The organism is Acinetobacter sp. WCHAc010034 (assembly GCF_001696615.3).
Taxonomy (GTDB): Bacteria; Pseudomonadota; Gammaproteobacteria; order Pseudomonadales; family Moraxellaceae; genus Acinetobacter.
Map to the genome: position 1 here is coordinate 1,196,700 of NZ_CP032279.1, position 57,671 is coordinate 1,254,370.

Genomic DNA, 57,671 nt, shown 5'->3' on the forward strand with positions numbered 1-57,671 from the left:
ATCTTGGCTTTTGGCTCGGCAGCAGAATTTTTCAGGTCAATATGATTGATCAGGACATGCTGCTGGGTATTTTGCACCAGATTTTGCATTGGGCTGAACATTTCGGACAGGGCCATATTGATTTTCATCTGGCCAAAATCCTGCTGGCTGGCCTGATGCTGGAAGCGCTGCTCGGCGCAATGCTGCTTTGCCTGCTGACCCGTATCCTGTGGCGCTGGAGCGTGATAAGGAAGTGGAACAAGAGGATCAAAAGAATGGCTTTAAACCCGCGATAGACCTGATTATGTTAAGCCGGCTATAAATTACACTTACAATTCATAGGCTTAAAAATAAAAACCTATTCAGCCGAACTTGCATACGCTGCCCGGCTCGCCGCTTTGAATAAAGCCCTGGATGACGATGAGGCGCAGCTATTGGCAGAGTTGAAGAAAATGCAGCAACTGCTTTTGCATGGCCGCGGCTTCTGATTGACCTTAAGAAGCCGCGCGCATCATAGTGCCTTAAAAAATGCGCTTATCGTCTTTAGCCGCTTTAGATAGTTTATCGGCAATTTTCTGCGCAATCTGCAGATAGCTGTCGGCAGCGTCATCACCGGCAATCACCGAAGGCTTGCCTGCATCGGCATTTTCACGGATCTGCACATTCAAAGGCAGGCGCCCCAATAAAGGAATGTGATACTGCTCCGCCAGCTGGTCGCCGCCGCCGGCGCCGAAAATCTGCTCTTCATGGCCGCAGTTCGAGCAGATATGTGTCGACATATTTTCAATAACGCCCATTACCGGAATGTTCACGCGGTTAAACAGCTCGATGCCTTTGGTCGCATCCATCAGCGCAACGTTCTGCGGCGTAGTCACAATCACGGCGCCGGTGACTGGAATGCGCTGCGCCAAAGTCAGCTGGATATCGCCAGTGCCCGGCGGCATGTCAATCACCAGCACATCCAAGTCCGGCCATAAAGTCTGGTTAAACAGCTGCATCAATGCGCCGGTGGCTTTCGGCCCGCGCCATGCCACAGGCGTGTTGTTATCGCCGGTTAAATGGCCAATCGACAGCACGGCAAGGCCATAGGCATCCAGCGGCACAAAGTTTTCAGCTTCAATCATCGGCGTTCTGCCGGCATTGCCCAGCATGGTTGGAATGCTTGGCCCGTAAATATCGGCATCTAAAACGCCGACTTTCAGCCCCAGCTGCTGCAGCGCCAAGGCAAGGTTTACCGTGGTGGTGGATTTGCCCACACCGCCCTTGCCGGACGAAACTAAAATCACATTCTGAATGCGCGGATGCTTCGGCACATCGCGCTGCTGCGGCGCAGCTTTCTGAATCGGCGGATTGTTCGGATCGGCTGCTTCAGCCTGAGGTTCCGGCGCGGAAGCCGCCGCATCCATCACTGGAGGCAAATTGCTTTTCGGCGCTGCATTTTCCGCTTTCGGCTGGCTTGAACAGCTTTCGCCTTCTGCATGCTGATGGCCGCAGCCGCCGGCGCCATGCCCGGTTTTCTGCTGAATCACATGCATATTGAGTTCCGCAATGCCGCATTTTTCCAGCGCATCCGCCAGCTCGTCATGTATCCGCTGCAGGTCATCCGCTTCTGCAGGATAAGTATTTATGCTGATCTGCAGCACCCGGCCCTGCACATTCACCTGGGTAATCCGGTCTTTCAGCGCATTGTCCGAATTCGGCAGAATATAGCTTTGAAGCACTTGCTGGATTTCTTCTTCCTTCACCTCCTGAGCCGGTGAAAAAACAGATTTGAGCGAAGAAAGCCACGACATAGAGTTACTCCAGAAAAGCAGAAATACAGCAGATTAGCGCTAGTTTAACGGCAAATAGCGCCAAGGTTAAGCGCCGTTCCGCATAAGCTTGAAGATAAAGCTGAAATACCCAGTAAAACGCTAGGTTTTAAGCGCCATTATCAGATCAGCATCAAGTCCTGCAGCAGGATCAAAAACAGGATTTTGCGGTAGGCTATAGCCAAATTCTAAAGTCTGTATTATGTATAATTTCTTATAAAATATGATTTCATTAGGTTTTTAGCGTGTTAACCATTTAGGCAATTAACGGATGACGCTTGCACTGCCTCATTTTTCCTTTAAAAATTTAAAAGCCTTTGCGCAGGCAAGCCCCTCCTTTGGAAAGACCCAAAGGAGCAAAAGTCTTTTGTTGCCCATACACGGTGTCCTGAGCCAGTTTTAAGCACTGCTTTAAAATGCAGCGCAAGGATGGGCAACGTGCGGCATCCATGCCGCACTTCGCGTATCCGAAGTTGATTTTACTCAGAAGCTTAGGATGCTAAAGACGATTTTCACGGAGCCATTTAAGTAAACTTAGCTATAAATGATCATGCCAATGTTTAAGTCAATACTCGGTTTCTTGAATATATAGCTAAACTCTGAAGTCCGTATTACGCATATGATAAAGCTGATGAAAAGGCGGTTTAAGCCTGATCATCCTTTTTCAGCTTGCTCAGCGTTTCTGAAGCTTTTTTCTTCAGCTCATCCAGCTTCTCTGTCGCCTGCACTTTCAGTTCATCAAATTTTTCCGTGGCGTCCTGCTTCAGTTCGGCAGCTTTCAGCTTGGCTTCGTCCAGTTTTTGGCTGGCTTCCGCTTTTAAATGATCAAGCTTTTCATGCGCTGCGGCCTTGGCGCTTTCCGCTTTGGCCTTAAGGTCATCCACTTTTTCAGCCGCCGCAGCTTTATCTTGCGCATGCCGCGTTTCCGCAGCGCGCTTCAGCTCATGCAGTTTCTTTTCGCCTTCAAGCTTGGCTTCTGCGGCTTGATGCTTCAGCTCATGATCCAGTTCGGCCGCCTTATTCTTCAAATCGGCGAATTTAGTGTCTGTCATTTTATTTACCCTTCTGATTCATTTAGACATTATTTTAAAACTGAGGTGCAAACCGCGCGTTTGCAGCCAAATTGATCATCCAGTTATATACAGATCCGCCGCGCATGGATGCGAAAACTGCAATTTGCAATAAATACCCTACTTGATGTTACAAATGGCGGTTTAGCTCATCCTGCATCATTTATAATCTGTTTCAAGCGCTGAGTCGAATCACAAGAACTGCATAGCATTTTATCATTGCGCATATCAGCGGCATGCTGCAGCATACTGTTTTTGAATAGAACTTTCCGAAAAACCGGACACGGATGCAAATTGAATGAACCCCGAACTGCAATCAAGAATCATGCGAATCTGTGACGATAAAATCGCCAAGAAAGGTGAAAATGTCGGCCTTTCTTTTTACGCTTTTTTTGCCAATAAAAATGATGAGCCGGAAATGCTGATGCAGGCTGCCGAATGGTGGATTAAAACCCATCAGCTGGATCATTTTGAGAAAGCGCTGAAAATTAAAAGGCTGGTCAGCGCAGAACTTCGACCCTGAAACCAGCCGGGCATTTCAGCAGTTTTAAAACTGCGGCCGGCTGCTTCAATTGCATCTCAAGCAGCCTGCAGCTCCATCGCCTATGGGTTTAATGCTTGACTGTACTGATAAAGCTGACGGCAGCAAACAGCCAGATAAACAGCACAAAGCTGCGTTCCTGCGTGAAATGCGCGGCATCTGCGCCATGCACAATATTATGCCGTGTCGCGGTGACATTTGAGCTGCTGTCCATTTTAAAGGCTTCCAGCTCCATAAAATACGGGTTCAGGTCGCAGGCGATTTTCACCTTATGCCACAGGCTTTTCACTTCATGGCCTTTTAAGCCCGGCACGATTTTATACGCATCGACAAATTTAGTCTGATTCTGCGCAAGGTAGCCGCGCTGCAGCAGATCTGCAGTCAGAATGCCTTCAATCTGCCCGTACAGCACGGTAACGCTGCCGGCATAGCACTGCAGCTGATGCATCTTCAATGCTTCCTGCAGGACTTGGCGGTGCTGGCCTTGATTTGGCCCGATGTCCAAGGCGTCAAACGCCGCCAGCAATTCATTTTGGAAATAGTCTTTCTGAATTAAGTCCAGCAGGGAAAACACCACTATATCGGCTTCTTTCTCATTGGCCATTTTCCAGAAATACAGCAGGTTCAGCGCGTCATTGGCGGCAGGCGCATCGCTTTCAAATTCAATTTGATCGGCGAGTACTGCAAAATACGGCTCCTGCTGCGCGCACTGCCTTAATGCGCTCACCAGGCGGCCGTGGGCAGCCGAACCCATTTCCGCCAAATACTGTTCCGCCTGTTTTAAAATTTGATTGCCCAGCTGCTTTTTGCCCTGCGCATTCTGCTGAATGCGGGTCACAGGCTGGTCGAAATCAAAATCGTCATCGGTCATGGGCTTATCGCTCTAAATGCTGTTTTCTATCTTTTTTCATTATCGCCGTTATTTTCCGGCGAATATAGAAAAATCTACTTTTGAAAACATTTCACCTATTCCCTTGTGCATCTCTCAGCTATCTAAGGTAAAATCGTTGACCTTATATAAAATACGAATGAGAGAGCTATATCCGTGCGTAATATTTTAGTCACTAATGCCCTGCCATACGCCAATGGCCCGATCCACATGGGTCACTTACTCGGCTATATCCAAGCAGATATTTGGGTTCGTGCCATGCGTGCAATGGGCCATAACGTGACTTATGTATGCGCGGACGATGCTCACGGCACAGCGATTATGCTGCGCGCTGAAGCCAACGGCATTACGCCGGAACAGCAGATTGCCAGCGTGCAGAAAGAGCATGTGCGCGACTTTGACGGCTTCAGCGTGCATTTCGATCATTATGATTCGACCAACAGCGCCGAAAACAAAGCGCGCTCGGAAGAAATCTACATTAAAAACCGTGAAGCCGGCAATATTGCGGTGCGCCCTGTCACCCAGCTGTTTGACCCGGAAAAAGGCATGTTCCTGTCTGACCGCTTTATTAAAGGCGCCTGCCCGAAATGCAAGGCGGAAGACCAGTACGGCGACTCATGCGAAGTCTGTGGCACCACCTACAACGCCACCGAGCTGCTCAGCCCGCGCTCGACCTTAAGCGGCGCAACGCCGGTCGAAAAATCTTCAGACCACTACTTCTTCAAGCTGCCGAACTTTGGCGAATACCTGCAGAAATGGACCCGCGACGAAGGCCGCCTGCCGGTTTCAATTGCCAACAAACTGGATGAATGGTTTGAAAATGGCTTAAATGACTGGGATATCTCGCGCGATGCGCCGTATTTCGGTTTTGAAATTCCGGATGCGCCGAACAAGTATTTCTATGTTTGGGTCGATGCGCCGATCGGCTATATGTCAAGTTTTGAGAACTACGTTAAAACCAAGCGCCCGGACTTGAACTTTGACGACTACTGGAAAAAAGATTCGCAAAATGAGGTGTATCACTTCATTGGCAAGGACATTGTATATTTCCATGCGCTGTTCTGGCCTGCCATGCTGGAAGGCGCCAACTACCGCACGCCGACAGGCCTGTTCGTAAACGGCTTCCTGACGGTAAATGGCCAAAAGATGTCAAAATCCCGCGGAACCTTCATTAAAGCGGAAACCTATTTACAGCATTTGAACCCTGAATACCTGCGCTACTACTTCGCTTCCAAGCTTTCTGACAAAGTTGAAGATTCTGACTTGAACCTCGATGACTTTGTGCAGAAAGTGAATTCTGACTTGGTCGGCAAAGTAGTGAACATCGCCAGCCGCTGCGCAAAATTCATCAACACCAAGTTTGACAACAAGTTATCTGCAACATGTGCGGAGCCTGAATTGGTGCAAAGCTTTATTGATGCGGGCGGCTCTATTGCCAAAGCCTATGAAGCGCGCGAGTTCTCTGCGGCCATCCGTGAAATCATGGCGCTTGCAGATAAAGCCAACCAGTATATTGATGAGAAAAAGCCGTGGGCTTTGGCGAAAGTTGAAGGCGAAGAACAACAAGTACACGACGTATGTTCGGTAGGGATTAACCTGTTCCGCCAGCTTGCGGTTTATTTAGCGCCAGTACTGCCGACTTTAGCCGCTCAAGTGCAAGATTTCTTGAAGCTTGAAAGCTTTGATTTTGCATCAGGCAAAACGGTTCTAGTGAATCATGAAATTGCGCTGTTCCAGCCACTCATGCAGCGTGTAGACCCTAAAGCTGTAGCGGCGATGGTCGATGCCTCTAAAGACTCTTTAGCGGCTGCGGCTGAGCCTGCAAAAGCTGAGAAGAAGAAAGAAAAGAAAGCCGAGAAAAAAGCTGAGCCTAAAATTGGCGAAGCGGAAATCATCGGCATTGAAGACTTTATGAAGGTTGACCTGCGTGTAGCCGAAGTCTTAGAAGCTGCAACGGTTGAAGGCTCGGATAAACTGCTGCAACTGACTTTAGATACAGGCGAAGCTGAACCGCGCAATGTCTTCAGCGGCATCCGCGAGTTTTATGCGCCTGAAGACTTAAAAGATAAGTTAGTGGTTTTGGTTGCTAACCTTGCGCCACGCAAGATGCGTTTTGGCATTTCAAACGGCATGGTACTGGCTGCCGGCAATGGCGAAGGTGTTTGGGTGATTTCACCTGAGTCTGGCGCCAAACCGGGCGATAAAGTTTCTTAATATATAAAATTTAAAGGGCTTCTTCGTAAGCCCTTTTTTTATTTATATAATTCAACCAAAATATTAAATGAATGATAAATACATCAGGTAAAACATGTTCCAGAAAATAATAGCTTTCTTCTTTTTCACCATTTTTTCTTTTCAAATTGCTTTAGCCCAAGAAGTTCAACCTCAATTTAGCCCGCAAGTACAGAAAGCCAAAAATCAAATTCAACTGACATTCAATACGTTATTTCAATCGAATGACACGAATAAAAATACAAAAGTTGATCCAGCATTAAAACAGCTGCTTTTACAAAATAATGAGGAAAAGATAAAAGAATATCTCGATCAACAACAAAACTTATTTTTAAAGCAAATTAATCGCTATATCAAACAAGGTGACCCAAGCGCATCTCTTGCGCTTTTAGAATTTGCTCTATTTTCACAAGATTCAGAGTTAAAAGAACAAGTCGACCTTAGGCCAATCCAAAAGCTTTCAAATCAAAATGATGCTTATGCAAGTTATCTTCTGGCACAATACTATTCAAATACTGAACGATACATCCCCTTGCTTGAAAAAGCGGGACAGCAAGGTTCTGCCGCTGCACAAATGACACTTGCAGATGAATATGGATTTCGACTTCCGGTTGAACAGCAAGACACCCAAAAAGCAGAGTTTTGGGCAAATAAGGCCAAACAGAATTTAGGTGAAGCAGCCTATACAGAGCAGAAATGCGCACTGGCAAATTGCGATCTTGAAGAATTTGAAATGGTAGACTTTTCCAAGATAACTCAACAATAAAGTGGTACATTAAAACAGCGAAATCCCATAAAAATCCGCTTACAAAAGCGGATTTTTTTCTTCACTCAAATACCCAATTTTATTTGAATTCATGATAAAAAAGTTTGTCTCTAATAAACTTAATCATCTTATGAAAAAAACTGCCCTACTTTTTTCAGCCTCTTTGTTGAGCAGCTTCCCTTTACTTAGCCATGCAGAAATAGCACAAACGCTCCCAATCATTGAAAAACAAAAGCAGGTTTCAGGCTATTACCAATACCAAGCGGGTGATGTACAAATCACTGCCCTGCTCGATGGCACGAATTTCATGTCACCTAAACTCTTTCAAAATATTCATGAAAAAGAAGTACATGAAATTTTAAAGAAATACTATGCCGATCAAGACAAAGGCGTGCAGACTTCAATCAATGCATTCCTCGTGAATACAGGCCATTCACTGGTTTTGGTGGATAGCGGCGCTGCGAGCTGTTTTGGCGCACATTTGGGTTCAGTGTTAAGCAATTTAAAAGCCTCAGGCTATCAACCAGAACAAGTCGATACTATTTTGCTGACGCATCTGCACCCAGACCATGTGTGTGGCATTAGCCAAAATGCAGTGGCAAACTTTCCAAATGCAACAGTTTATGTTTCGAACGATGAAGCGAACTATTGGCTAAACCCGAAACAAGTCAACAAACTCCCGAAAGAAAAACAAGCAGGTTACTTAGGAACTGTTGAAAAAATTAAACAAGCGATTGCGCCCTATCAAGCCAAACAGCGCTTCAAAACGTATCAGTTAGGCGATCAAGTTCAGGGCTTTAAAGTGATTAATACTGCGGGGCATACACCGGGACATTTTAGCTATGAACTGAAAACCAAAGATGAAACCGTGGTATTTATTGGTGACATTGTGCATTCACATACGGTGCAATTTGATAAGCCAGAAACCGCCATTGATTATGATATCGACCCGAAAAAAGCGGTGCAGACTCGCTTAAAGCAATTTGCTGAATATGCAACAGGCAGGCAAACCATTGCAGCGCCACACCTGCCATTCCCCGGCATTGGACATATTTATTCAGCTGATGGAAAAAGCTATCAATGGATTCCTGTGCATTTTAAAGATTGATAAATTATTAAACCTAAAACTTATGCTGGCATTTTCAACTGCATGGTACTGGCCGCCGGCGAAGATATCTGGATGATTTCACCTGAGCCTGGCGCTAAACTGAGTGATAAAATGCCTGAAGGTTTAATTTTCAGAGCATCAAAAAGCCTCAATAAAATAGAGGCTTTTTTATTGCATCGGCAAATGGCTGGAGCTTAGCCTTTCAGGACAAATTCCCATATGACATAGCCAATCCCAAAGCCGAGCAGTGAATATGAAGTGATAATAAAATAGACAAAGCTTGCTTTATTTTTCTTTTTCCAGAAACTCATTTTCACCACCTAAATATGCTAACTTGCATCATGTTAGCGCGTATTCAATCAAAAGTGAAACAAATATAAGCTATTAATTTATAAAACATTTTAAATTTAAAAACCATTCTTTTATCTTAAAAAGTCAAGATACAGATTTGCACTTAATTTTTAATACAGATGCTCAATATGCCATTTAATTTTCAAAGAATGGGAAATGCATTTGCATTCTGTTTAACCCTTGCATGCTAATTAATAGGGCTGACTTCAGAACTTTAAGAATTGCTGTGAATATCTTAGCGGGGGCATTTCCTGCGCGAAGGCGCTTAAAGGGAGAATGAGGGAGATGACTGAACCGGCGGACTTTTAACAGCAGCTAGGAAAATCAAAGCTACCCTTGCGCCTTATAAAAAAGCCATGCAGCGGAAATCCGCATGCAGATTTATGCGATAAAAAAAAGCGCTCATTTGAGCGCTTTCATTCAATCAATTACTTCATCCCGAAAATCAGCTTCAGCCCCAGCGCCGTCATCACGGCGCCCGCTGCGCGGTCAAACACCGCCTTAAACTTCAAATACACGCGGCGCGGTTTCTCTGCAGACAGCGCCACGGCAACCAAAGAGCACCAGCCCGCATCAATAAAGAAACACAAAACCGGCAGCACAAAATAAAAGTAAGCCGGGATTTCTTTCGGCAGCAGCGCAGTGAAAATACTCGCCAGCACAATCGCAATTTTCGGGTTGGACAGCTGCGTAATTAAGCCCGTCATGAATGCGCGGCGCAGCGTCATCTGCGAAGCCGCATTTGCATCCGATTCAATCGGCTCTTTGGCATGCTTGATGATTTTAAAGGCCAGCCACAGCAGATACAGGCCGCCGCAGATTTTTAAAGCAAAATAGGCCGACGGCACCGCCAGCAAAAAGGCCTGCAGCCCCAGCACCGCCAGCAGGCCAAAAACGGCAGCGCCGGCGCCTGTGCCAAGCGCGGTAAACAGGCCATGCCTGCGTGAAATCGCAATTGAATTTTTCGCGACATAAATCGAGGTCGGCCCGGGGCTCATTGCGCCCAGCATCAGGGCAAATGCAATTGAGCCCAAAATCCAAAATGATTCCAAGTGAGGCCTCGAATATTGAGAGAATTTTCCAGTGAATGATTTTACTCTAAACGCCGTTTTGGCGGAATTCACTTTATCGGTTTTTTTCAGCTGCCTTTTTCCAGCCGGCTTCTTTTTCAGGATGAGCCGCTGCATTTTAATTCAAAATTAAATACACTTGTAAATTATCTAAAACTGACTCAATCGGCCCAGCCACAATAGAGCAAAAACTCAATAATTATTTTTAATTCAATGTTTTAATCATACATCAAAATTACATCATGTTTACAAAACATCCAAAAAAGCCATAAAGAACGGCTTCACCATTACAAAAAATTGTCATTTAAGCGCTTTAAATTTCATGCATTTTTCATATATAAAAAGACATACTAATTTTATGGTTTTTAAAACCTTCCACGCATAATACTGATCAAACGAGGGCAAACAATGAAAAATAACAAACGCAGTGCTTTAGATGCGCAGCAGTCACATCTTTGGATTATCGGCGGCGGCATTGCAGGCATGGCGGCGGCGGCTTTTGCGATCCGCGATGCTAAAGTGCCGGCAAAGCATATCCATATTCTGGAAGAGCTGGATATTTCCGGCGGTTCAATGGACGGCGGCCATACTCCGCATGCGGCGCAGGCTTGGGTCACGCGCGGCGGGCGCATGCTGACCGATGAAACTTATTTATGCCTTTGGGACTTATTTTCCAGCATTCCGTCTTTAGAAAACCCGGAAATTTCCGTACGCGAAGAATGCCGTGAATTTAATGAGCAGGTGAAAACCCATGCCCAAGCGCGCCTGATTGACGCCAACCATGTGATTGCCGACGCCGCCAAACTGGGCCTGAACACCCTGCACCGCGCGCAAATGCTGCGCCTGCTGGCCTCTAAGGAAGAAAAAATCGGCAGCCGGCGCATTGATGAATTCTTTGATGAGGCTTTTTTTGACACCAACTTCTGGCGCATGTGGCGCACCACCTTCGCTTTTCAAAAATGGCATAGCGCCGCTGAACTGCGCCGCTACTTCCTGCGCTTCATTCAGGAGCTGCCGCGCATTCATACCCTCGCCGGCGTAAAGCGCACCAAATACAATCAGTATGATTCCATGATTCTGCCGCTGCAGCGCTGGCTGGTGGCGCAGGGCGTTGATGTGCGCTTCGGCAATTATGTGACCGATGCGGACTTCATCACCGATGAACAGACTCAGGAACGCCGCGCTGAGCGCCTGTATGTCAAGCTGCCTGAAGGCACAGAGCAGATCGAGCTGAAAGCGCATGACTTGGCTATTTTCACCCTAGGCTCGATTACTGCAGACTCGCGCTACGGCGGCAATGATGATGTGCCGGCCTTAATCCGCGACCGTCAGGATCACGGCTGGACGCTGTGGGAAACTTTAGCCAAGAAAGCGCCGGATTTTGGCCGTCCAATGACTTTCTGCGGCAATGTCGATGAGCATAAATGGGAGTCTTTCACCCTGACCATGAAAGATGATGTGCTGTTAAAGCGCATTATTGACTACACCGGCAATGAGCCGGGCACCGGCGCGCTGATGACCTGGTTCGAGTCCGGCTGGCATTTATCAATTGTAGTTCCGGCGCAGCCGCATTTTGCCGACTTGCCTGAAGGCACGTACACCCTGTGGGGCTACGGTTTCCAAATTGACCATGACGGCGACTACATCAAAAAGCCGATGAGCGCAGCCACAGGCAAAGAGATTTTAACCGAGCTGATCAAGCAGCTGGGCTTCGATGACATTTTAGAGCATGCGCTGCAGACGACCGATGTGACAACCGCGATGATGCCGTATGCCTCTGCGCTGTTCGCCTGCCGCAAGCCGGGTGACCGCCCGTTAGTCATTCCGCAAGGTTCGCAGAACTTTGCCTTCTTGGGCCAGTTTGTGGAAATTGAAGATGATGTGGTGTTTACCGTGGAATATTCCGTGCGCGGCGCCATGCTGGCGATTTATGAATTCTTTGGCGTAGAGCGTGAAATTCCAGAGATCTACAATGGCCTGCTCGACCCGAAAGTCGGCTTAAAGGCGCTGGAAACCGTTTTCCATTAATTTAAAATCCAGCAGGAAATATCCAGCATAAGAGCGCTTCCGGGCGCTCTTATCTTTTTCAATGCCGGCAAAACTGCATGCGCTGATTCAGCGCATCCGCGCCGCCAATGCGCGGTAAAGAGTGAAAAAGCGCTTTAATCCGCCTGCTTGGCGCTTTGCTCGCGCGCGCTGAGCTGATAGTCATGGTCAGATGCAGGCACGCCGCCAATAATCATGGTGCGGACTTCCGCTTTAGGCTTATTCAAGTCGTCCTTCGCATCGCAGCCGGCTAAGCCCAGCAGCATGCATGCGGTGATGGCTGCGGATAACATTTTCATACTATCCCCTCCATATTTATTGTTCTGTTTTTCCAGCATAGCACTATTGCATAAAATTACAGCAGTATTTTCGTTTAGGCCTAGCATTTCAAGGTGCTGCAATATTGCGCTTAATATTAATCATCCATTTGAATTTTATTGATTTTAATCAGACTGAATGATTCAGCTTACAAAAAACAAACACGGCTGAATATTTACAACGGACATTTTTGTCCGTTAAATACCCGGCATGATCCTTAAAATGCCATAACGCCTCATGTCTGTACGCCAAGAACGCGCCGCCCAAAACCGCGAAGAACTGCTCTCCGCCGCCCTGCAAATTTTCCGCAGGCACGGCATCAATGCGCCGCTGCAGCTGATTATTGATGAAGCGCAAGTGGGCCGGGCAACCTTTTACCGCAACTTTGCAGACCGGCGCGAACTGGTGCTGGCGCTGATGGAGCAGGCGCTGAACCGCTTAGAACGGCATGCGCAGAACTATGCTGAATTTCCTGACGGCTTTATCAGGCTGATCCAAAACCATATTCACAATTTGCCCTATCTGACCGCGCTGATGGAATACTGGCGGGTGATTTCCCGCGAAGACCCCGCGATGGTGGCGATTTATGCGCGCCGCGATGCGATTCTGCAGCCGCTGATTGATACCGCCATTCAGCATCAGATTTGCCGGCCGGACCTGAGCGCCAAAGACTATGCCATGATCACGGCGATCCTGCGCGCGTCACTGCAGGGCATTACAGAGCGCGATCAGCACGACTTAGCGGAGCGCGCAGTCGATCTGCTGCTGAACGGCATCCGGGCATAGCAGCAGAACATGGCTGCGCCTCCCCGCCTGCTGGAGCCTGCGCCCGACTGGACGGCCGATGAAAAGCCGATGCTGCCAGGCTCGCCGGCAGCAATTGACCATCCGGCCTATAAGCGCTTGCTGTATTTTTTTATCGGCCTGTTCGTGGCTGTTTCCGGCAGCCTGAGCAACGGCTTTATCACCGCGAATCTGCCGCTGATTCAGGGCGAATACGGCCTGACGCCGTCTGAAGCCGCCTGGATTCCGGCCGCCTATGCCATGGCGAATGTCAGCGCGAATTTAATTTTATTCAAGGCCCGCCAGCAATACGGGCTGCGGCTGTTTTCGGAAATCGGCTTGGTGCTGTTTATTGCCGTGCTGATGCTGCATATTTATGTGCATACCTTTGAAATGGCAGTCTTTGTGCGCATCGCCAGCGGGCTGGCGGCGGCCCCGCTCAGCTCTTTGGGCATGTACTACATCATGCAGGCCTTTAAGCGCGCCAATTTCGGACGCGGCCTCTATCTGGCGCTCGGCTTTCAGCAGCTCGGCATCCCTCTGGCGTGGGTTATGTCGCCCTATCTGACCGGGGTCAACGACTGGATGCTGCTGTACACCTTTGAGCTGGGCCTGGCGCTGTGCTGCCTGGCGATGGTGGTATCGCTGAAGCTGCCGCGCAGCCTGCGCATTGCGGTTTTTGAATTTCAGGATTTATTCACCTTTGCCTTGCTGGCTTCCGGCTTTGCCCTGCTGTGCATTGTGCTGACCCAAGGCCCGATTCTATGGTGGCTGAATGCCGGCTGGCTGGCTTATGCGCTGATTGGCGCTTTGCTGCTGATCGCTGCCGGCCTGACATATGAGCATTACCGGGCCAACCCGCTGATCATTACCCGCTGGCTGGGCGCGTCATCCACCGTCCGCTTTATTATCGGCGCATTCGCCATCCGCTTTTTAATGTCGGAGCAAAGCTATGCCGCGGTGAATTTCCTCAAAACGATGGGCATGGGGCCAGACCAGTTTGTCACCTTTTATGCGGTGATTATGGCCGGCATTATCGGCGGGACTATTTTCAGCGCCCTGACCTTTTCCCGTGAAAAAACCATCCTGCACCTGCTGGGCGCAGTGCTGCTGATTCTGATTGCCTGCGCGCTGGATCAGCATCTGACCAGCGCAGTGCGCCCTGAAAATTTCTACCTGAGCCAGTTTCTGGCCGGCTTCGCCAGCGGCATGTTCATTGGCCCGCTGCTGCTGACCGGCATTCTCAGCGCGCTGCAGAAAGGCCCCAGCCATATGGTGACTTTTATTGTGCTGTTCTCCGCCAGCCAGACTTTCGGCGGGCTGGTCGGCTCATCCTTTTTTTCCAGCTATCAGCAAATGCGCACGCAGCATTATCAGGCGGAAATCATCAATGATTTGCCACTGGCCAGCCCGCAGGTGCAGCAGCGCCTGCTCAGCGATGGCCAAAGCAGCCGTGCCTACACGCCAGACCCTGCGCTTGAGCAGAATCAGGCCCTGCGCGCGCTGCATCAGCGCGTGACTGAAGAAGCGCAAGTCCGCGCCTACAGCGATGTGATTTTTCTGAATAAGCTGTTCGCCCTCCTGCTGCTGTTCTGGGGCCTGTTCATCATTGCAGCCAGCCAGTACCGCAGCTATAAGCAGCGCCTGCGGCCGGATTCCAGCTAGCAGCAGCGCAGGATGCTCTGCCCTCAAAGCCCCGGCATCAGAAAATGACAGCCCAACGCACCGTCCCCCCCAAATTAAATTTAGAGAAATTCATGTCAGAACAGGAAAAACCGGCGGAAACCGCTGCCCCTGCCCCGCTACCCTCCAGCAAGCTCATCCCCACCGATGCGCGGGTGCTGGCGCTGATGCTTTTGGTCCTGCTGGCGGGCATCGGCTTGATTTTATGGGCATGGAAAATCGGCCCGTTCCACAGCGCTGTCGAGTCCACCGAAAACAGCTATGTCAAAGGCAAAACCACCGTGCTGTCTTCGCAGATCAATGGCTATGTCAAAGATGTGCTGGTGACTGATTTTGCAATGGTGAAAAAGGGTCAGTCGCTGATGCATATTGACGCCGCCACCTATGAGCAGCAGGTGATTCAGGCGCAGTCCGGCATTGATCAGGCGGAAAATGATTTGGCCAATCAGACTCAAGCGATTCAGCAGCGCAAAGCGGATATTTCGGCGGCTCAGGCCAAGGCTGATTAGGCGCAGGCGGCTTATGAGCTTTCCGCGGCCCAGCTGCAGCGCTATCAGCAATTAGGCGGCAGCGGCGCGGTTTCTAAAACGGAACAGGACAAGGCCAGCGCCGATGTGAAAAACAGCCTTGCTCTGCTGCATCAGGCGGAAGCCAATATTCTGGTGGCGCAGGAAGCCTTGAAAACCGCGCAGGTTGCGCAGGCCGGCTTAAAAGCGCAGGTCACCGGCGCGCGGGCGCAGTTTGAGCAAGCCAAGACGGCGCAGAATTACAGCGTGATCACCGCGCCGATGGACGGGCAGCTAGGCGAAGTCAGCCCGCGCATTGGCCAGTATGTGGCTGCCGGCACGCAGCTGATGTATTTAATTCCGCAGCAGCGCTGGGTCAGCGCCAACTTTAAGGAAACCCAGATTTCCAATATGCGGATTGGGCAAAAAGCATGGTTCAGCGTCGATGCGCTGAATCATCAGCAATTCAGCGGCCAAGTCGAACGGATTTCTCCGGCGGCCGGTTCCGAGTTCAGCGTACTGAAGCCCGACAACACCACCGGCAACTTCACCAAAGTGGTGCAGCGCATTGCGGTGCGGATTGCGATTGATCCGGATCAAACAGGCATTGAACGCCTGCGCCCGGGCATGTCGGTGGTGGCTTCGGTGGATACCGCCCCTGCAGATTAGCCGGCTGAAGATTTCTGCGCCGAATCCGCTACAATAGCGCAGATCCACTTTTTGCCTGCGCCTTATGTTCGATTCGCTTGCCCGCGCCATTCCCTATCAGACCCTGCAGCTGCATGGCGTGAAAATAACCATCAAGCGTCTGGACTTGGTGCATCCGCAGATTTCCGGCAACAAATTCTTTAAGCTGAAATACAATTTTTTAGACGCCCAGCGCCAAGGATTTAAAAAAGTACTGACCTTTGGCGGCGCCTATTCCAACCATATCGCCGCCGCGTCCTATGCCGCCCATGCCTGCGGCTTTGCCAGCGCCGGCATGATCCGCGGCGAGGAACTGGCAGCGCGCCCTTTAAATGCGACGCTGCAGACGGCGCAGCAGTTCGGCATGCAGCTGCGGTTCATCAGCCGGGAACAGTACCGGCAAAAGCACACGGCTGAATTTTTGGCGCAGCTGCAAGCCAGCTATCCGGAGCATTACGTGATTCCTGAAGGCGGCACCAATGCTTTGGCCATTCAAGGCTGCAGGGAAATTTTAACGGAAAATGATTTAAATAATTTTGACCTGATCTGCTGCGCTGCCGGCACGGGCGGCACAATAGCCGGCCTGATTGAAGCCAGCCGGCCACAGCAGCGGATTTTAGGCTTTTCGGCCTTAAAAGGCTTATTTTTGAATGATGATGTCGCAAAACTTACCACAAAAACCAACTGGGAAATTATTGATGATTACTGCTGCGGCGGCTATGCCAAAACTACGCCTGAACTGCTGCAGTTTATCCGGCTGTTTGAAGCCGAACACTCACTGCCGCTGGAGCAGATTTACACAGGTAAAATGCTGTTTGGCATCAGCCAGATGATTCAGCGCGGTGAAATCGCTTCAGATCAGCGCGTGCTGATCATCCATAGCGGCGGGCTGCAAGGGAAATTACAAACGTAAAGCCATCATGCGATGGCTTCATCATATGCCTGAACCGCTATTTTGAAATAGGTGCTATTTTTTACACTTCCCTTTCGCAATGGAATCAATATCCCCCATTCCGTCAGGTGAGTTAAGCTTTAAACAGAGTGCTGCGCCTTTCTTAATATGCATTTCGCCTTTGCGCGGGGAAGAGCCGCCGGCATTATAAACATAATATTCTTTTCCATCTGTGGTCGTGAATGTGTAGCCATCGCCAGACTCGCTGAATTCATTCACCTTTTTTACAACTACGCTCACCCGTTTGCTCTGCGCAGCAAAACTGGCTGTGGTGCATGCAAATAAAGCTGCAGCTAAAAACAGATTTAAAACCTTCATAAAATTACCCCTTGAATTAATCTTTTGCCCAGCCATTTTTATCTTCGATATAAAGCAAAACGGCTAATCCGCCCTCATAGTTGAAAGGCATATATTTTTTTGTTTCAACATACTTATCTGCGCCATCTATCAGCTTTTGGCTTTTTTCGGCTTGAAATATATCAAAAAATTATTTCATTCTTCACAGTATAAGACTATAGATAAAGAATCCCGCTCAGCTGGCATTGAGCTTAAACAGGCATCCAGACAGGTTGTGTCCAGCTGCAGCTTATTTTTCATCATTTATATTGTATTCCCGCCACGCAGATAGCTATGAATTCAGTTTTGGAAAAATCAGCAATATGGCCCAATGAATTATAGAAATAAGCGCTGCAAAATGACTGCTGAATAATGGCGGCGGAACAGAAAAAAGCGCAGCCGGCCAATCATACAGGCCAGCAAGTATAGAATAATCTTCAGAATTTTTTCAGTTAATCCGGCGGCATACTAAAAACCATTTAAATCTTCTATAATTGCCCACTTTTCGGCGATTGAGTAATGCACATGGTTCATCAGGAAGCGGATGTCTTGGTTTTAGGTGCAGGCGCATCAGGCTTAATGCTGGCTTATAAAGCTGCCCAGCGCGGCCGCAAAGTGCTGGTGCTGGAAAAAGCCAATAAAGCCGGCAAAAAAATTCTGATGTCCGGCGGCGGAAAATGCAACTTCACCAACCTGTATGTCGAGCCTGAAAACTACATTTCGCATAACCCGCATTTTGTGATTTCCGCGCTGACCCGCTACACCAACTGGGACTTCATCGGCATGGTTTGCGAATACGGCATTGCCTATGAAGAGCGCAAGCATGGCCAGCTGTTCACCCTGAATGGCGCCAAAGAAATTCTGTCCATGCTGCTGGAAGAATGCAGCAAAACCGGCTTAGTCGAAATCAAAACCGGCTGCGAAGTGCAAGCGGTGAATGCCTTGGATGGTCAGGGCTTTCAGGTGGCGACTTCTGCGGGCTATTTTAAGGCGGAATCTGTTGTCGTGGCTTCAGGCGGCCTGTCCATTCCAACCTTAGGCGGCTCCGGCATTGGCTATGAAATCGCCAAGCAATTCGGCCATCATGTCTACCCGACCCGCGCGGGACTGGTGCCTTTTACCTTCTCCGACAGTTTTAAGGAAGTCACCGCGCGCCTCAGCGGCAATGCGGTCGAAGCGACCCTGTCAAATGACTTAAACAGCTTTACCGAAGCGCTGCTGTTCACCCACCGCGGGCTGAGCGGGCCAAGCTCGCTGCAGCTGTCGAACTACTGGAATGCCGGCCAAAGCTTTCAAATCAACTTCCTGCCGCAGCTGGATATCGAAGAATTTCTGAAATCCAGAAAAAGCACCCAGCCGAAAGTCCTGCTGCGCACGCTGTTCAGCGAGCATTTGCCAAAAAGCGTGGTGGCTGAACTGCAGAATTTGATTTGGCCGGATTCGGCTGAAACCGCCATCGGCAATCTCAGCGATGACAAGCTGGAGCAGATTGCGCAGCGCCTGCAGGCCTTTAACGTCAAGCCGTCCGGCACTGAAGGCTACCGCACCGCAGAAGTCACGCTGGGCGGGGTGGATACGGCGGAGGTTTCATCCAAAACCATGGAAAGCAAGAAGCAGCCGGGCCTGTTCTTTATCGGCGAAGTGCTGGACGTTTCCGGCCACTTAGGCGGCTACAATTTCCAATGGGCATGGGCTTCTGCGCATGCAGCCTCCGAGTACGTTTAAAAAGCTGTACGCATAAAGAAAGGCGGCTGAGCATGGCTGCAGCCGCCTTTCTTTAAGAATAGCGTTAGTAATAGAGTATTTTATTCCAAATAATCGGTCTGGAATAATGCGATTTTCTTTGAAGCTGCCAGGCGGCTCACCGCCTGTTCCATTTTCGCCGCAGCCAGCGCAGCATGAGATGACGCCTGAACCGGCGCTTTTACTTTTAAAGTTGAAATCAGTTTATTAAACATTGTTTTAACCCTCATTTTTTGTCATTCATTGACTCAGCATAATGCACATATATTTCCGTATAATTAAAACTAAGCATTTATGCCTTATAAAATATTCTTAGCTTCAATACTTTAGAAAGTATCAAACAATGTTTAATTTTCAAACACTTTTTTCATTTTCTTTCTCACTATTTTTCATAAGCATTTCATCAGGCGCTGTTTCGGCGCGTTTTTTCATTGCGAAAATGAATTTACAGGCGCTGGCGAGAAAGCCGGCTGTGATCCCGGCAATGATGATGGGCGCCAGAAATTTATGGGGCGCTTTTTTCGGCATGATTCACCTCACTTCAAAATAGGATCGGCCACCCTAGAGTGGCCGATCCGTTAAGCATTGAACAGGTTATTTCGGGTCATCCTTGCCGGAGCGCGCATCAGGATTTTTTTCATTTTCTCCCGTCGATCCGTAAGGATTGTTGATTGGCGCCTGAGCCGGATCGACATCCAGCTGGTCAGGTGTTGCCGTTTCCTTCTCCGCCACGCCCGGCGCTTCGGTCTGGCGCACCGGATAGCCGTCATCCGCCGGCGCCTGAGCCGATGCTGCCGGCATGCCGAAACCGCCGGCGCGCGCCTGATCTTTGAGCGGATTCGGCTGGCAGCCCTCTTTCTTGGCTTTGTCAATTAAATCCGTCAGCACACGCTCCGCAGGCTGGCGCCCGCCTAAGCCGAAGGCCAGCGCAAATGCAACCGCAACCGCGCCAAGGGTCAGGCCAAAGGCCAGATTGACGATTGAATCGGCTATGCCCATTGCGCGCAGCCCCATGGCCACCACCAGCCCCATGATCAGCACGCGCACTAAACTGCCCAGCCAGCGCGAACTGTTGTACTCGCCGCGCTGCACCACATTCGCCACGATATTGGCGAGCCAGAAGCCAATCACCAGAATCACCGCGCCCAGCAGGATATTTGCGCCAAACTGAATGAACATGGCGATTAAAGCGCTGATCTGATCGAAGCCCAAGCGGTTGGCGGCTTCAGACACTGCAAACAGCATGGTAAAGAACACAATTAAATAGCCGGCAACATCAGACAGCCTGGTTGCACCCAGGAAGCGCTGCGCGTCCAGTTTTTCCGGAAGGCTGTCAACGCCGGTGCCGGCAATGACTTCCGCCGCCAGCTTGGCCACAAAGCGCGAAACAATATAGGCCAGAATCAGGATCAGGCCGGCGGCGATAATATTCGGAATCGCAAACATGATTTCATGCAGCATGGCGGTTGCCGGCTGAGAAATCGCCTCAATGCCCAGCGCTTCAAATGCAATAATCAGCGCGGTGATAATCACCACAGCATAAACAAACGAACCCAGCAGATGGGGAAGGTTAGACTGCTTAAACAGGCCGATTTTTTCCGCCTGCTGCTGCAGGTTCAAGCTGCCGGCCAGGCCTTCAATAATGCCGCGGACAATTTTCGCCAGAATGCAGCCGGCAAAAATGATCACGCCCGCAATGAAGATATTCGGCAAGTACAGCACCGCTTCATTGACCATATTCTGAATTGGAAGCAGCAGGCCGTTCAAGCCTAAAATGGACAGCACAATCGGCAGGAACAGCAGCAGAATCAGCCAGTAGGCGATTTCACTGATATTTTCACTGACCGGGCTGACGCCGACTTCCGCACTGAGCTTTTCATCCAGCCGGGTTTTGTTCAGCAGCTTTTGCGAGCCGGCTTTCACCAGATTCGCTGCAATCCAGCCGATAAAGCCCACCGCGGCCGCAGCCAGCAATTGCGGAATAAACAGCAGGAACTGCTGGATCATGCTGCTGAATGGCCCGCTGACGCTGGTTAAGTTCAGCACATTCAAGGCGCCAATAACCGCAATAATTAAAATAATCCAGAATACAACACGGGAAATAATGCTCTCAATATTGGAGCGGTGCCCCGTTGCGCTTGACAGCTTTTGATCGGCGCCTAATTTCTGCAGCACTTTCTTGATGCCGGCAGCCACCAGCAAGGCCACAATCCAGCCGATAAAAAGAATCGCCACGGCGCTCAGTATGGGGTGGAATTGATCCCAATAGTACATGGCATCAAAACGCCCGCCTGAGCTTCCAGAATAATCATTCATTTTTACGCCCTCTTTGTTATAGCTTCGCCTATTTTTCTGCGGATCTCCGGAATCCTGTGTCCGGCCAAACCTTATGCGCTTTATCAATCAACCTTAGGTTTTGACTGTTTTTTAATCAACCTTGGACTGCAGAACTACAACAAAAGAGCACAAGCGCTTGCAAAAAAAGCCTTAGCGCTAAGCTAAGGCTTTCAGTTTTAAAACCGCATCTAAAGCTGCGCAGCTAGTAGTTCGCTCCGCCCGCGGCATTGCCGCCTTTGGCAGCGCTTTCACCGCCTGCAGGCGGATTGCTTGGCGCAGCCGGCTGCGCTTGCGAATTTGGATGCCCTGGAGGCGCATCGCTTGCACCCGGCTTAATGTCTGCAAACATATAGACCAGCAGCGCTACAAAAAATATGCCCACTAAAGCTAAAATATAAACAGGGATGCGTTTCTTCTGAGTTGTTTCTTCTGAACTCGAAGTATGGGGCGGTTTATTAAAATCATGCGTCATAATTCCCCTCACTTTCATTACTCAATTGCTGTTTTTTTATACTATCAAGCCCTTGTGCCAGCATGTGTGAAGAACCATTGCAGGATAGTGCAATCTTGTAAATTCAGGCAGCCGCCGGCTATCGGGCGCGCGCAGGCCGGCTGGAAATTGCCGCCAGATCCTGAGAATTGCAGCGGCTGCATTTTCCGGACTGCCCGCCCGCAGCGGCCGATTGCGCCAAAATACTGCCCTCTTAGCGGGAAATGAGCTATAATTGTCCACCTTATTTTTGATGTCCTGAGTATTTATGGCGTACCGTCAGCAAAGTGCGACGCTTGATCTTGACACTGACGTCACTTATCAATGCGCTTTGCACTACACCCGTGATCAGCATCTGATTGGAATCATTGAATTCAATAAGCCAAGCTATGTCCTGAAATGGGGAGATCTGGAATTTTTCCGGCGCCGCACAGAAGAGTTTTCTGTCATGCCTTTTCCAGACTGCATTAATGCGATGATTATTGACATACGCAATGTGACGGCTTTTCTGGACAATGAAGTGCCGATTATTCCTTGGCGCCTGCTGGAAGAAGAATGCCCAGTGCGCCTGGTGGTGCCTCAAGAACGCTTAGATCACTATGCCGGCTTCTTTGAACCGACTTGGCTCACAGCGGATGTCGACTCCGCCATTCAGGAAATCCGCGATTATATGGATATGTTTGTGCATTAAGCGGCTTCAATTAAAAATCCTCCTATGCGGTAATGTTGATCAGTTAAGGAGTTTCACCATAAACTTCTTAATTTTTGGGGCTATTCACGGCGGAGTCTTACCGTTTTAAATCAAATTTTTGGAGCTCGTTTTGTTCTTTTGTTTCGCCAAAAGAACCAAAAGCATTTGTCATCCGCGAAACCTGTTCACTTTCTGCAATTAAATAATTTTGTTGCAAAAACAGTCCTTTTCAAAGGACAGATAGGTTGCGGATGACGCCTCCGCGTATCAAATATTATCGCAAGTTAAAAAAAGAGAAAGCCAGTCAATTTCTTAACTGACTGGCATTACTCCTGTGCGGAGGATTTTTAATTTATGGAAGCTTATTTTAGCTAAAGCTTCTCATCATTCCTTCCGGCCTCTCTTTTCCAAAGGCGGGCGCAGTCCAAATCAAATGGCTGCTGCTGATTCGATGAAAGCTTCCTCAAAATAGGCAGGGGCTGCTGAGAAGCTTACCAGTAATTCTCCACCGCAATATTGCCCTCGCCGCGCCGGTTCATCGTCAGCCCGCGCGCCTTCAATGCCTCTTTGGTGTCTTCGACCATCTGCGGGTTGCCGCACAGCATGACATGGCTGCTTGCAGGATTCAGCGCCAATCCGGCAGCCTGTTCCAGCGCGCCATTGCCAATCAGCACCGGCAGGCGCTCATGCAGCGGCGCATGCGGGTCACGGGTGATCACCGGAATAAAGCGGAAGCCCTGATGCCCTTCGCCAAAAACCGCAGCGATTTCTTCAATCCGCTCCGCATAGGCCAATTCAGCTTCAGTGCGCACGCTGTAAACCAGATTGATCTGCTGATATTTATGCCACGTTTCAAAGTCCTGCAGCATGGATAAAAACGGCGCCAAGCCTGTTCCTGTGCCCAAAAGCCAGAGATCCTGCGGCAGCGGCAGCTGGTAGCGCGCCAAGGTTAAAAAGCCGTAAGGGATTTTTTCCAAATACAGCTCATCGCCAACCTGCAGATGCTGCAGATTGGAAGTGAATGCGCCGTCCGGCACCACAATTGAGAAAAACTCCAAAGTTTCATCAAATGGCGAGGACACTATAGAGTAGGCCCGCACCACCAAATCATCTCCCGCTTTCAAGCCAATACGGGCAAACTGCCCTGCCGTGAACTTAAAATGCGCCGGCCGCGTCATGGTAAAGCTGAATAAAGTGCTGGTCCAACGGTGTACAGATAAGACTTTTTCTAAGCTAAATTTCTCAATTGACATGATTTCAACGTGGCATGAAAGACTGCGCTCATGTTAGCATGACGGCATAATTTATTAATATTTTTTAAATGTTAAGGCTCTATTCATGCGCATGACTTTACGCCAGCTGGCTGTTTTTGTAGCAGTCGCTCAAGAAGGCACCGTAACCAAAGCCAGTGATGCCGTAAAACTCACGCAAAGCGCTGCCAGCATGGCTTTAGCAGATTTAGAAGATGGCCTGGGCGCGCCGCTGTTTGACCGCCTGGGCAAGCGCCTGCAGCTCAATGACTTAGGCCGTTTCCTGCTGCCGCAGGCTTTAGAGATTCTGGGGCGCTGCGAAGCGTTTGAGCAGGCGGCCAAAGGCGAGCTGCAGAGCATTGACCTGCGCCTGGGCGCAACGCTGACCATCAGCGACTACTTAATGCCGGACCTGATGGCGGACTTTTTGCAGATTCAGCCTCAGGCGCATCTGCAGCTGCAGGTCGGCAATACCCGCCAGATGATTGAAGCGGTGAATCAGTTTCAGCTGGATTTGGCGCTGATTGAAGGCTCCTGCCATTTGCCGCAATTGCAGTGCATTCACTGGCGCGATGACGAGCTGGCCGTGTGCTGCGCGCCCAGCCATCCTCTAGCGCAGCTGAACCGCGCACTGACCGCCGCGGACTTCAACCATGTGGAATGGATTCTGCGCGAAGAAGGTTCAGGCACGCGCGAAGTCTTTGACAATGCAATTCTGAAAGACTTGCCGGATGCCAATATCCGCTTAACGCTGGGCCATAATGAAGCCATCCTTAAAATTGTCGCCGGCGGCTTAGGCATGTCCTGCATTTCCAAGCTGGCGATTGAGCCGCTGCGTGAAAAAGGCCAGCTGGTGGTTCTAGAAACCCCGTTCTGGCAGCTGACCCGCCCGCTGTTCATGCTGGTGCACCGCCAGAAATACCAAGGCCCGGGACTGAAAGCCTTTATGAAATTCTGCGAGAAGTAAGCAAAAAGCGCCCTAAGGCGCTTTTTTTATTTTCCAAACTGGCGTTCGCACGGCACGCCGTCATGATTGCCATCCATTTTTGTGCCGGGGCAATTCCGAATAAAGAACACAGCCTCTTCATAGGAACGCATCTGGCTGCAATGCGTCCGGCCATCGCATTTAAAGGCCGATGCCGGATTGGAAGCAGCCGCTGAACGCGCATTTTCCTGTTCAGCCGGCGCTCTTGACGGCAGCCTGCCGGCCTGAATCTGCTCTGGACGGCTTGCTAAGTTTTTGCGCCCCTGCTCCGTCAGCACCTGATCCGGCAGTTTCCCCTGCGCTTGACGCTGCTCTTCTACAATGCGCTGCTGCTCCAGCATCAACTGCTGCGCCTTCAGCTGCTTTTGCGCCTGATAGTCCCGATATTTTCCATACGTTACCGCGGCCAGCACGGCAATTATCACCAAGCCAATCAGCGTGATATATTTGGCTTTGCCGCTCCCCGCCTGATCACGCGGCGCAGCGCGGCTTTCTTCCCAGCCTGCACTGCCGGCGCCTTGATGCAACGGCTCCGCGTTTAAGTCCAAACGCACAATATGATCAGCTTTAAACTTGCCCCTCAATAAACATCTTATTGATCTCATTATTTTTACAGCAGAATCATTGGATCTCTTTCATAAATCAACAAGTGATCATTAATTGGCAGTGAAATTAATATTGAAAGTTCCTTCTCCCTTTGGGAGAAGGTTAGGATGAGGGGATTTTTTTAATAAAATCCTCACCCTGAGCGGTATTCCGCGCAAGTCTCCTTGAAAAGGAGAGGGAATTCCCATTATGAATCAAATATTATTAAAAAAATGACTTATGACAAAAGTCTCTTATATTAAAACCTGCAATGAAAAAGAGGCGCCAGCGCCTCTTTTTTACCATTTTTTAAAATCAGATCAATCAGCGACGGAAATTTGACAGCAGCGTTGATGTGATCGACTTATTGTGCGCAGACACTTTGGACTTTTTCGCTTTGGCGGAATTGTCTTCAACCCGTTCAATTTTAATGGCTTTGAACTTTCCGCCATTATCCACAACACTGAATTTCACCCGCTCGTTGCGTTTCGGCTCGCCTTCCGCCGCAGGGAAATCTGAAATGTGGAAGAACACATCTCCTTCTTCTGAACCAATAAAGCCATAGCCTTTAGCAGGATCATATTGTTTGACTTTACCCTGATACACTTCGTCTTTCATTTTACTGCCCTAGTCTTCAAATGCTTTATATGCATTATATAAAAAAGAGGCTTTAAAAGCCTCTTTTCTGTTCCTTGCAAAAATCAGTCTTTCTGCACTGAACCGAAAATTTTATCGCCGGCATCGCCAAGGCCTGGCACAATGTAGCCGTTTTCATTCAAGCCCTGATCAATGGATGCGGTGAAAATAGTCACGTCAGGATGCGCATCTTCAACACGCTTAATGCCTTCGGGCGCCGCCACCAGCACCATCACGCGGATGTCTTTGCAGCCGCTGGCTTTCAGGACATCAATCGCCGCCACCAGCGATGAACCGGTCGCCAGCATTGGATCAATAATCATCGCCAGGCGGTTCTGCACATCCGGCACTAATTTTTTATAGTAAGTGCGCGCTTCCAGCGTTTCTTCGTCGCGCTCTAAGCCCAGCACAGAAACTTTTGCGCTTGGAATCAGGTTTAAAAAACCGTCCAGCATGCCAATGCCCGCGCGCAGGATCGGCACAACGGTAATTTTTTTGCCGGCAATGCGGTCAGCAGTCACTTTGCCATTCCAGCCGTCAATTTCATGATCGCATACCGGCAGGTCTTTGGTGGCTTCATAAGTCAGAAGCATGGTCACTTCCTGCGCAAGTTCGCGGAAGTTTTTCGTGCTGATGTCGGCGCGGCGCAGCAGGCCTAATTTATGGCGGATAAGCGGATGACGGATTTCATGGATGGCCACGGGAGAACACCTAAAAGGTTAAGATCAAATTTCGGTGGTGTATCAAAAAGTATGCTAAAAAAAAGCAGGTTGAATTTTGATAAAATAGAGAAATGCAAATAACTCTAGAAATCAAATGTCCAACCTGCCTCAGTGACAGTATAAAGAAAAATGGCATCAAAGTAGATGGGAAACAAAACTACCAATGCAAAGACTGCAAACGTCAGTTTATTGGTGACCATGCTCTGAGCTATCTAGGATGTAATTCTGGCATTACTCGTAAAATATTACAGTTAATGGTCAGAGGCAGCGGTATACGAGATATCGCTGAAGTTGAGCGCATTAGTATCGGTAAAGTCTTACGGACTTTAACTGAATCGGCCTATCAAATTCAGCCTAAACAAAGTCATTATGAATCTCTCGAAGTAGATGAATTCTGGACTTTTGTTGGAAATAAAAATAATAAACAATGGCTTATTTACGCCTACCATCGAGAAACAGGTGAGATTGTTGCTTATGTTTGGGGTAAGAGAGATTTAGCTACAGTCCAAAGGTTGAAGACAAAGCTTAAACAATTAGGTATTCACTACACCCGAATTGCAAGTGATCATTGGGACAGTTTCATCACTGCTTTTAAAAACTGCAAGCAAAGTATTGGTAAGTTGTTTACTGTAGGAATTGAAGGTAATAATTGCAAAATAAGGCATCGAATAAGGCGTGGTTTTAGAAGAAGTTGCAATTTCTCCAAAAAGCTTGAAAACCATTTTAAAGCCTTCGACTTAACCTTCTTTTACATCAATAATGGCTTCATTTAATGTCAGCATACTTTTTAAAACACCACCCAAATTTCAGCTATTATAATGGCATTTATCAAATGATAAAAATAAAAAAGCCCCCGAAGTCGGAGGCTTTTTTGTAATAACTGGACTAATCAGTCAATTAATCAGTTAAAGCCGCTTTGCACTAAAGCCAGAATGAACTGCTGCAATTCAGGCGAAATGGCGAAGAATGCCACTTTAGATACTGCAATAACCGGGTCTGGATAAACACCGATCAGCAGCACCAAAGCCGCCGCGCCAAGCACCATGATGCCGCCGACTTTCTGGCCCCAATGGTCAACCGCATCAATGCGCGGATGGTCCGGAGGCGTCATGTACATCACAATCATCACGCGCAGGTAGTAGTACAGGCCAATACCTGAACCGATAATCACCATCGCCACCAGGAACCAGGACTGGCCGGCAACGGCAGTCTTGATCACCAGGAACTTACCGATGAAGCCTGCGGTTAATGGAATGCCTGCAAGAGACAGCATCATTACAGTCAAAGCTGCAGTCAGCACCGGACGGCGCCAGAACAGGCCGCGGTATTCCGCCAAGCTGCCGGCTTCATCTGTGTTGTTGTACGGGCTGGACATTAATGTCACCACGCCGAACGCGCCGATGGTGGTCAGCACATAGGTAATCACATACACGTTCACGCTTTCAAATGTTGCAAAGCCTTGAACCTGCAGGAAGTCGGTATTGCGCGCGCTGATTACAGCCACCAGCAGGTAGCCGAAGTGAGCAATTGAAGAATACGCAAGGATGCGCTTCAGGTTCACTTGGCGGACCGCCAGCAGGTTGCCTGCAAGGATTGAAAGCACTGCAATAATCGTCAGAATAATAACGAAGCTGTCTGACAGGATCAGGCCGGAAGACAGTGCATAGCGCACAAACAGGCCAATCATCGCAACTTTAGCCACGGTCGCAAGGAACGTTGCCACTGGCGCAGGCGCGCCGGCATACACATCCGGCGTCCATTTATGGAATGGCGCAAGAGACAGCTTGAACGCCACCGCAAATACAATCAGCGCCAAGCCCAATACCACAGCCGGCTGGCTGAAGGTCGTGAACAGCTTGCCCGGTTCCGCTACAAAGTTTAAAGAGCCGGTGTAGGCATAAATATACGCCATGCCCATCAGCAGCATTGCAGAAGCCGTTGCTGACAGCACCAGGTATTTCACCCCTGCTTCCAGCGACTGCGAACGCTGATGCGTATAGGCCAGCAGGCCATATACAGGAATCGACATCAGCTCAAGGCTGATGAAGAAAGAAGCGTAGTGCGTGCTTGCCACCATCAGCATTGCGCCGGTTACGGACGCAAGCATGAGGATGTACAGCTCTTCACGGTTGTCTTTATAGGTTTCAATATAAGCGTGCGATAAAGTGCAGCAGGCAAGCGCCGCAATTAAAATCACAAACTGATACAGCATCGTAAACGGATCGACGATGAACAGGTTCATCACGTTTGCAGGGGCATACTGCCCTGCAAACACAACGAAGATGATGTAAAGCGCTGCAAGGTTCAAGCCGATAACGGATGTCGTTGCAACTAAATTATGATTGCGCTTAATCGCCGTCAGCAGCATCACCACAATTGCGGTCAAGGCAACAATCATGACTGGCGCTAAAGGCATAAGCTCTGAAAATGACATTGTGAAGTTCATGGCTTATTGGATCTCCACATTTTCAAGTTGAATTGCTGCCTGCTGCACCGTATCAACTGCTTCTTGAACAGGAATGTAGCTATTCGCCAGCCACGCCATGCTTGAGTTGGAAATATCAAGGAAGGTTTGCGGGTAAAGGCCAAGCCAAGTCAGGCCAAGCGCGCAGACTAAAAGAATAACAATTTCGCGCGCATTCAAATCTTTTAACGGATTTGCATAATGCTGCTTCTGCTCTTCGTTCGGCGTGCCGAATAATGCTTTGTGAATCATGATCAAGCCGTAAAGGCCTGCGAATACAAGGCTGACCGCCGCCAAAATAGTAAACACCGGGAATTTAGCGTAAGAACCCATCAGAATCAGGAATTCACCGATAAAGTTGCCCAGGCCCGGAATGCCGACCAGCGCTGCCACAAAGAACATCAGGAAGAACGCAAGGTACTGGAACTGGCCGCGGATGCCGCCCATCAGGCGCATGTCGCGCGTATGCAGGCGCTCATAAATCTGGCCGCACATGATGAACAAGGCAGCAGATGACAGGCCGTGCGCCAGCATCATGATCATTAGGCCCTGGAAAGTCAGAATGTTGCCGGCGTAGATTGCCAGCAGCACAAAGCCCATATGCGAAATTGACGTGTAGGCCAGCAGGCGCTTCATATCGGTTTGCTGGAAAGCGCACCAAGCGCCGTAGAAAATGCCGATTAAGCCGAAGATGATCGCAATGTCAGCAAACTGCGCAGACGCTGCCGGGAAGAATGGAATTACGAAACGCAGCAAACCGTAAGCCGCGGTTTTAATCAGAATACCCGCCAAGTCGACAGAACCTGCTGTCGGCGCTTGCGCATGCGCATCCGGAAGCCAGCCGTGCAATGGGAAAACCGGAAGCTTTACCGCAAAGCCGATGAATAGGCAGATCATGAAGGCATAAGCCAGCGCTGGCGCCTGCGCTTCAATGGTATGCGCTACAGCCATTAAATAGCTGTAGTCAAAACGGATCACGCCATTCATTGAATAGCCGACAGCCACCAGGCCAAGGATGCCGATCAGCATCACCAGGCCGGCAACCTGAGTGTAAATGAAGAACTTCGTCGCTGCGTAAACGCGCGATTTGCCTTCTGCGCCTTTATGGCCCCAAAGCGCGATCAGGAAGTAGATCGGAACCAGCATCATCTCCCAGAAGAAGAAGAACAGGAACATGTCAATCGCTAAGAATACGCCGATCACGCCGCCTAAAGACCAAAGCAGGTTCAGGTGGAAGAAGCCGACGTTCTTCTGAATCTCGCCCCATGAACAGCCGACTGCCAGCACGCCCAGCAAGGCCGTTAAGCCCACCATCAGCAGCGACAGGCCATCCACCGCAAGGTGAATGTTGATGCCTAAGGTTTGAATCCAAGGCAGCTTGAATTCAGCAGCCCATGTTGGCGCTGCCCCGCCCAATTCATAGGTATATGTTCCGGTCTGCCAGAGCGCAATGGTCAAGGCCAAAGTCACCAGCATGCCGATCAGCGCGATATAGCGCGGCAAGTGCTTGTCGAGCTTGTCGACCAGCCAGCATGCGAAACCTGCAATGAACGGAATAAGGATCAGAGCGGGCAGAATTAAATTATTTGGAGCTTCCATTTTATTTCCCCACGACCTGAATCACGACTAAGATCATCAGTAGAACCACTGTACCCAGCGCCATACTTGATGCGTATTCACGCAATGAACCGGTTTGACGCGAGCTTGTGAAGCTGTTGCCGCCTTTAACCAGCGCAGGCAGAACCAGCCATAAGCCGTCAATCGGATCACGGCCTAAGATTTTCGCGATCAGCAGATACGGTTTAACGAATACAATGTTGTACAGCGCATCGAAACCCAGCGCATTGCGGCAGATATTCGCCAAGCCAGCGCCCAGTGAAGTTTTAGCAAAAGACTTCACAGCGCCGTAAGCGAAAGCGAACAGAATAACGCCGATCACCAGGCCTGCCAGCGCAATGCCGACAGCGGTGTATTCAGCGCTGTGCATGCCGTGCTCCAGAGCTTCAGGCACATTGAATGCCGGAATTTTCGCAGCGTTCAGGATATTCGCGACCGGCACTTTCAATACATAAGCCAAGCCGGTTGACAATACCGCAAGAACCGCCAGAGGGCCCCAGTAAGTGATGCCTTTGATTTCGTGGTAAGGCGTATTTTCCTTGCCAAAGAATACAACCCAGATTAAGCGGAATGTATAGATTGAAGTCAGGAATGCGCCAGCGACACCCGCCCAGTACAGGCAGTCATACACGGCAACTGCTTGGCCTTTCACCCATACCGCCCCCAGAATCGCGTCTTTTGAGAAGAAGCCGATGGTAACGAATGGAATCGCCGCCAATGCGCCGCCGCCAATCGCGAAACATGCAAACAGGAATTTGTTCTTGTAGAACAGGCCGCCCATTTTGAAAATGTTCTGCTCGTGATGGAAAGCCAGAATCACCGCACCGGAAGACAGGAATAACAATGCCTTGAAGAATGCGTGCGTCAGCATGTGGAACAGGCCAGCCTGATACGCTTCCGCGCCGACAGCCATGAACATGTAGCCCAGCTGGCTCATGGTAGAGTAAGCCAGAATACGCTTGATGTCTGTCTGCACCAGAGCCGCAAAGCCCGCAACCAGCAAGGTTACCGCACCGGTGATCGAAATGAACATCATCACTTGAGGCGCCATTTCAAACACGCTGTACATGCGGCTGCACAGGTAAACGCCCGCTGTAACCATGGTTGCAGCGTGGATCAATGCAGATACCGGCGTCGGGCCAGCCATCGCATCCGCCAGCCAAGTCTGCAATGGAATCTGCGCGGATTTGCCGGCAGCGCCCAGGAACAGCATCAATGCAGTCCAGATCGCCATTGAAGAGCCTTGCGTCATAACTGTTGGCGCAGCAGCAACTACTTCAGCAATGTTTAATGTGCCGAACTGCTGGTAAATCAAGAACAGCGCAATCAGCAGGAATACGTCACCAACACGGGTTACCGTAAATGCCTTAATGGCCGCAAAGCCGTTTGCAGGGTTCTGGTAATAGTAGCCGATCAGCAGGTAAGAGCACAGGCCCACGCCTTCCCAGCCCAGGAACAGTAACGCTAAGTTATCGCCCAGAACGAGCAGCAGCATGCTGGCTACGAACAGGTTGAAGTAGGAGAAGAAACGCGCAAAGTCTTCTTCGCCACGCATGTACCATGTCGCGAAGATGTGAATCAGGAAGCCTACGCCTGTCACCATGCCCATCATCAGCAATGACAAGCCGTCCAGATGCAGGGTAAAGCCCGGCGCCAAATTGCCGGCGCTGAACCAGGTCCACAGGTGCTGCGTGGTTGCAACTGAGCCGTTATTGACAAAGTCCAAGCCGGCAATCAATGCAAATAATGCAGACAGGCCTACAGACCCTGCCCCGATAACAGCCGCGACAGTTTCAGGAAGCTTCTGGCGGCCGGCCGCTAAAAGGATAAAGCCGATCAGCGGAAATAGTACTGTTAAATATAAATAGCTCATCCGCGCATCTCACTAGCAGCATCCACATCCAAATGATGGAAGCGATGATAGAACTGAAGGACGATGGCAAGACCGATACAAGCCTCTGCCGCAGCAAGCGTTAAGATCAGGATGAACATAATTTGGCCGTCCGGCTGCGCCCATGCGCTGCCTGCCAAAACGAACGCTAAAGCAGCAGCGTTCATCATGATTTCAAGGCTCATCAAAATAAATAGCAAATTGCGTCGCACCATTACACCGTAAAAACCCAGTGCAAAAAGAATGGTGGCAACGATCAAGCCGTGTTCTAAAGGAATGTTGCCCATTATTCTTTTTCCTCTTCTGCACCTGGTTCACGTTTGCCTAAGTGGAACGCAGCAACCAGCGCTGCCAGCAGCAGCATGGCGGCTACTTCAACCAGCAATAAGTACTGAGTAAAGAGCGACTGGCCAACTTCTTTCGGGCCGACAATTTCCGCGCCCATCACCAAAGTCGCTTTGGTATAGTCAGAGCCAAGCATCCATACCAGCACCAGGCCCATCAGGAAGCTCATCAGCGCCGGGTATGCCCATGCAGATGAAGTCAGCCATTTGCTTTCCTGCTCGACAGTCTGCTGCCCCAAGTTCAGCATCATTACAACGAATACGAAAAGCACCATGATCGCGCCGGCATAGACGATGATCTCCAGCGCGCCGGCAAACGGCGCGCCTACGATCATGAACATGCCCGCTACCGCAAGCAGCGATACGATCAGGCTTAATAAAGCGTGTACCGGATTGGTGTTGGTCACAACACGAATCGTAGAGACGATGGCCACAAGCGCCATCAAATAAAACGGCCACATCATGGTAATAGACTCCGCACGTCAACAGGCGCGCTTTCGCGCTGCGCCTGGCCTTTGCCTTTACCTGCAACTGCCATACCGGTTACGCGGTAGAAGTTGTAGTCTGGATATTTGCCTGGACCGGAAATCAGCAAATGCTCTTTCTCGTATACAAGGTCCTGGCGCACGTATTCGCCCAGCTCGAAATCTGGCGTCATCTGAATTGCAGTTGTCGGGCAGGCTTCTTCACACATGCCGCAGAAAATGCAGCGCGAGAAGTTGATCCGGAAAAATTCCGGATACCAGCGCCCGTCTTCCTGTTCCGCCTTCTGCAGTGAAATGCAGCCTACAGGACAGGCAACCGCGCACAGGTTGCAGGCAACGCAGCGCTCTTCGCCGTCTGGGTCGCGCGTCAGCACGATACGGCCGCGGAAGCGCGGCGGCACGATTTCTTCGGCCGGCACTTCCGGATATAAAATGGTGTCACGTTTACGCGTCACGTGTGAAAAAACCATCCACAGTGAACGTACAATTGACCCGACTCCAGCTAGAAACTTAAACATTTTGTTCTCCCTGCTGTCTTAGGCCTGATTCATCAGAATCACAGCACCGGTAACCAAAAGGTTGACCAGCGCCAATGGCAAGCAAATTTTCCAGCCAAAGTTCATCACTTGGTCATAGCGCGGACGCATTAAGGAACCGCGCGCCAAGACAAACATCATCACAAAGAATGCTGTTTTGATAATGAACCAGAATGCTGCTGGAATGAATGGAATCTCAAGGTTGAATGGCGCAAGCCAGCCGCCGAAGAATAAAGTCACGATCAATGCAGAGATCAGCACCACGTTGACGTATTCCGCAACGAAGAACATGCCCCATTTCATACCGCCGTATTCTACGTGGTAACCTTCAGCCAATTCCTGTTCCGCTTCCGGCTGGTCAAACGGGTGGCGGTGAGTTACCGCAACGCCCGCAACCACAAAGATCAGGAAGCCTAAGAATTGAGGAATAACAAACCAGACATCGCGCTGCGCTTCCACAATTTCACGCATGTTGAATGAGCCGGCAATTGCCACCACACCCATCAGCGAGATGCCCAGGAACACTTCATAAGAAATGGTTTGAGCTGCCGAACGCAAGCCGCCTAATAATGCATATTTGTTGTTGGAAGCCCAGCCGCCGAACAGCACCGCATAGACTGCAATGCCCGCCATTGCCATAAAGAACAATAGGCCGATGCTCATGTCCGCCACGCCTAAATACGGCGAAACCGGAATGACCATGAACGACAGCACCGCAGTGGCCATCGCCACTGCCGGCGCTAAGCGGAAAGTCAGCTTATCAACAAACTTCGGTGTCCAGTCTTCCTTGAACATGATTTTCAGCATGTCGGCAACGATCTGGAACATCCCCCCCGGGCCGACACGGTTAGGACCGTAACGGTCCTGCCATAAGCCCAATAAGCGGCGCTCAATGAACGACATCAGCGCAGCGATCAAAACCACAACAAGCAAAATGACAATCGCCTGCAGCACAGAATAGGCGATTGGCCAGTTCTCAGCCCACAGCGGCGTTTGACGTATTAATTCTTGTTCCATGAATTACACTCCTACCGCGACTGAAACAGGCTCTGCAAGAGAGACCGTCGGCGCAAGGCCAACCGGATAGCCGATATAGCCTGCCGGTAAATAGTCAATAATTTGCACTGGCAGCGCAATTGCAGCTTCGCCAGCCTGCACCGTAATCTTCTGGCCATTCTGCACATTCAGGCGCGCAGCATCCTGCTCACCCACGGCAAAAGCAGCTTCAGGAATGCGGGATTCCATTGCCGGCGTTTTAATGGTGAATTCGCCCGAAGCGAAAATGTGGTGCATCGGCACTAAGCGGAAGCTTTCCGGGTGCACTGCAACTGGCGCAGGCGCAACAAATGTGCGCGCAGGGCGTTTCGGCAAGCGATCAAACAAGCGGATGCCTGAGTCGCCGCCTTTCAGGTGGCCGCCGACATTGTCCTGGAATTTGTTCCAGGCCTGCGGCGAGTTCCAGCCTGCAGACCATGCAAACGGCACCAGCGGAGACGGCGTCTGATTGCCGACATAGCCTTCCATAGAGAAGGTTAAGGCTGAATCGACATCCACCGGCTGCTTAGGCTCGTGAATAGACAGCGGCGCGCGCATTGCGGTGCGGCCGGAATAGCGGCGCGGCTCACGCGCAACTTTCAAGCCGTGAACGCGGAAGCCCGCATCCGGCGCTACATCCTGAATCGCTTCAAGCGCAGGCACGTTTTTCGCAACTGACTCAATCACGTCATCCAGCAAGGTCCAGGAAATGGCTTTGCCTTTCACGCCTGTTTCCAGGGCATGCAGCCAGCGCCAAGATTCCTTGATCGCCAGTTCCGGCTTGTAATAGCTCGGGTCGTACACTTGGTAGAAACGCTGTGCGCGGCCTTCCTGTGATACAACCGTGCCGTCGCCTTCCGCGAAGCTGGCAGCTGAAAGCACCACAGAGGCTTTGGCCACTGTTGCAGTTTCAGAATGATCCAGCACGATGACTTCTTTGGCTTTTGCCAAGGCAGCGTCAACCTGCGCAGCCGGCAGGCGGCGGTAAAGGTCATTTTCAACAACGATTACCGCGTCATAATCCTGCGCGAAGGCCTGTTCCAGGCTTTGTCCGCCGAAGATCGCCAGACCCATTGAGTTCACTTCAGGAACCGTCAGTGTCAGGCCGGCATTTGCGCCCAGATTCTGCGCAACTTGCGCAGCAGCTTCCATAATCGCCGGATCCTGCAGGCTTGTGCCTGAAATGATCAGCGGTTTTTTGGCAGCTTTCAGCGTATCGGCAATGGTTTGCGCAAATGCTTTCGCATCGTCAGCAAGGCCAGTCACCGCTTCACCTTTCACCGCAGCCGCAATGGCGAAGCCTAAGCGCGCGATGTCGTTCGGAGAAGCAACCACTTCGCCTGTAGCCACATCAGCCAAACGCGTTTGCGTTGCAGCCAAAATGTAGATTGGCGATTTTTCATCCTGCGCAATGCGCTGCACAGGTTCAGCCAGCCAGTCTTGGGTACGGCGTTCCGCAGCCATTTCTTTGGCTTTGTTTTTCGAAGCCTGGCGCACAGACAAGGCCATGCGCGGCGCAGTCTGGGTTAAGTCTTCACCCAAAATCAGCACGGCATCATAGCTTTCAATTTCACGCATATTCGGGTTGTAGACACCCTCGGTCTGCATGATAGAGGCAGCCAATTCAACCAGATTCTGCTCTTTTTGCGGCATGCCAGTCGAGTAGTTTTCCTGGCCGACCAATTCGCGGAGCGCGAAGTTGGACTCAAGCGAAGCGCGCGGCGAACCGATGCCCAGAACTTTTTTGCCCTGGATATTGGCAATTACCGTATCCAGCGCCTGATCTACAGAAACAGCTGTTACGCTGCCGCCATTGCGGAACTGCGGCTGGCGCGGACGGTCAGCGCGGTTGACATAACCGGTGCCGAAACGGCCTTTGTCGCACAGGAAGTACTGGTTGACTTCGCCGTTGAAGCGGTTTTCTACGCGGCGCAGTTCGCCATAGCGCTCGCCCGGAGAAATGTTGCAGCCTGAAGAGCAGCCTTGGCATACGCTAGGCGCATACTGCATGTCCCACTTACGGTTGTAGCGCTCTGAGTGGGTCTTGTCGGTGAATACGCCTGTAGGGCAGACTTCAGTCAGGTTGCCGGAGAATTCAGACTCTAAAGTGCCTGATTCCGGACGGCCGAAGTAAACACGCGACGCGCTTGCATACACGCCAAAGTCTGTGCCGCCGGCATAGTCTTTGTAATAGCGCACACAGCGGTAGCAGGCGATGCAGCGGTTCATTTCATGCGAAATGAATGAGCCGAGCTCCTGATTGTAATGCGTGCGCTTGGTGAAGCGGTAACGGCGGCGGTCATGCTGCGTCATTACAGTCATGTCCTGCAGGTGGCAGTGGCCGCCTTCTTCGCAGACCGGACAGTCGTGCGGGTGGTTGGTCATCAGGAATTCAACAATCGACGCGCGGAAATCCTTCGCTTCTTTGTCTTCAATCGAGATGTAGGTATTGTCTGATGCAGGCGTCATGCATGACATCACTAAGCGGCCGCGGGTATCTTCCGGATTCGCATACTGAGTCACAGCGCATTGACGGCAAGAGCCGACAGAACCTAAGGATGGATGCCAACAAAAGTATGGGATGTCGATGCCCAAAGACAAGCATGCTTGCAGCAAGTTCTCTGAACCATTGACTTCATACGATTTGCCATCGACATGAATTGTAGCCATAGTCGAATTCCTTAAGCTTGTTCTGCGTTGCTAACTTGAGCGGCAGCATTCACTACCTTCGCTTCAAATTCGCCACGGAAATATTTGAGTGCGCCCATCAACGGTTCCATCGCGCCTGGAGCATGCGCACAGAAAGTTTTGCCAATCCACAGCTTACGGGTAAGTTCCTGCAAATGGTCAATATCTTCTTTCTTGCCTGTGCCGTCTTCCAATGCTTTCAGCGCTTTCACTGCCCAAGGCAAACCGTCACGGCATGGCGTACAAAAGCCGCATGATTCGCGCGCAAAGAACTCTTCCAGGTTGCGGGTTGCTGAAACCATGCATTGGGTTTCATCCACCACCATCAGCAGGCAGGTGCCCAAGCGCGAGCCGGCCTTCATGATGCTTTCCGCATCCATCGGCAGGTCAATGTGCTCAGCAGCCAGGAAGTCTGTAGACGCGCCGCCCGGCAGCCACGCTTTCAGCGTCAGGCCGTCACGCATGCCGCCGGCATGGTCTTCAATCACTTCGCGCGCAGTTGTGCCGAACGGCAGTTCCCAAAGGCCCGGATATTTTACTTTGCCTGATGCGCCGTAAATTTTAGTGCCCGGATCTTTGGATTTGCCTGCAGACAGGCCGATGTACCATTCAGGGCCGCGCAGCATAATTGCCGGCAAATTGTTGTAGGTTTCTACGTTGTTGACAATCGTAGGGCGGCCCCAAGCGCCTGCAACCTGCGGGAATGGCGGCTTGGTGCGCGGATTCGCGCGGCGCCCTTCAAGCGAGTTGATCAATGCAGTTTCTTCGCCGCAGATGTAGCGGCCTGCGCCTGTATGCACATGCAGCTCAAAGTTCCAGCCGCTGTCCAGGATGTTTTCACCCAGGTAGCCTTTGGCGCGGATCTGCTCTAATGCTTCGTTCAGGTACTGAGCCGCTTCGATATACTCGCCGCGGATGAAGATGTAGCCTTGCGTCGCTTCCAGCGTATAGCCGGCAATCAGCATGCCTTCAATCAATTGATGCGGCAGCTTTTCCATCAGCAGGCGGTCTTTGAAAGTGCCCGGCTCCATTTCATCGGCGTTGCAGATGAGGTAGCGCGGCCCGCCGTCATTCGGCGCCATCAGCGACCATTTAATGCCTGCCGGGAAGCCTGCGCCGCCGCGGCCTTTGACCGTAGCAGCCTTAATCACGTCCAGCACGTCTTTCGGTGGCATGGTGATGGCTTTCTTAAAGCCGGCATAGCCTTCCAGCGCTTCATAATCATCTGCGCTGCGGACATGCTCCTGCTTGCTCAGGCGCCAAGTTAATGGATGAGTTTCCGGATTGCCGTCGCCATAAATTGGTTTTGGTTCGGTATTCATACATACTTCTCCAATAACTGTTTAATTGATGCCACGTCAACCAAGCCGTGCGTGTCTTCATCAATCATTAAAGTTGGACCTTTGTCGCAGTTCCCCAGACAGCAGATTGGAAGCAGCGTGAAGCGGCCGTCAGCAGTCGTCTGGCCAAACTGAATGCCCAGCTCGCGCTGGAACGCTTCCGCCAAAGTTTCTGCGCCCATCAGGAAGCAGGCAATCGAGTCACAGAGTAAAATGACATGGCGGCCTACCGGCTGACGGTAAATGCGGTTATAGAATGTTGCCACGCCTTCCAGATCAGCAACGCTCATGCTCAGCATCTGGGCAATTGCGTTGACCTGCGCGTCATCTACCCAGCCGTTGCGGCGCTGTACGCACTTCAGCGCATCCAGGCAGGCTGCGCGCGGGTACGGGTAGTGATCAATGTGATGCTCAATATCGTGAATTTCTTCCGAAGTCAAAATTCCCTCAACGTTCACACGCGGCTTTTTATCAGTCAAAATCATCATAATGCGTTTACCCCTTAGCGATCCACGTCAGCCATAACGACGTCAATAGTCGCTAAATAAATGATCAAGTCAGATACCAGACTGCCGTTAATCACTGAAGGCATTTGCTGCAAGTGCGTGAAAGTCGGCGTACGGATACGGGTACGGTAACTCATGGTTGACTTGTCTGAAGTCAGGTAGTAGTTAGACGCGCCTTTCACCACTTCCGCCATAACGGAAGCTTCGCCGGCCGGCATTACAGGGCCCCAGGATACGCTCAGGAAGTGCGTAATCAAGGTTTCAATATCTTGCAGCGTTTTGTCTTTCGGCGGCGGCACAGCCAATGGATGATCCGCTTTATATGCGCCGGAAGGCATGTTGTCCAGGCACTGCTTGATGATCTTCAGCGACTCTTCAATTTCACGGAAGTGCACCAGAACGCGCGCGTAAGCATCGCCTTCGTACTCTAGAGGCACATCGAAGTCGTAGTTTTCATAGCCGCTGTAAGGACGGTATTTGCGCACGTCAAAGTCGATGCCGGTCGCGCGCAGGCCTGTGCCGGTCACGCCCCAAGCCAATGCGGATTTCGCATCGTATTGCGCCACGTTGCGGGTACGGCCAATAAACACAGAGTTTTTAAGCGCTGCTGTGTAGTATTCGTTCATGCGCTTCGGCATCCAGTCCAGGATTTCGCGGATGAGGTGCTGCCAGTTGTTTGGCAGGTCATGCGCTGTGCCGCCGATGCGGAACCATGCCGGATGCATGCGGTAGCCGGTGATTGCTTCAATCGCGTCATAGATTTTCTGACGGTCTGCGAACATATAGAATACTGGCGTCATACCGCCGGCATCCTGAATCGCCGTGCCGATAAACAGCAAGTGGTTATTGATGCGGAACAGTTCAGACATCATCACGCGGATGCACTGCGCGCGGTCAGGAACGGTGATTCCCGCCAGCTGCTCTACGCCCATGACATAAGGCATGTTCTGCGCGCAGCCGCCCAGATAGTCCACACGGTCTGTGTACGGAATGAATGAATGCCAGGTCTGGCGCTCAGCCATTTTTTCCACGCCGCGGTGGTGATAGCCGATGTCCGGCACGCAGTCTTTGACTTCTTCACCGTCCAGCTGCAGCACAATACGGAATGCGCCGTGCGCTGACGGATGGTTCGGGCCCAAGTTCAGGAACATGAAGTCTTCATCGGCATTGCCGCGCTTCAGGCCCCAGTCTTCAGGCACAAAACGCAGGTGCTCCTGCTCGAAGTCCTGCTTCGCCTGATTCTGCATATACGGGGTATATTCAGTCGCGCGCGCGGAATATTCCTTGCGCAGCGGATGGCCTTCCCAGTAAGTCGGCAGCAAAATGCGGCGGAGCATCGGATGCCCTTCGAAATTGATGCCGAACATGTCGTAAGCTTCGCGTTCGTACCAGTTGGCGTTTGGCCAAATGTTGGTTGCTGTCGGAAGATTTGCATCATTCTCGCTTAAAGCAACTTTAATACGGATATCGCTGTTGCGTTCCAGTGACAGCAAGTGGTAAAACACTGTAAAGTCTGACGCAGGCAGGCCGTCACGGTAGGTACGCAGGCGTTCATCTACCGCAGACAAGTCAAACAGCATCACGTATGGACGTGACACTGTGCGCAGGAACATTAAAACGTCCTGTACGCGCGCGCGCTCAACCCAGACTGTCGGAAAGTCTTCAAAAGTCGCTTGCACGTAGAAGTTCTCACCGAATTTGGTTTTGAGCTCTTCTACAATTGCAAATGCTGGGCGTGAATCAGCTTGCGCTGACTCTGGCATAGCGTTTTCAGTTTCAGCCATTGGCTTGGCTTCCTATTTAATACAAATTCAGTCAACCTGAACGGCAATTACACCCAGACCGGGTGCATCAAACATTTGCCGCTGAGATTATTTAATTTCATCCATAGAGCGCAGGTTTTTCACAGCAATGCGCTGCGCCTGCTTGCGGTCGCGTTCCGGCTGCATCTTTGGCTTATATACTGGCTTAAGATCATCACCGATTACCGCAGACAGCGGGCGGCGCTCTAATTGAATTTGGTCTTGCAGCAGCATCAATGCTTGAATCAATGCTTCAGGGCGCGGCGGGCAGCCTGGAATGTACACATCCACAGGAATGATTTTATCGACGCCCTGCACGACTGAATAAATGTCGTACATGCCGCCTGAGTTGGCGCAGGCGCCCATGGAGATGACCCATTTCGGCTCAAGCATCTGTTCATACAGGCGCTGAATAACCGGAGCCATTTTCACGAAGCAGGTGCCTGCAACAATCATCAAATCCGCCTGACGCGGCGAAGCGCGGATTACTTCAGCGCCGAAACGCGACAGGTCATGCACGCCGGTTAAAGTCGTTGCATACTCTACGTAGCAGCACGACGTACCGAAGTTGAACGGCCACACCGAGTTTTTACGGCCCCAGTTTACTGCTGTATGCGCCAAGTCCTCTAAACGGGTCATGAACACATTTTTATTCACTTCTTCTTCAAGCGGATCTGCAACGATTTGGCGCTCTTGAAGCGGATATTGGTCAGCATCCGGATTCGCACGGGTCAATGTATATTTCATTCCCGGGTTACTCCTTGACAGATGGCTTAGCCGGCGATTTATCTTTCACGCGGCCAGATGATTGAGCCGGGATTTGACCTGTAGGGTCAATAACCAGCTCTTCAATTGAGTTGAAACGGGTAATTTCTGCAAGATCCATATTTGGCGAACCAACTTTAGGTTTAATCCCTGCTGCCTTACGCTTGTCTGACGGCGACCAGTTCAGGGCGCCAGTAGAAAATTCGTAAATCAAGCCAACGAGTAAAACTAAAATAAATACGGCAGCGGTTGCAAAGCCAGTCCAGCCTACTTCACGGACTGAGGCAGCCCATGCGTAGAGGTAAAGCGCTTCCAAGTCGAATACGACGAAAAAAATTGCAACCAAATAGAACTTTGCGGACAGGCGTATACGTGCTCCACCAGCACCTACCACACCTGACTCAAACTGCTCTTGCTTCGCACGCCCCCACGACTTACCCCCTAGGAGTAATGGGACAGTGAGCATAAAGACGCATAGAAATGTAACGCCGATCACGAAGGCAATGATTGCCCATTCGTATGGAGTAATGGCACTCATGCGGGGATAACTCCTGGCAGGCCTAATTTATTAACAAAGAATGCATGTATTGGCCTTCAAATACACCAAACACAAAATTAATCCCGCCAATTGTACCCGATTGATGATGCCTCTTGCTAGCTTATGCGCCTTAGTCTTTGGGATGATTTATTAGACATTTTTCTTGCGTTTCCCGGCTAAAGCACTATTTATGCTAAAGCTATCGTTTTATCTAATAAACTTTCAAGTTATGATTATTTTTATAAATTTTTCAATTTTTTCATTAATTAAGCGCAAGGCGCCCGGCAAAAAGCGGCTGAATTCGCGCCAAACGCCCGCCAGGTTTTGCAGGCGCGCGCTTCGGCGCGGAAGAAACGCGCGCAATCCGCGCCAAACGGCAGCTTGAATATTTTAAAATTCTTTTTTTCCGCATTTCAGCCGGCCCGCCTACTTTTTACCTACATTTGCCCTTTGCGCAGCATTTCAGCTGTAAATGGCCCAAGCCCCCGCTTGTGTATTTTTTTGCAGCAAATTTCAACTATCTATCTGCATTTAAAAATATTTATGCTATTCCTAATTAAAGCCGACAAATCACAAAAAAAGGAGCAATACATGAACCTGGAGTTTACCCATGAGCCAGACTACTTTTTGTTTGCCCAGCTTATTATCCGCCATATCGAAAATTATATAGAGAAGCACCCGGACGCCAATAATGCAATTTTTGATTTGCGCGACATCTATGAACTGTTCCGCCAAGACAAGGCTTCATCCACCACCAACCTTGACGGCATCATGAATATTGCGGATGAATACCGGGTCGAAACGCTGAACGGCGATGAAAGGCTGATCAGCAGCCATGCCATTGACGTGAAAAACAACGCCCTGCTGATCGACTTCAACCCGGATGCCCTGGATGGGCTGAAATCCGGCAAGCCGGTGATTGCGCCGGACGCAACCCTGCATGAGTAGCAGGCGCGCCGGACAATAAAAAAGCCATTTAATCAATAAATGGCTTTTTTATTGTCCGGCAGGATGCCGCCTTCAAGCTTCTGAACCGGCATCCTTTTGCGGTTCAGCATTTTTCCTTTTCTGGCTTTTAAAGCGCTGCTGCGCCGGCCAGGCCATAATAAAGCGCGCGCCGCCCAGCTCCGGGCTTTCATCAATGCTGACCGTGCCGCCAAACCAGTAGGCAATCCGGCTGACAATTGACAGGCCCAGCCCGTAGCCGCCGGAAGCGCGGGTGCGGCTGTCATCCAGCCGGGCAAACGCTTCAAAAACCCGCGAACGCTCTTCTTCCGGAATCCCCGGGCCATCATCCTCAACGCAGACATAGGCCATGCCGTCTTCACTCAAGCCGCCGCTGATCAGCACCCTGCTGTCGCAGTAGCGCACCGCATTGCCGACCAGATTCTGCACCACGCGGTGCAGGTAGCGTCGCTCGGCATCGACCACCACCGCCAGCGGCGGCGCCTGCAGCTCCAGCGTCTTGCCGGTTTTCAGCGCTTCGGTTTCAATCAGCACCTGATCCAGCACTTCAAACAGGATAATCCGCTCAAAATCCAAAGACGGCGCGCCCTGCTCCAGCTTGGCGTAGGTCATGATTTCATCAATCAGGGTATTCAGCGCTTCAATATCCTTGTCAATCATGTCCACCTGCTGCAGCCGGCATTCATAGTCCTCTTCATCCGCCAGCATTTCCATGCCGAAGCGGATGCGCGCCACCGGCGTGCGCAGCTCGTGCGATACCGCGCGCATCAGCTCGCGCTGCGCTTCAATCAGGCGCTGAATATGGTCAGACATGGAGTTATAGCTGGAGGCCAGCGAGCCGACTTCATCGGTGCTGTCCACCGGCAGGCGCACGGACAGATCTCCGGTCTTCATTTTATTCAGGGCATAGTTGACCGCGCGCAGCTTGCGCTGCATCGGAACCAGCAGGCCGTACACGCCCAGGCTCAGCACAAACAGGCTCAGCAGGGTAATGCCGGCCGCCAGCTGAAACGGCATCCAGTTGAACAGGGGCACCGGGCCCATCACCAGCACATCTGAAGTGGAGCTTGGAATCGGTGAAACAATGGAAATGGTGGTGCCGCGCACAGAGGCGCTGTCGCGGTAAAGGATAATGCTGTGATCCAGCCGCAAGCGCCCGATCTGCTCCGAATCCAGCGGCAGGCTCTGCACATTGACAATCTGCATAGGATAGGAGAAATAATGCTGAATGCGCTGCAGGTATTCCCTTTCCTGCCCCGGGTAATACACCAGATAGTCCAGCACAAACACCGGCAGGGCTTTCATTTGCCGCTCGGTAATGTTTTCCGCCTTGATATACAGCAGATGATCCGGATCATCCTTCAGGCCGATAATGATATAGGCCACCAGAGTCTGCGCATCCCAGCGCACAGCCGCTTTGCGCTCTTCCAGCCGCTTCGCTTCGGCGCGGGTTAAATCCACCTTGTCCGCTTTTACATAGTAAATCGGCAATTCCAGCAGGTTGGATGCGTCTGAAATCCAGTCCATGCGCTGCTGCTCATTCGGCTGGCGCGCAATGCCCTCACTGATGATGTAGGCCATGCCGTCAGTCAGGGATTCGCGGTATTCCTGCGCGCGCTGGTAGTTGATGATCTGCACCAGCAAATAGCCGAACAGGGCCACCAAAACAACCAGAATGACCAAGCCGGCATAAATGCGCAGAAATATACTGTGTTTTAACACTTAAGCGTGCCCTGCATTTAAATCATGAGGAGCGGCGTCCATCAGATGCCGCTGGTTTCTTTCACGAACAGATAGCCTTTGCTGCGCACGGTCTTAATGCGTTTCGGGTTTTCCGGATCATCGCCGATTTTTGGGCGGATGCGGGAAATGCGCACGTCAATTGAGCGGTCCTGGCCGTCATATTCAATGCCGCGCAGGCGCTCAAAGATGTCTTCGCGGGAAAGAATGCGCCCGGCATTGGAGGCCAGCAGCCACAGCAGGTCATATTCGGCGCTGGTGAAGTCCACCAGTTCGCCGTTCAGCGTCACTGAGCGGCCGCCATTGTCAATCACCAGATCATCAAACTCGATGCGCTGCGCGACTTCATCTTCAGGCACTTTGTCGGTGCGGCGCAGCAGCGCGCGGATGCGCGCCAAAAGCACGCGCGGCTGCACAGGCTTGGCCACATAGTCATCTGCGCCCATTTCAAGGCCCAGAACCTGATCCATGTCTTCGGTGCGCGCCGTCAGCATCAGAATAGGCTGATGGTAATGCGGGCGCACTTCGCGGCAGATGGTCAGGCCGTCAGCGCCCGGCAGCATGACATCCAGAACCACAAGGTCCGGCTGCTCTGCAATAATGCGGCGGATGGCGCGGTTGCCGTCCGGCTCTACCCCGACTTCAAGCCCATTGCGGATCAGGTATTCTTGAGTTAAGCGGGCAAGACGTTCATCGTCTTCAACGATTAAGATTTTTGGTAATTTTTCTTCCTGGCTCATGGAATGCCCCTTTGCATGACTGGACGTATCCTTTAAAAATCCGGCAGATACGATTCAATATATTTTGCAATATACACACGTTTACATTGTAAACAAGATGCTGTTCACCAAACTGATACATCTCGGCTGCTTTTTGTTAAATTTTATTAAACATTGAATTATCTATCTTTTTCTAAATAACAGCCCCTTGGCTCATCTTTCCCGCATGAAAAGTTACAAAAACAGCAAAAAAGCAGGCTGCGCCTATATTTACAGCAAACTGACCTGCGCCGGTTTCAATAAGTTTCGGCCTTTTCAAGTTATCCACAAGGTTATCTATAAGCAGTTAAACTCAGCTTTGCTATGCTATGCCCTTGTCCGATAAGGCTTAAAGCAGAACGGTAAAAAAACCGGGCTTTTTGGCGGGGATTCAGCGCCGCAGAAGATCGAAACTTTTAATAAAATGTCAATATTGATCTGACCTGAATTTTCCCGTATCTTGTGTCCAATTCAATCTTAAACCACTAAGTCTTGTGTTTATTCCTCAAACACTGCGGCATAGCCTTTGCCCAGTAAAAACGGTCCATAAACATAACAATAGATGACAATGGAGCTATGCTGACATGAGCGTAATCACGTCTACCCCAGGCCAATTGCAGGTGATCAAGCGCACCGGTGATGTCGCCGCATTTGATGCAGAAAAGATTTCTGTAGCAATCGGCAAAGCGTTCTTGGCTGTTGAAGGCCAGCAAAGCGCTGATTCCAGCCGCATTCACGACCGCATCGAACAGCTGACCGAAATGGTGATGAACACCTTTAACCGCCGCCTGCCATCCGGCGGCACCATCCATATTGAAGAAATTCAGGATCAGGTTGAGCTGGCGCTGATGCGCACAGGCGAGCAGAAAGTTGCGCGCTCTTATGTGATTTACCGCGAACAGCGCGCCGAAGCGCGCAAGCAGACCGGCGCAAACCATCACCCGACCCTGCAGATTACCGGCGCAAATGGCCAGCTGAAGCCGCTGGACCTGGGCGCGCTGCAGGCGAATATCGCCAAGGCTGCTGCAGGCCTGGAAGGCATTGACGCTCAAGCGATCATCGATGAAACCGTTAAAAACCTGTATAACGGCGTAAAAGAGTCGGACATCGCCACCACCATGATGATGGCGACCCGCACGCGCATTGAGCAGGAACCGAACTACACTTACGTGACTGCGCGCCTGCTGCGCGACAACCTGGTTGAAACCGGCCTGGAATTCCTCGGCCTGCCTGCAGACACGCTGGAAAGCGACGCTTTAGAAACCTTCTTAAAGAAAGGCATTGCGCTTGAGCTGCTGTCGCCGGAACTGCTGGATTTTGACCTGGCCAAACTGGCTGCGGCGATTCAGCCGGAACGCTCGAATCAGTTCACCTATCTGGGCCTGCAAACACTGTTTGACCGCTACTTCATCCACTCTGACGGCGTGCGCTTTGAGCTGCCGCAGCTGTTCTTCATGCGCGTGTCTATGGGCCTTGCATTGAATGAAGATGATAAAGAAGCGCGCGCAATTGAGTTCTACAACCTGCTGTCCAGCTTTGACTACATGGCGTCTACGCCAACCCTGTTCAACTCAGGCACGCTGCGCCCGCAATTATCCAGCTGCTACTTAACCACTATCGGCGATGACCTGTACAACATTTATGGCGCAATGCGCGACAACGCGATGCTGTCTAAATGGGCCGGCGGCCTCGGCAATGACTGGACGCCTGTTCGTGCTTTGAACTCTTACATCAAGGGCACCAACGGCAAATCGCAAGGTGTTGTGCCTTTCCTGAAAGTAGCCAACGATACAGCCGTTGCGGTGAACCAAGGCGGCAAGCGTAAAGGCGCGGTCTGCGCTTACCTTGAAACCTGGCACCTGGATATTGAAGAATTCCTGGAGCTGCGCAAGAACACAGGTGATGACCGCCGCCGCACGCACGACATGAACACGGCAAACTGGGTTCCAGACCTGTTCATGCAGCGCGTATTTGAAGATGCGGAATGGACACTGTTCACGCCGTCTGAAACGCCGGATCTGCACGATTTGACTGGCGCAGAATTCGCTGAACGCTATGCATACTACGAAGGCATTGCCAAAGAACAGAATTTATTGCACAAGAAAATCCGCGCAAAAGATTTGTGGCGCAAAATGCTGTCTATGCTGTTTGAAACAGGCCATCCGTGGATCACATTCAAAGACGTCTGCAACCTGCGTTCTCCACAGCAGCATGTTGGCGTCGTGCATTCATCCAACCTGTGCACAGAAATCACCCTGAACACCAATGCCGATGAAATCGCAGTCTGCAACTTAGGCTCGATCAATCTGGTGCAGCATGTGCAAGGCGGCGTATTAGACCGCAAAAAGCTGGCGCGCACGGTGAAAACTGCAGTCCGCATGCTCGACAACGTGATTGACATCAACTATTACGCTGTGCCGCAGGCGAAAAACTCCAACCTGAAGCACCGCCCTGTCGGCATGGGCATCATGGGCTTCCAGGATGCTTTATACGAAATGCAGCTGGCTTACGGTTCTGAAGTGGCTGTGGATTTTGCCGATGAGTCGATGGAAGTGATCAGCTACTATGCGATCCAGACCTCCAGCGATTTGGCGCTTGAGCGCGGCAGCTACGAAACCTTTAAAGGCTCACTATGGGATCAAGGCATCCTGCCGATTGATTCTTTAGATCTGGTTGCGAAATCCCGCCCGGAACGCATGTTTGAAGTTGACCGCACCCAGCGCCTGGATTGGGACACGCTGCGCGCCAAAGTGCAGAAAGACGGCATGCGCAACTCGAACGTGATGGCGATTGCGCCGACAGCAACGATTTCCAACATCTGCGGCGTGTCTCAGTCAATTGAGCCGACTTTCCAGAACCTGTATGTGAAATCCAACCTGTCCGGCGAATTCACCGTGATCAACCCGTATTTGGTACGTGCGTTGAAAGAGCGCGGTCTTTGGGATTCTGTGATGGTTAACGACCTGAAACACTTCGAAGGTTCTGTTCAAAAAATCTCACGTATTCCTGAAGAGCTTAAAGCGATCTTCGCGACTGCGTTTGAAGTTGAGCCGCGCTGGATTGTGGATGCTGCATCACGCCGTCAAAAATGGATTGACCAAGCTCAGTCTCTGAATCTTTATATCTCTGGTGCAAACGGTAAGAAACTGGACATGACATACAAAATGGCATGGCTGCGCGGCCTGAAAACCACGTATTACCTGCGTGCATTGGGCGCAACTTCTGCAGAGAAATCGACCATTAACACTGGCGCATTGAATGCGGTTAAAGCAACTGCTGCGCCTGCGCCAGCCGCGGCTCCAGCGCCTGCCGCTGAAGTGAAGCCTGCAGCTCCGGCTGAAGAAGACGGTTTTGCTCAGGCAGCGCCAGTGCCAATGGCATGTTCAATTGACAATCCTGATTGTGAAGCTTGTCAGTAATTAACTAAGGATATCTACATCAGAATAAAGGCTACCTCTGTGGCCCTACCTGATAAAACTTCATAATGTGGCCACACGTAGCATAGGTTTTCAGTAGTGAGGATTTATGTCTAAGAAGAAAGATGTCTTTGGTAAAAAGCTGACGCTAACCCAAAAGGAAAAAGCGGATCATAAAAATCGAATGGAGAAATTTGAAACTCTTTCTCTATATTGGGTGCAAGCCCAAAGATATTGTGAAGCAATTTATACAATTTTAGTTCAAGCGGGAAAATTAGTTTTCCCCAATGAACATATAAGACAAAAGCTATTTGATTTACTTGTGACCTTAGTTAAAAAATTTGGATGGTGGTTAATGTCTCCAATTTTATTTCAGCTAATAAGTGATCAATTCGTATTGTCTGACTTATTTAATAGCTTCTTTTTATAAAGAGTTATTAACAATTAAAGGAAACCATCATGATGCACATGACGCATAACTATCAGTTAGGACTTGTTGCCTTGGTGGTTTCTTTTATTTTGACTTTTTATGTCCCGATCGCCTATTTCTGGTTCAAGGCATATAAATCGCGTAATCAAAATAAGTAGTGAGGATATTTGCTCTTCCGCATAAAATTAGAGCATCCATCGGCAAAACTTAATTTTGCTTACACAGAATGAGCGTATAGTAGGATGTCTTAGCTTCAACGGCTGGATGTCTCATAAAAGATATAAAGCAACGAAGAGAGAACTGTTATGTCTATCCTAAGTTGGGACGATTTCGAAGATGATGAACCGAAACAAGCTGCACCAGCACAGCAGCCTGCGCCCGTCGAGCCGAAGAAAGCGGCTGATGCGCAAGTGGTATCTGATGCACACAACGCGGCGCCGCGTGTGGCAGCTGCACAACCCGCTGGAACCGCTGCCAGCCGAGGATCAAATCCAGCCGATTCGCTGGCAAGAGCATCTGCTTCCCTAGACACGCTGGATGTGGCCCCGGGCTTGGAAGAGTTGGAAATGGGCGCGCAGCGCGTTCAGGTTGACGACAAAGCCATGATCAACTGCCGCGCTGACTTGAACCAGCTGGTGCCGTTCAAATACGAATGGGCTTGGCAGAAATATCTGGACGGCTGCGCAAACCACTGGATGCCGCAGGAAGTCAACATGAACCACGACATCGCGCTGTGGAAGTCTGAAAATGGCTTGACCGAAGATGAGCGCACCATTGTCATGCGTTCTCTGGGCTTTTTCTCGACTGCAGATTCTCTGGTTGCAAACAACCTGGTTTTAGCGATTTACCGCCACATCACCAACCCTGAATGCCGCCAGTACATTTTGCGCCAGGCCTTTGAAGAAGCGATTCACACGCATGCTTACCAGTACTGCATCGAATCTTTAGGCATGGATGAAGGCGAAGTCTTCAACATGTACCGCGAAGTTCCGTCTGTTGCGCGCAAAGCGGCCTGGGGCCTGAAATACACCCAGTCTTTAAGCGATCCGACGTTCCAAACCGGCACGCCTGAAAATGACCAGATCCTGCTGCGCAACCTGATCGCGTTCTACTGCGTGCTGGAAGGCATCTTCTTCTACTGCGGTTTCAGCCAGATCCTGTCGATGGGCCGCCGCAACAAAATGAACGGCGTTGCTGAGCAGTTCCAGTACATTCTGCGCGATGAGTCGATGCACCTGAATTTCGGCATCGATATGATCAACCAGATTAAGATTGAAAACCCGGGCCTCTGGACGGCTGAATTCCAGCAGGAAATCATTCAAATGATTCTGGAAGGCACCATGCTGGAAATCGAATATGCGCGCGACACCATGCCGCGCGGTGTTTTGGGCATGAATGCAGCCATGATGGAAGAATACCTGAAATTCATCTGCAACCGCCGTTTAGCGCAGCTTGGCCTGCCTGAACAGTTTGCCGGCGTGAACAACCCATTCCAGTGGATGTCGGAAATGATGGACTTGCGCAAAGAGAAGAACTTCTTTGAAACCCGCGTTACGGATTATCAGACTGGCGGCGCGCTAAGCTGGTAATTGGAAAATTTTGAAAAATCCTGTTGATTAAAGCATAAGTTGAAATTTACAAAGCATAAGCTGAAATAAATTAAACCATAAGCTGAAACCTAGTTAAAGCAATAAGATAATGTCATAAAATATTATGGCATTATCTTTTACTTCAAAATATAAATGAAATAATTCCAAAAAATATAAGAAATCTTCGTATAAACCTCATGAGCATCCCATAATTCAGCATTATTTCACCTTATTATTTAAATTTTATAGTACTAAAATATCCTTTATCCGTTAAATAACAGTTGATATGAGATTTGGACTCTGACGGAGCTTTTTAGCGTTGATGCACTGTTTATAACTGTCTTTAAATACATAAATAGGTGTCCACTTAAATTTTAGTAGACACTTTCACGGTATTAATGAGCTAGAAAAAGTGGGGGGCTGCGGTTTCTTAACTTATAGCACTAGTTTTCCCAAGTAATCATATTCTTACTGATTGTTATGCTGCAGAATAAACTTCGCGAAAAGTCTCACTCAATTGTAATGCTGCACTGCGCCTATCCCCCATGTCAATTTGCCAATCAATAATTTCCAACATTTTTTGACGTACTTGGAATTCTAATGGAGAATCTCTATCTGAAAAATGTTGAACAAGTTCCGAAATTCTTGCATATAAAGATTTATACTCCCAACCACTAAACCCATTTACAGAAATTATATGCAATATCTGATCAGAAAATACTTCACTCGGATAGTATTCTTTAGCCCTTTCACATAAAGTTAGAAAGTTGTGCATGATATCGGCTGACCAGCCAGCCTCACGAACAAATCGGTCTATTACTGGCATAATTGTACGTATTTCTGACCAATCTCCATTAATATAGCGACACGCAGAGTTGTCGTGCTCCACGTTTGTGAACATTAGTATTTTAGCAACTTCAGGAAGGTCTATGCCATGAAACTCACCTGCTCGATGAGAGCCTTGTTGAAGTTCAGTACATCGAAGAAAACGCTCAAGAAATAGCAATATAGTCGGAACAGCATCCTCAGATATTTTCTCAGCTTTATATAAACTTGCACTGACATAAGCATTTGTAACAGCTCTGAGAAAATCCCAGCAGATATCCCCTTTAAGAGTCAAGATAGGATCAAGAAATCGTAATTTAGTTTCTTCTAAGGATAAAACACTACAAATTTTTCCTATCAGAGCCCCTAGTGTATCAACCCATTCATATAAATCTCCCTCATAATTAAATCGATCTGACTTGCTTTGCCAAGAAGGTTGTACTTTTTCAATTGTCCACTTAACAAGATCAGACACAAAATCTAAAAAGAATATTTTTGACGAACTTTGAATAATTGTTTCAATCGGTAAAACCGAAATAATTTTCTCAGCAAAACTAGTATCCCATCCTACATCAGCTTTAACCCAATGATTCTTCTCATGATCATTAAAATTAAAATTTGGAAATCCATTTTTTCTGTACGCTGCTGCTATTCTTTCATCTCGCTCTTTTTTAGCTTGAATAACTTCATCTTCTAATCTTTTCCACGGAGCAGAAGGGACTGGAAGAGACATCCACTCTTCATCAGATTGAAAATATGTATTTATTGACTCATACAAAGCATTGTAAGCTACTTCTATCTTCTCAAATTCTCTGTATATTTTATATTTCAAATGGTCATGACATAAAGAAAAGGCGTAATAAATCGCAGCCCATACTTTTTTAGAATCTTTATCCCAAAATTTTAATAATTCCGTAAGCCCTGTTATAGCTATTTCATGAGAAGGATGAGCAATCAAGTTGAATAAATGACTTAATGTATTATCAGAACTAGTTTCATGCTCAAACTCAGCAGAAAGACCTTTTGCTACAAACTTTAGTGGATGAGTAGAGTAAACAGCATCTGGTGTTGATAATTCATAAGAATTTATAGGTGTTAGTCTCGCTCTTTCAATCACTCCTCTAGCCCAACTAATATCCTCTTCAAATATATTTGTACGAAATTTAAGTACGGCTGCAACAACAGCTGAAACTGCACATTGCCGCATTCGCTTTCTTGTACTTGAATCTGTGAAATCGTCACATGGATCTTGAAATAGATCTGCACTATCATATTTTTTAATGTATTCAATAGCTGACTGAATTGAATACTTATCACTTAACACCCCATTCTCAAATGATTTTTCGACCCAAGAACTTAACTCAATTTGAGAGATAAATTCATAAGACTCTTCAGAAGCCTTAACATTTTCAGGAAGGGACGCTGAGGGACTATTATGCGTTACAGTAAGCACCTTTGGATCATCAGTTTTTTGAAAGTTATAAGTTAGTGGATCTGCAAGTTCAGCATATTTTAAGGCTGACTTTTCAAGATTCTTAATGGTCTCGGAGCCATGAATTTGTTCATGATAATCGAAAGCTAAGTTGTCTTTAAAAGCTAAGATAGCTTGTTGAAAACTTTCCTTTAAATCATCACTGCTTTGAAATATATACCGAGGAAATAACCCTATTAGTAGTTCTTTAGTGCCGTTAAAGCTGAGATCATTTTTCATACGAAAAAGATCAGCCTCCAGAATCTTTTGGCTTCCTATTAACGGAAGCGCCGTTTGGGAAACTAATGCTTTATCTAAAACTATCGTTACTGCAATTCCTAATATCGCTATTGAAGTATTTCCTTTAACTATTCTTTCAATAAGTTGATCAGGTGCCTCTCCTAGCCTTATCTGATTTGAGCACCAACACTCTAGTGCCATATAAGCACAAGCTAGACCAGGTGGAGTCCAATAGTGTTTGTTCCAAATATATTCTTTTTGGTTACCCCAAAATATTTGTTTACCCCAGGGAAAGTCTAGTTCTAGTGGTATAGGCGATAGTTGTTCAGTGATTCTTTGCTGTTGTCTCCAAGCCGTTATAGCGTGATTCGATAGAAGAGTAATTAAACGAAGCGCTTCTGTAGCTGAATGCTGAAACAAGGAATGAAAGGGTTCCTTTGAAGGAGAAGGAGAAGGAGAAGGAGAAGGAGAATCGAAAACTCTTGAGCCTGCTTTAATGCAAAGATTTTTTGAAAGATCTGAAGATCTACGCTTTCTCAATTCATAGGTAGAGCTGTCCAATAGGCTTTGTTCGCCTGTTGTTCTTTGAGTCTTAGATTTGTACAGAATAGATTCATAATTCTGTTCAGATATAGAATCATCTTTTAAGATCATCTTTAACTGATCAATAGGCAGATCTTCTAAGAGATATTTAAGAGTAAAATCTACTAATAAAGTTGAATGCGTTAGTGCAAGAAGGGGGGAATAATCAATTACATGCTTAAAAATAGACTTTTCAATTTGCATTGAGTTGATATTTTCAACCAAGTACCTGTTAGTAAATTCAGGGTAAACTTCTGCTGCTGTAAGTATCAAACTAACTAAAGACTCTCGGAAATCTTTTATATTATCAATATCAACCCATCCTTCACTCAAGCCTGAAATATCATTTCCTGTTAAAGAAAGCCATTCATAAACAAGAGTTAAAATCTTTGGGGTTGTCCGATTTGGTAAGTACCTGTGCAAATTTTGCCACACATTAAATAAGGTCACGATATTCGGGAATAGCGCCTTTGGGATATTTTGCGTATTGCCAAGAATAAAATTAATTAGACGATTCCAAAGAGAAATATCCGAAGGCCACGCTAAATTATCGGCAATTCTTATGTCTGATTTTGATTTTAGTATTATAGGGTTTGAAATAGTCTTTTCTGCTTGGAACCAAACCAATACTTTTCCAAGTAACGTAAAATTATTATGAGAGACTACTTTCATATAATCTTGAGTGCTGTCTAGAAAATTAGCATGCCCGATTGGACCTAATAGCCAAGCTCTTAGCCATTGGGAGCGCATAGTAGAGAATTTTGTATTTTTAAGAGTTTCTGACCAAGTATTATTAAAATATTCGAATTGAGCTAATAGCTCTACTACACGAGCAATTGCTGGCGGTTGACCAAACTCTTCTATTTTAGTTAACCAATTTTCTTCTTGTTCAATTAAGACATACAGCAGAGACCACTCAAAAAAAATGTCATGTGAAAAATTGACAGATGTTCTGCTTGAACTGATTTGTATTAATCCATCACTGTGAAAACTCTCAATAAGACTATGAGCCTGATTTAGCTCTCTAATCTTGATAGGTCGAGTTAAATTTTTTACTTTCTTTTCAGCTAGTTCTAAGAGCGCAGAGTGACGACTGACAAGCTCTTGCCCTAATGCATTGTATCCTCCCCTATCCCACCAATGCTGAATCAACTCTAGCTCTGATTGAGGTTTGAATGAGCTAGCATAAGTAAATGTGCTCATTACTCTTGCAAAGAATGGCCTTCTAATTACATCTTTTACTGTTGGTGAACCAAAGAGTAAGGCTCTAAGATTCGGAAATTGGACCGCTAGCTCTTGAGACTCCTCTTCATTGAATAAACTTACTTGAACTGTGTCTACTGAAATTTTATCTAAAATATGACCTAACCAGTTACGTAAGGGTTCAATTCCAGTATCGCGCAGTGTCACTACAATTTTCCAATCTTCTAATGCAGGAGAGTTGAGAATTGTGTTAACTACTTCTTCAATTATTGGGCGATTTTGTTTTTCTATACGGTCTATTCCATCAATAAACAATGTAGGAGTTCCAGTTACTTTAATTTCTAAAAGAAGCTCTTCAAGATTGTGAGTCGCAACTCCATTTTGAGCGGAATAATTAATCCAACTATTACCTATTAATTGATCCGATTTTAAAAAAAATATATTTCCATTTGCTAGAGATTTCTCTGCCATTTGCTTCAACAATACGGACTTTCCAGAACCAGGTAATCCGGTAATTTGAAGAAAGCGAGTATTAAGTAACGTAGTTTCTAATTTAACTTCTAATGACTTTCTTGATATTGTAAAACCATTAATATCATGTGGAATAAGATTTATATAGGATCGGCCTAAATTGTTGAGTACATCAAGCTGCTGTTCAAAAGAAGGGGCTATTCTGAGTTTCACCACTTTGGATACATCCTGAACCAGTCTCTTTCGATCAAATTGCCCGGCCTTACCTGCAGAAGCTCTTGCAAGTTTATTTAGATGAGACCACACGAGAGAGTATTTATCTCTATCGGCTGTGGCCAAACTGTAGCCTATGAATTGCTCTGCAATATGTGAATCGACATCACCATCATGTAAAAAATCAAATTTAATAACAATAAAATGTGAAAGGAAAGAATGTAATTCTTCCTGAGAAATAGGCCCGCCACAAATATCTTTAAGCAATGCCTCGATATCATTTTTTATCGTTTCTTGTTCATCACTTGCGTTTCCAGAAGAAGTAAATCGTTCAAAAAAATGTTTAGCATCATTACTTTCCTTAGCCAAATTGCATAATGTGGTCAGATCCCTGAATTTATTTGTAGCAATCGTGCCAACTGCAGCACCATATTTATCTACACCTTTCTTAAATTGAGAATTTTTTAAAGTAGATATGCTATCGCGAATAATATCTCTAAAATCACCGTTAGTAGCTGCACTACTGATGGTTAATGCTCGTTTAACTTGTAAACTCAATGTTCCAATTTGACCACTAGCACCTTTCCAACCTACGATGACATCATCTAATGGTTTTTCGAAATCTCGTTGTTGAACAGCCACATTAGTTACTATTCCATCACACCCTGGAGCACCTCTCTCTGCTAGTAAAGCAGCTAAATAAAATGCAGCAACATGACCTTCAAACGTGAAACCCTCTCCTCCAGCAAGCTCAGGTGACTGAGACATCCTTTTCTCCTTTTATATTCAGCTTAAGATGTATTTTCATTTCAGAAGTTACGAGAAGAAAAGTAAAATATCTCCTTTGAAAATGACATTGCTCATATAGTTTTACTATAAAATTCAAATTAATCAATATATTTCAATATCTTATTTTAAGTAAAAAATATAAATTCTATCTATACTAGAGCTCTTGCGAAAGTATCATTTTTGACTATTTTAGGCTTTAATATTTCTTTAAAATCAAAAGTTATTTCCGATGAAATTTTAACCAAAACAAGAAATCTACTTTATTAGTATTAACAAAATCTCATTGAAAACTCAAAACTGAAAGGCATATCATACCTAATAGTGAATAGCTACTGACTTTATAAATATTCTTTAATGAAATAAAATAGTTAATTAATGAGGTATTTATGAAGGATAAATA

47 protein-coding genes and 2 pseudogenes (1 of these 49 only partly in view) are annotated in these 57,671 nt (G+C 48.8%); 18 read left to right on the forward strand and 31 right to left on the reverse strand.

Annotation, left to right across the window (positions count from 1 at the left end; genetic code table 11):
* Positions 1 to 275, forward strand: the 3' end of a protein-coding gene (locus BEN74_RS07330; protein ID WP_228200426.1) for a DUF2062 domain-containing protein. It extends 289 nt beyond the left edge of the window; only the last 275 of its 564 coding nucleotides appear in the window; the start codon falls outside the window, past its left edge; its stop codon occupies positions 273 to 275.
* Positions 276 to 500: 225 nt separating this feature from the next.
* On the opposite strand, the gene apbC is transcribed toward BEN74_RS07330, so the two are convergent.
* The gene (gene apbC, locus BEN74_RS07335; RefSeq protein WP_068910935.1) at positions 501 to 1,772 is read right to left on the reverse strand and encodes an iron-sulfur cluster carrier protein ApbC; all 1,272 of its coding nucleotides are present in this window, start codon (positions 1,770 to 1,772) and stop codon (positions 501 to 503) included.
* Positions 1,773 to 2,434: 662 nt separating this feature from the next.
* Entirely contained in the window at positions 2,435 to 2,842 is a 408-nt protein-coding gene (locus tag BEN74_RS07340; RefSeq protein ID WP_068910934.1) for a hypothetical protein, read from the reverse strand.
* Between the two features lie 316 nt (positions 2,843 to 3,158).
* Here BEN74_RS07340 and BEN74_RS07345 point away from each other — a divergent pair, with 316 nt between their 5' ends.
* Positions 3,159 to 3,383: a DUF6500 family protein gene (locus BEN74_RS07345; RefSeq protein ID WP_068910933.1), complete on the forward strand. Its 225-nt coding sequence runs from the start codon at positions 3,159 to 3,161 to the stop codon at positions 3,381 to 3,383.
* Positions 3,384 to 3,471: 88 nt separating this feature from the next.
* Here BEN74_RS07345 and BEN74_RS07350 read toward each other — a convergent pair whose 3' ends face one another.
* Positions 3,472 to 4,272: a hypothetical protein gene (locus BEN74_RS07350; protein ID WP_068910932.1), complete on the reverse strand. Its 801-nt coding sequence runs from the start codon at positions 4,270 to 4,272 to the stop codon at positions 3,472 to 3,474.
* A gap of 174 nt (positions 4,273 to 4,446) precedes the next feature.
* On the opposite strand from BEN74_RS07350, the gene metG reads away from it, so the two are divergent.
* The 3 genes from metG to BEN74_RS07365 all read left to right on the forward strand — a co-directional run bounded on the left by metG (position 4,447) and on the right by BEN74_RS07365 (position 8,396).
* Positions 4,447 to 6,504 carry a methionine--tRNA ligase gene (metG, locus tag BEN74_RS07355; protein WP_068910931.1) on the forward strand — a complete coding sequence of 686 codons (2,058 nt, stop codon included), beginning with the start codon at positions 4,447 to 4,449 and terminating at the stop codon, positions 6,502 to 6,504.
* Between the two features lie 94 nt (positions 6,505 to 6,598).
* Positions 6,599 to 7,288: a sel1 repeat family protein gene (locus BEN74_RS07360; RefSeq protein ID WP_068910930.1), complete on the forward strand. Its 690-nt coding sequence runs from the start codon at positions 6,599 to 6,601 to the stop codon at positions 7,286 to 7,288.
* A gap of 130 nt (positions 7,289 to 7,418) precedes the next feature.
* Entirely contained in the window at positions 7,419 to 8,396 is a 978-nt protein-coding gene (locus tag BEN74_RS07365; protein ID WP_068910929.1) for an MBL fold metallo-hydrolase, read from the forward strand.
* 194 nt (positions 8,397 to 8,590) lie between these two features.
* On the opposite strand, the gene BEN74_RS19900 is transcribed toward BEN74_RS07365, so the two are convergent.
* Positions 8,591 to 8,707, reverse strand: a complete 117-nt coding sequence (locus tag BEN74_RS19900; RefSeq protein ID WP_086374379.1) for a hypothetical protein — start codon at positions 8,705 to 8,707, stop codon at positions 8,591 to 8,593.
* A gap of 468 nt (positions 8,708 to 9,175) precedes the next feature.
* On the reverse strand, positions 9,176 to 9,799 hold the full coding sequence (locus tag BEN74_RS07370) for a LysE family translocator (protein WP_068910928.1): 624 nt from the start codon (positions 9,797 to 9,799) through the stop codon (positions 9,176 to 9,178).
* Between the two features lie 426 nt (positions 9,800 to 10,225).
* Here BEN74_RS07370 and BEN74_RS07375 point away from each other — a divergent pair, with 426 nt between their 5' ends.
* On the forward strand, positions 10,226 to 11,845 hold the full coding sequence (locus BEN74_RS07375; protein ID WP_068910927.1) for an oleate hydratase: 1,620 nt from the start codon (positions 10,226 to 10,228) through the stop codon (positions 11,843 to 11,845).
* Positions 11,846 to 11,979: 134 nt separating this feature from the next.
* Here BEN74_RS07375 and BEN74_RS07380 read toward each other — a convergent pair whose 3' ends face one another.
* Entirely contained in the window at positions 11,980 to 12,162 is a 183-nt protein-coding gene (locus BEN74_RS07380; RefSeq protein ID WP_068910926.1) for an NF038215 family lipoprotein, read from the reverse strand.
* 256 nt (positions 12,163 to 12,418) lie between these two features.
* Here BEN74_RS07380 and BEN74_RS07385 point away from each other — a divergent pair, with 256 nt between their 5' ends.
* The 4 genes and pseudogenes from BEN74_RS07385 (at position 12,419) to BEN74_RS07400 (ending at position 16,753) form a co-directional block, all read left to right on the forward strand.
* Positions 12,419 to 12,967 carry a TetR/AcrR family transcriptional regulator gene (locus BEN74_RS07385; protein ID WP_068910925.1) on the forward strand — a complete coding sequence of 183 codons (549 nt, stop codon included), beginning with the start codon at positions 12,419 to 12,421 and terminating at the stop codon, positions 12,965 to 12,967.
* A gap of 9 nt (positions 12,968 to 12,976) precedes the next feature.
* Positions 12,977 to 14,629 carry an MFS transporter gene (locus tag BEN74_RS07390; RefSeq protein ID WP_068910924.1) on the forward strand — a complete coding sequence of 551 codons (1,653 nt, stop codon included), beginning with the start codon at positions 12,977 to 12,979 and terminating at the stop codon, positions 14,627 to 14,629.
* Between the two features lie 92 nt (positions 14,630 to 14,721).
* A pseudogene (locus BEN74_RS07395) lies at positions 14,722 to 15,822 on the forward strand (HlyD family secretion protein).
* A 64-nt stretch (positions 15,823 to 15,886) separates the two neighbouring features.
* The gene (locus BEN74_RS07400) at positions 15,887 to 16,753 is read left to right on the forward strand and encodes a 1-aminocyclopropane-1-carboxylate deaminase/D-cysteine desulfhydrase (RefSeq protein ID WP_068910923.1); all 867 of its coding nucleotides are present in this window, start codon (positions 15,887 to 15,889) and stop codon (positions 16,751 to 16,753) included.
* A 54-nt stretch (positions 16,754 to 16,807) separates the two neighbouring features.
* On the opposite strand, the gene BEN74_RS07405 is transcribed toward BEN74_RS07400, so the two are convergent.
* On the reverse strand, positions 16,808 to 17,110 hold the full coding sequence (locus BEN74_RS07405; RefSeq protein WP_068910922.1) for a hypothetical protein: 303 nt from the start codon (positions 17,108 to 17,110) through the stop codon (positions 16,808 to 16,810).
* Between the two features lie 543 nt (positions 17,111 to 17,653).
* On the opposite strand from BEN74_RS07405, the gene BEN74_RS07410 reads away from it, so the two are divergent.
* Positions 17,654 to 18,853, forward strand: coding sequence for an NAD(P)/FAD-dependent oxidoreductase (locus tag BEN74_RS07410; protein WP_068910921.1), 1,200 nt, complete (start codon positions 17,654 to 17,656; stop codon positions 18,851 to 18,853).
* 80 nt (positions 18,854 to 18,933) lie between these two features.
* On the opposite strand, the gene BEN74_RS19400 is transcribed toward BEN74_RS07410, so the two are convergent.
* The 4 genes from BEN74_RS19400 to BEN74_RS07420 form a co-directional block, all read right to left on the reverse strand.
* Positions 18,934 to 19,086: a hypothetical protein gene (locus BEN74_RS19400; protein ID WP_162898158.1), complete on the reverse strand. Its 153-nt coding sequence runs from the start codon at positions 19,084 to 19,086 to the stop codon at positions 18,934 to 18,936.
* Positions 19,087 to 19,225: 139 nt separating this feature from the next.
* Positions 19,226 to 19,399 (reverse strand): hypothetical protein, encoded by a 174-nt coding sequence (locus tag BEN74_RS19405; RefSeq protein WP_162898159.1) that lies wholly within the window; start codon positions 19,397 to 19,399, stop codon positions 19,226 to 19,228.
* A gap of 66 nt (positions 19,400 to 19,465) precedes the next feature.
* Positions 19,466 to 21,187, reverse strand: coding sequence for a mechanosensitive ion channel (locus BEN74_RS07415; protein WP_068910920.1), 1,722 nt, complete (start codon positions 21,185 to 21,187; stop codon positions 19,466 to 19,468).
* Between the two features lie 223 nt (positions 21,188 to 21,410).
* On the reverse strand, positions 21,411 to 21,680 hold the full coding sequence (locus BEN74_RS07420) for a hypothetical protein (RefSeq protein WP_068910919.1): 270 nt from the start codon (positions 21,678 to 21,680) through the stop codon (positions 21,411 to 21,413).
* Positions 21,681 to 21,966: 286 nt separating this feature from the next.
* On the opposite strand from BEN74_RS07420, the gene BEN74_RS07425 reads away from it, so the two are divergent.
* Positions 21,967 to 22,389 (forward strand): hypothetical protein, encoded by a 423-nt coding sequence (locus BEN74_RS07425; RefSeq protein WP_068910918.1) that lies wholly within the window; start codon positions 21,967 to 21,969, stop codon positions 22,387 to 22,389.
* A 491-nt stretch (positions 22,390 to 22,880) separates the two neighbouring features.
* Here the strand turns inward: BEN74_RS07425 and BEN74_RS07430 are convergent, their stop codons facing one another.
* Positions 22,881 to 23,642, reverse strand: a complete 762-nt coding sequence (locus BEN74_RS07430) for a ferredoxin--NADP reductase (RefSeq protein WP_068910917.1) — start codon at positions 23,640 to 23,642, stop codon at positions 22,881 to 22,883.
* A gap of 85 nt (positions 23,643 to 23,727) precedes the next feature.
* On the opposite strand from BEN74_RS07430, the gene gigC reads away from it, so the two are divergent.
* Positions 23,728 to 24,606: a LysR family transcriptional regulator GigC gene (gene gigC, locus BEN74_RS07435; protein WP_068910916.1), complete on the forward strand. Its 879-nt coding sequence runs from the start codon at positions 23,728 to 23,730 to the stop codon at positions 24,604 to 24,606.
* A gap of 26 nt (positions 24,607 to 24,632) precedes the next feature.
* On the opposite strand, the pseudogene BEN74_RS07440 reads toward gigC, so the two are convergent.
* The 3 genes and pseudogenes from BEN74_RS07440 to upp all read right to left on the reverse strand — a co-directional run.
* Positions 24,633 to 25,073, reverse strand: a pseudogene (locus tag BEN74_RS07440) (excalibur calcium-binding domain-containing protein); the annotation flags it as partial.
* A 460-nt stretch (positions 25,074 to 25,533) separates the two neighbouring features.
* Complete coding sequence (locus tag BEN74_RS07445; protein WP_068910915.1) at positions 25,534 to 25,827, reverse strand: cold shock domain-containing protein; 294 nt, start codon at positions 25,825 to 25,827, stop codon at positions 25,534 to 25,536.
* 83 nt (positions 25,828 to 25,910) lie between these two features.
* The gene (gene upp / locus BEN74_RS07450) at positions 25,911 to 26,546 is read right to left on the reverse strand and encodes a uracil phosphoribosyltransferase (RefSeq protein ID WP_068910914.1); all 636 of its coding nucleotides are present in this window, start codon (positions 26,544 to 26,546) and stop codon (positions 25,911 to 25,913) included.
* A gap of 92 nt (positions 26,547 to 26,638) precedes the next feature.
* Here upp and BEN74_RS07455 point away from each other — a divergent pair, with 92 nt between their 5' ends.
* On the forward strand, positions 26,639 to 27,340 hold the full coding sequence (locus BEN74_RS07455) for an IS1 family transposase (protein ID WP_005005861.1): 702 nt from the start codon (positions 26,639 to 26,641) through the stop codon (positions 27,338 to 27,340).
* A gap of 128 nt (positions 27,341 to 27,468) precedes the next feature.
* Here the strand turns inward: BEN74_RS07455 and nuoN are convergent, their stop codons facing one another.
* The 13 genes from nuoN to ndhC all read right to left on the reverse strand — a co-directional run bounded on the left by nuoN (position 27,469) and on the right by ndhC (position 42,578).
* Positions 27,469 to 29,013, reverse strand: coding sequence for an NADH-quinone oxidoreductase subunit NuoN (gene nuoN / locus BEN74_RS07460; protein WP_068910607.1), 1,545 nt, complete (start codon positions 29,011 to 29,013; stop codon positions 27,469 to 27,471).
* A gap of 3 nt (positions 29,014 to 29,016) precedes the next feature.
* A complete protein-coding gene (gene nuoM / locus BEN74_RS07465) occupies positions 29,017 to 30,630 on the reverse strand; it encodes an NADH-quinone oxidoreductase subunit M (RefSeq protein WP_068910608.1) in 1,614 nt (537 codons plus the stop codon).
* A 1-nt stretch (position 30,631) separates the two neighbouring features.
* A complete protein-coding gene (nuoL, locus tag BEN74_RS07470; protein ID WP_068910609.1) occupies positions 30,632 to 32,521 on the reverse strand; it encodes an NADH-quinone oxidoreductase subunit L in 1,890 nt (629 codons plus the stop codon).
* Positions 32,518 to 32,826 (reverse strand): NADH-quinone oxidoreductase subunit NuoK, encoded by a 309-nt coding sequence (gene nuoK / locus BEN74_RS07475; RefSeq protein WP_005007970.1) that lies wholly within the window; start codon positions 32,824 to 32,826, stop codon positions 32,518 to 32,520. The genes nuoL and nuoK overlap by 4 nt, the downstream gene beginning before the upstream one ends.
* A complete protein-coding gene (nuoJ, locus tag BEN74_RS07480; RefSeq protein ID WP_171404915.1) occupies positions 32,826 to 33,344 on the reverse strand; it encodes an NADH-quinone oxidoreductase subunit J in 519 nt (172 codons plus the stop codon). Before nuoJ ends, nuoK begins: the two co-directional genes overlap by 1 nt.
* Positions 33,344 to 33,886, reverse strand: coding sequence for an NADH-quinone oxidoreductase subunit NuoI (gene nuoI, locus BEN74_RS07485; protein WP_068910611.1), 543 nt, complete (start codon positions 33,884 to 33,886; stop codon positions 33,344 to 33,346). Before nuoI ends, nuoJ begins: the two co-directional genes overlap by 1 nt.
* Positions 33,887 to 33,904: 18 nt before the next feature.
* Positions 33,905 to 34,921 (reverse strand): NADH-quinone oxidoreductase subunit NuoH, encoded by a 1,017-nt coding sequence (gene nuoH, locus BEN74_RS07490; protein WP_068910612.1) that lies wholly within the window; start codon positions 34,919 to 34,921, stop codon positions 33,905 to 33,907.
* A 3-nt stretch (positions 34,922 to 34,924) separates the two neighbouring features.
* Positions 34,925 to 37,609: an NADH-quinone oxidoreductase subunit NuoG gene (gene nuoG, locus BEN74_RS07495; RefSeq protein ID WP_068910613.1), complete on the reverse strand. Its 2,685-nt coding sequence runs from the start codon at positions 37,607 to 37,609 to the stop codon at positions 34,925 to 34,927.
* Between the two features lie 11 nt (positions 37,610 to 37,620).
* On the reverse strand, positions 37,621 to 38,949 hold the full coding sequence (gene nuoF, locus BEN74_RS07500; RefSeq protein ID WP_068910614.1) for an NADH-quinone oxidoreductase subunit NuoF: 1,329 nt from the start codon (positions 38,947 to 38,949) through the stop codon (positions 37,621 to 37,623).
* Positions 38,946 to 39,455 (reverse strand): NADH-quinone oxidoreductase subunit NuoE, encoded by a 510-nt coding sequence (nuoE, locus tag BEN74_RS07505; protein ID WP_068910615.1) that lies wholly within the window; start codon positions 39,453 to 39,455, stop codon positions 38,946 to 38,948. Before nuoE ends, nuoF begins: the two co-directional genes overlap by 4 nt.
* Before the next feature lie 14 nt (positions 39,456 to 39,469).
* Positions 39,470 to 41,257 (reverse strand): NADH-quinone oxidoreductase subunit C/D, encoded by a 1,788-nt coding sequence (gene nuoC / locus BEN74_RS07510; RefSeq protein ID WP_068910616.1) that lies wholly within the window; start codon positions 41,255 to 41,257, stop codon positions 39,470 to 39,472.
* Between the two features lie 87 nt (positions 41,258 to 41,344).
* Positions 41,345 to 42,022 carry a NuoB/complex I 20 kDa subunit family protein gene (locus BEN74_RS07515; RefSeq protein WP_068910617.1) on the reverse strand — a complete coding sequence of 226 codons (678 nt, stop codon included), beginning with the start codon at positions 42,020 to 42,022 and terminating at the stop codon, positions 41,345 to 41,347.
* A 7-nt stretch (positions 42,023 to 42,029) separates the two neighbouring features.
* Entirely contained in the window at positions 42,030 to 42,578 is a 549-nt protein-coding gene (ndhC, locus tag BEN74_RS07520; protein WP_068910618.1) for an NADH-quinone oxidoreductase subunit A, read from the reverse strand.
* Positions 42,579 to 43,169: 591 nt separating this feature from the next.
* Here ndhC and BEN74_RS07525 point away from each other — a divergent pair.
* A complete protein-coding gene (locus tag BEN74_RS07525) occupies positions 43,170 to 43,526 on the forward strand; it encodes a hypothetical protein (protein WP_068910632.1) in 357 nt (118 codons plus the stop codon).
* 72 nt (positions 43,527 to 43,598) lie between these two features.
* Here BEN74_RS07525 and bfmS read toward each other — a convergent pair whose 3' ends face one another.
* Both bfmS and bfmR read right to left on the reverse strand, forming a co-directional pair.
* Positions 43,599 to 45,266: a sensor histidine kinase BfmS gene (gene bfmS, locus BEN74_RS07530; RefSeq protein WP_068910619.1), complete on the reverse strand. Its 1,668-nt coding sequence runs from the start codon at positions 45,264 to 45,266 to the stop codon at positions 43,599 to 43,601.
* A 41-nt stretch (positions 45,267 to 45,307) separates the two neighbouring features.
* On the reverse strand, positions 45,308 to 46,024 hold the full coding sequence (gene bfmR / locus BEN74_RS07535; RefSeq protein WP_068910620.1) for a response regulator transcription factor BfmR: 717 nt from the start codon (positions 46,022 to 46,024) through the stop codon (positions 45,308 to 45,310).
* 602 nt (positions 46,025 to 46,626) lie between these two features.
* Here bfmR and BEN74_RS07540 point away from each other — a divergent pair.
* From BEN74_RS07540 to BEN74_RS07550, 3 genes are all read left to right on the forward strand, one after another.
* Complete coding sequence (locus tag BEN74_RS07540) at positions 46,627 to 49,461, forward strand: ribonucleoside-diphosphate reductase subunit alpha (RefSeq protein WP_068910621.1); 2,835 nt, start codon at positions 46,627 to 46,629, stop codon at positions 49,459 to 49,461.
* Between the two features lie 106 nt (positions 49,462 to 49,567).
* Complete coding sequence (locus BEN74_RS07545; protein ID WP_068910622.1) at positions 49,568 to 49,888, forward strand: hypothetical protein; 321 nt, start codon at positions 49,568 to 49,570, stop codon at positions 49,886 to 49,888.
* A 305-nt stretch (positions 49,889 to 50,193) separates the two neighbouring features.
* Entirely contained in the window at positions 50,194 to 51,477 is a 1,284-nt protein-coding gene (locus BEN74_RS07550; protein WP_068910623.1) for a ribonucleotide-diphosphate reductase subunit beta, read from the forward strand.
* A 478-nt stretch (positions 51,478 to 51,955) separates the two neighbouring features.
* Here the strand turns inward: BEN74_RS07550 and BEN74_RS07555 are convergent, their stop codons facing one another.
* On the reverse strand, positions 51,956 to 57,250 hold the full coding sequence (locus BEN74_RS07555; RefSeq protein ID WP_068910624.1) for an AAA family ATPase: 5,295 nt from the start codon (positions 57,248 to 57,250) through the stop codon (positions 51,956 to 51,958).
* Positions 57,251 to 57,671: the final 421 nt, after the last annotated feature.

Bases quoted from the DNA above. Each gene is read 5' to 3' on its own strand.
- BEN74_RS07515 (WP_068910617.1), bottom strand. From the start codon at position 42,022: ATGAAATATACATTGACCCGTGCGAATCCGGATGCTGACCAATATCCG.
- nuoI (WP_068910611.1), bottom strand. From the start codon at position 33,886: ATGTTTAAGTTTCTAGCTGGAGTCGGGTCAATTGTACGTTCACTGTGG.
- BEN74_RS07400 (WP_068910923.1), top strand. From the start codon at position 15,887: ATGTTCGATTCGCTTGCCCGCGCCATTCCCTATCAGACCCTGCAGCTG.
- BEN74_RS07390 (WP_068910924.1), top strand. From the start codon at position 12,977: ATGGCTGCGCCTCCCCGCCTGCTGGAGCCTGCGCCCGACTGGACGGCC.
- BEN74_RS07340 (WP_068910934.1), bottom strand. From the start codon at position 2,842: ATGACAGACACTAAATTCGCCGATTTGAAGAATAAGGCGGCCGAACTG.
- nuoK (WP_005007970.1), bottom strand. From the start codon at position 32,826: ATGGGCAACATTCCTTTAGAACACGGCTTGATCGTTGCCACCATTCTT.
- BEN74_RS07425 (WP_068910918.1), top strand. From the start codon at position 21,967: ATGGCGTACCGTCAGCAAAGTGCGACGCTTGATCTTGACACTGACGTC.
- BEN74_RS07405 (WP_068910922.1), bottom strand. From the start codon at position 17,110: ATGAAGGTTTTAAATCTGTTTTTAGCTGCAGCTTTATTTGCATGCACC.
- BEN74_RS07525 (WP_068910632.1), top strand. From the start codon at position 43,170: ATGAACCTGGAGTTTACCCATGAGCCAGACTACTTTTTGTTTGCCCAG.
- nuoH (WP_068910612.1), bottom strand. From the start codon at position 34,921: ATGGAACAAGAATTAATACGTCAAACGCCGCTGTGGGCTGAGAACTGG.
- nuoF (WP_068910614.1), bottom strand. From the start codon at position 38,949: ATGAATACCGAACCAAAACCAATTTATGGCGACGGCAATCCGGAAACT.
- BEN74_RS07380 (WP_068910926.1), bottom strand. From the start codon at position 12,162: ATGAAAATGTTATCCGCAGCCATCACCGCATGCATGCTGCTGGGCTTA.
- nuoJ (WP_171404915.1), bottom strand. From the start codon at position 33,344: ATGTGGCCGTTTTATTTGATGGCGCTTGTGGCCATCGTCTCTACGATT.
- nuoG (WP_068910613.1), bottom strand. From the start codon at position 37,609: ATGGCTACAATTCATGTCGATGGCAAATCGTATGAAGTCAATGGTTCA.
- nuoC (WP_068910616.1), bottom strand. From the start codon at position 41,257: ATGGCTGAAACTGAAAACGCTATGCCAGAGTCAGCGCAAGCTGATTCA.
- nuoL (WP_068910609.1), bottom strand. From the start codon at position 32,521: ATGAGCTATTTATATTTAACAGTACTATTTCCGCTGATCGGCTTTATC.
- BEN74_RS07420 (WP_068910919.1), bottom strand. From the start codon at position 21,680: ATGACGCATGATTTTAATAAACCGCCCCATACTTCGAGTTCAGAAGAA.
- apbC (WP_068910935.1), bottom strand. From the start codon at position 1,772: ATGTCGTGGCTTTCTTCGCTCAAATCTGTTTTTTCACCGGCTCAGGAG.
- BEN74_RS07385 (WP_068910925.1), top strand. From the start codon at position 12,419: ATGTCTGTACGCCAAGAACGCGCCGCCCAAAACCGCGAAGAACTGCTC.
- nuoM (WP_068910608.1), bottom strand. From the start codon at position 30,630: ATGGAAGCTCCAAATAATTTAATTCTGCCCGCTCTGATCCTTATTCCG.
- BEN74_RS07445 (WP_068910915.1), bottom strand. From the start codon at position 25,827: ATGAAAGACGAAGTGTATCAGGGTAAAGTCAAACAATATGATCCTGCT.
- BEN74_RS19900 (WP_086374379.1), bottom strand. From the start codon at position 8,707: ATGAGTTTCTGGAAAAAGAAAAATAAAGCAAGCTTTGTCTATTTTATT.
- BEN74_RS07540 (WP_068910621.1), top strand. From the start codon at position 46,627: ATGAGCGTAATCACGTCTACCCCAGGCCAATTGCAGGTGATCAAGCGC.
- BEN74_RS07415 (WP_068910920.1), bottom strand. From the start codon at position 21,187: ATGAATGATTATTCTGGAAGCTCAGGCGGGCGTTTTGATGCCATGTAC.
- nuoE (WP_068910615.1), bottom strand. From the start codon at position 39,455: ATGATGATTTTGACTGATAAAAAGCCGCGTGTGAACGTTGAGGGAATT.
- BEN74_RS07430 (WP_068910917.1), bottom strand. From the start codon at position 23,642: ATGTCAATTGAGAAATTTAGCTTAGAAAAAGTCTTATCTGTACACCGT.
- BEN74_RS07550 (WP_068910623.1), top strand. From the start codon at position 50,194: ATGTCTATCCTAAGTTGGGACGATTTCGAAGATGATGAACCGAAACAA.
- bfmR (WP_068910620.1), bottom strand. From the start codon at position 46,024: ATGAGCCAGGAAGAAAAATTACCAAAAATCTTAATCGTTGAAGACGAT.
- BEN74_RS07455 (WP_005005861.1), top strand. From the start codon at position 26,639: ATGCAAATAACTCTAGAAATCAAATGTCCAACCTGCCTCAGTGACAGT.
- BEN74_RS07555 (WP_068910624.1), bottom strand. From the start codon at position 57,250: ATGTCTCAGTCACCTGAGCTTGCTGGAGGAGAGGGTTTCACGTTTGAA.
- BEN74_RS07350 (WP_068910932.1), bottom strand. From the start codon at position 4,272: ATGACCGATGACGATTTTGATTTCGACCAGCCTGTGACCCGCATTCAG.
- BEN74_RS19405 (WP_162898159.1), bottom strand. From the start codon at position 19,399: ATGCCGAAAAAAGCGCCCCATAAATTTCTGGCGCCCATCATCATTGCC.
- ndhC (WP_068910618.1), bottom strand. From the start codon at position 42,578: ATGAGTGCCATTACTCCATACGAATGGGCAATCATTGCCTTCGTGATC.
- BEN74_RS07375 (WP_068910927.1), top strand. From the start codon at position 10,226: ATGAAAAATAACAAACGCAGTGCTTTAGATGCGCAGCAGTCACATCTT.
- BEN74_RS07360 (WP_068910930.1), top strand. From the start codon at position 6,599: ATGTTCCAGAAAATAATAGCTTTCTTCTTTTTCACCATTTTTTCTTTT.
- BEN74_RS07545 (WP_068910622.1), top strand. From the start codon at position 49,568: ATGTCTAAGAAGAAAGATGTCTTTGGTAAAAAGCTGACGCTAACCCAA.
- BEN74_RS07365 (WP_068910929.1), top strand. From the start codon at position 7,419: ATGAAAAAAACTGCCCTACTTTTTTCAGCCTCTTTGTTGAGCAGCTTC.
- BEN74_RS07345 (WP_068910933.1), top strand. From the start codon at position 3,159: ATGAACCCCGAACTGCAATCAAGAATCATGCGAATCTGTGACGATAAA.
- BEN74_RS19400 (WP_162898158.1), bottom strand. From the start codon at position 19,086: ATGTTTAATAAACTGATTTCAACTTTAAAAGTAAAAGCGCCGGTTCAG.
- BEN74_RS07410 (WP_068910921.1), top strand. From the start codon at position 17,654: ATGGTTCATCAGGAAGCGGATGTCTTGGTTTTAGGTGCAGGCGCATCA.
- gigC (WP_068910916.1), top strand. From the start codon at position 23,728: ATGCGCATGACTTTACGCCAGCTGGCTGTTTTTGTAGCAGTCGCTCAA.
- nuoN (WP_068910607.1), bottom strand. From the start codon at position 29,013: ATGAACTTCACAATGTCATTTTCAGAGCTTATGCCTTTAGCGCCAGTC.